Origin of the sequence: Geodermatophilus poikilotrophus (assembly GCF_900111455.1) — a bacterium.
GTDB lineage: Bacteria > Actinomycetota > Actinomycetes > Mycobacteriales > Geodermatophilaceae > Geodermatophilus > Geodermatophilus poikilotrophus.
This window is the reverse complement of sequence record NZ_FOIE01000007.1, coordinates 60,959-117,789: the sequence shown is the minus strand read 5'-3', so window position 1 is coordinate 117,789 and position 56,831 is coordinate 60,959. Positions and strand designations below refer to the sequence as shown.

Here is a 56,831-nt window from a genome sequence, read left to right as displayed (position 1 = left end):
CCCCCTCGCTCGACAGGCAGCCATGCCAGCGGCGTGGGCGGTGCGACAACAGGGCCGTGGGTCCCAGTGCGCGGGGCGGCGTCACCCGCCGGGGCCGCATTACGACGGAGGGCCCGCCGGGGAGCGCTCAGGAGACGTCCGGCGCCGCCCGCGGGTCGAGGTCCCGCTCCGCGTCGGGGTGGGAGCACTGCCCACCATGTGCAGTGCACGCGCCAGGGGCCCGGAACCGACTCGGTTCCGGGCCCCTGGCGGCCAGCGGGTGCTGCAGCGGCCTGGGTCAGGCGGCGGCCGCCGCCCGGGTCAGCCGGACGCCCGCGGTCAGCTTGCGCTGGAGCGTGCGGCGCACCTTGGGGCTGCCGGTGGTCATCTTGTAGAGCACCGCCAGCTGCGGCAGCAGGTTGCGGCGGTTGGTCAGCTCCAGCCAGCCGTTCGGCAGCGACAGCCGGATGATCTTGTGCCAGGCCGAGCCCACCTGCTGCGGCAGCGGCGCGGTGTGGTAGTTCAGGCCGTAGCGGTCGAACAGGTCGCGGATCTTCGGCGCGATCTCGGCGTACCGGTTGCTGGGCAGGTCCGGGAACAGGTGGTGCTCGATCTGGTGCGACAGGTTCCCGGTCATGATGTGCATGGCCTTGGAGCCGGAGATGTTGGCCGAGCCGAGCATCTGGCGCAGGTACCACTCACCGCGGGTCTCGCCCTCGATCGACTTCTTCTCGAAGGTCTCGACGCCCTCGGGGAAGTGCCCGCAGAGGATCACCGAGTTCGACCACAGGTTGCGCACCAGGTTCGCGGTGAAGTTGGCCGCGAGCGTGGGCAGGAAGTTCGGGCCCGACAGCAGCGGGTGGATGACGTAGTCCTTGCGCACCTGCCTGCCGATCTTGCGCAGCACGGCCTTGGCGCGGGCCCGGAACTCCGGGTCCCCGGTCCGCTTCTTGGCGATCGTCCCGGCCAGCTCCAGGTCGTAGGCGGCGATCCCGTACTCGAAGAAGCAGGCGTTGATGAAGCTCCACAGGGGCTGGCCGAGGTGGAACGGCTGCCACGGCTGGTCCTCGTCGACGCGCATGATGCCGTAGCCGAGGTCGTTGTCCTTGCCGACCACGTTCGTGTACGTGTGGTGCAACTCGTTGTGCGAGTGCTTCCACTGCTCGGCCGGGCTGGCCATGTCCCACTCCCACGTCGTGGAGTGGATCTTCGGGTCCCGCATCCAGTCCCACTGGCCGTGCAGGATGTTGTGCCCGATCTCCATGTTCTCGAGGATCTTGGCGACCGACAGGCCGATCGTCCCGACCACGAACGCGGGCGGGAAGCCCGAGGCGAGCAGGACGGCGCGGCTGCCCAGCTCGATCTTGCGGTGGACGTCGATGACCTTGCGGATGTAGCGGGCGTCGTTCTCGCCGCGGGTGTCGATGACACTCTGGCGGATGTCGTCGAGCTCCTTGCCGATGAGCTCGATGTCCTCGGCGGTGAGGTGCTCGATCGGGTTCTCGGTCTTCTTCTGCAGAACGGTCATGCGGGGCTCCCAGCAGTCTCGGGGGTCAGTGGTCGATGTCGCAGGCGCCGGCGGCGGCGCTGATGCAGGTCTGGATCAGGACGCCGTCGCCCGGGGCGGCCGTGGTGACCTCGCCGTTGCGCAGGTCCCGGACGGCGCCCTCGCGCAGCGGCAGCACGCAGCCGAAGCAGATGCCCATCCGGCAGCCGCTGGGCATGAGGACGCCGGCGTCCTCGGCGGCGTCGAGGATCGGGGTGGCCCCGTCTGCCTCGATGCTGGTGCCCTTGCCGGTGAAGGTCACCGTGCCGCCCTCGCCGGTCACGAGGACCGTGGGCCGGAAGCGCTCGGTGAACAGCCGGTCGGCGATGCCGGCGGCGCTCCAGTGCTCCTCCAGCGCCTCGAGCATGCCGACCGGGCCGCAGGCCCAGGTGGCGCGCTCGGCGAGGTCGGGCACCAGCTCGGCGATCGCGGCGGCGTCCAGCATCCCGGCGGTGTCGGTGTGCTGCTCGACCAGCCGGATCCGGCCGGCGGCGGCCAGCTCGCGGAGGTCCGCGCCGAAGACGACGTCCTCCGGCGTGGGCGCCGAGTGCACGACGACGACGTCGGTCAGCTCGTCGTGGTTGCGCAGGATGCCCATGACCGGGGTGACGCCGGAGCCGGCGGTGACGAACAGGACCTTGTCGGGTGCCCGCGACGGCAGGACGAACTCACCGGTGGCCTGGTCGAGGTGCACAAGGGTGCCCGGCTGCGTGCGGTGCACGAGGTGGTTGCTGACCTTGCCGCCCGGGATGGCCTTGACGGTGATGCTGATGCAGCCGTCGGGCCGGTCCAGGTGCGAGGTGAGCGAGTAGGCCCGCCACATGCGCACGCCGTCGACGTCCACGCCGATGCGCACCCACTGGCCGGGCACGTGCCGCTGCCAGTCCGCACCCGGGCGGATGACCAGCGTGGCCGCGTCCCTGGTCTCCCTGTGGACGGCGACGATGCGGCCGCGCAGGTCGGCGCCGGCGCGCAGTGGGTTGACCATGTCCAGGTAGTCCGCGGGCAGCAGCGGGGTGGTGGCGGCCTCGGCGAGGCGCATCACCCGGTCACGCAGCGCGCTCAGGGCCGGCCGGGCCGAGGGAGGGCGCGGAACGGTCGCTGTCATACCCCTGATGGTTCCCAGCTCATCGCGCAATTACCTGTGCCCTGGGCGTGAACGTGCCGCCGGATACTGTCCTCACCGAACAACCGCAGCTCCGGAGGACGTCGGTCGGGGACGCGGCTGACGGACGACGGCCCTGAGCAGAGGGGGCGGCGATGGCGCCGGATCAGGACACCTTCCCACCCGAGGTCGCGGCGGCGATGCACGGTCAGCTGCCGGCGGTGGCCGAGCGGACCGTCGCCGCGATCGTCGTCGAGGTGCCCAGCTACACCGAGGCGTTCAGCGGGGTCATGGGCCGGAAGATCACCAACGCCGTCCAGCTGGCCCTGGGCGGCTTCCTGGAGCTGGCGACGGCGACCGGCGGCGCCGACCCCAGCCGGCCCATCGGCCCCGCGCTGGAGGGCGCCTACGCCCTGGGGCGCGGGGAGGCCCGCAGCGGTCGCAGCATGGACGCCCTGCTGGCCGCCTACCGGGTGGGTGCCCGGGTCGCCTGGCGGCACATGAGCGAGACGGCGGTGGAGGCCGGCATGCCCGCCGGGTCGCTGGCCCGGTTCGCCGAGCTGGTGTTCGCCTACATCGACCAGCTGTCGGCGGCCAGCGCCTCCGGGCACGCCGACCAGCTCGACAGCAGCGGCCGGTTGCGCCGCCGCGACCTGGAGCGGCTGGCCGAGCTGCTGCTCACCGGGGCGCCCCCGTACGACCTCACCACCGCCGCCGAGCGGGCGGACTGGACGCCGCCGCGGACCCTGACCGCGGTGCTGGTGCCCGAGGCCCGCGCCCGCGGCGCCCTGGCCGTGCTCGACGTCCGCACGCTGCAGGCCGGCGAGGACCTGACCGGGACCGAGCCCGGCGCCGAGCGCTCGGTGCTGCTCGTGCCGGACGCCGACGGGTACGCCCGCGCCCAGCTGGTCCGGGTGCTGACCGGGCGGGAGGCCGTCGTCGGCCCGGCCCGCCCGTGGCAGCAGGCCCGCTCCTCCTACTCGCGGGCGCTGCGGGCGCTGCAGCTGGACCTGCGCCCGGACGGCGACCTGCCCGTGGACACCGAGCTGCGGCTGTCCGACCTGGTCCTGCGGGCCGACGGCGAGGCGCTGGCCGACCTGCGCGCCCAGGCGCTCGCCCCGCTCGACGGGCTCGGTCCCGGCCCCCGGGAGAAGCTCGTCGAGACGCTGCGCGCGTGGCTGCTGCACCACGGACGCCGGGAGAAGATCGCCGCCGAGCTCTTCGTGCACCCGCAGACGGTCCGCTATCGCATGGGGCAGCTGCGCGACCTGTACGGCGAGCGCCTGGAGGACCCGCAGTCCGTCCTGGAGCTGACCGTCGCCCTCGGCGCGGTGGACCGGTGACCGTGGCGCCCCGCGGTGCGCGGCCCCGGGGGGCGCCTGGAGTCGGTCATGGGGTGTTGCCGGCGACGCGGGACCGAACGCCGCCGGAGGCCGCGACAAGCCCATGACCACGGCGGGCCGAGCGGGCGGAGGACGGCGACCCCTCAGGCGGGGCGGAGGACGGCGACCAGGAAGTCCGACTCGGGGGTGAACGGCCGCAGGTCCCAGGTGGAGAGCAGCAGGTCCTCGGCCCAGCCCGCCGTGCGGGCGTCGCTCCGGAAGTCGTCGAAGGCGTAGCCGCGGCCGGCACCGAAGCCGATCACCGCCCGCCCGCCGGGTGCCACGTGCGCCCGCAGCCGCTGCAGGACGGCGACCCGCGTGCTCGGCGCGAGGAAGGCCACCACGTTGCCGGCGGAGACGACCACGTCGAACGGCTCCGGGATGCCGCGCGCCGGCAGGTCGAGCTCGGCCAGGTCGCCGACGAGCCACCGCGGCCCGGGGTGGTCCTCCTCGGCGGCGGCGATCAGCACCGGGTCGACGTCCACGCCGACGACGACGTGCCCGGCCCGAGCCAGCCAGCCGCCCGTCCGGCCCGGTCCGCAGCCGGCGTCGAGCACCCGGGAGCCGCGCGACAGCATCGCGTCGACCAGCCGCGCCTCGCCGGCGAGGTCGAAGCCCCGTGCCGCGAGGTCCCGGAACCGCTGCACGTAGGCGGCCGAGTGGTCCGGGTCCTCCTGGGTGATCCGCACCCACGCGCTCTGCTCGGTCACCCGCCCATGATCGCCCATGGCCGGGGATCCCTAGGAAACCGGCACCCGGCCCCCAGGATCCCCACAGGTGCAGGGCCCAGGGTCGGGGTGCGCGGTCCAGCAGGGGCCGCCGGACGACGGGAGGCCGCCATGGCCACCAGCACCAGCACCAGCACCAGCGCGGGCAGGATCCTGTGGTTGCGGACGCGACCCCTCGTGGCTGCGGAGCCCGACCTCACCGCGGACGTCGCCGTCCAGGTCGCCACCGTGGCGCTGGCCGACCACCCGGGGGCGGTCGTCGACCGGATCGAGGTCGACCCCACCGGGTTCTGCACGGCCCACCTGGTCACCCGCTCCGGCGTGCGGGTGCTCGTGCACGTCGACCGGGACCTCACGGTGCTGGGGTGGCTCGCACTGGCTCGCTGACCCGCCAGTCCGGTGGCTCCGCGGGGTGCAGGGCGGGGTCGTCGGAGGCCAGCGTGCGCACCGGTCCGGGCGGCGTCAGCGGGCCCTCGAAGCGCACGGTGACCCGCCCGAGGCCGCGACCCCACACCCAGCCGGCGCCGAGATCGTCGTGCCGCACGTCCTGGCCGGGCCACCAGCGGGCCTCGGCCGTCAGCGGCTCGGGCACCTCCTCGGGCCGGTCGTCCGCCGTCACCACGTCGTCGTCCGGATCGGGTTCCCCGTCGGCGAACAGATCGCCCTGGGCGTAGAGAGACAGCCCGGAGACGCCGACCCCGAGCAGCCGCAGTCCGCCCTGCGTGCCGGCCTCGGCCAGCAGCCGGTGCGCGATCGAGGCGATCACCCGCGGGTCGTCGGTGGGCTGGGGCAGCGTCTGCGAGCGGGTGAGCGTGGTGAAGTCGTAGCGGCGCAGCTTGAGCGTCACCGTCCGGCCCGAGTAGGCCGCGGCGCGCAGCCGGCGGCCGACCCGCGCGGCCATGCTGTCCACGTACCGGCCGAGGACGCCGCGGTCGGTGAGGTCCCGGGCGAAGGTCTCCTCCTGCGAGATGGACTTGGCCTCGCGCTCGGCCACGACCGGCCGGTCGTCCTCGGCGCGGGCCAGCGCGTGCAGCCCCGTCCCGTGTGCCCGGCCGGCCAGCGCCACGAGGTCGGGTAGCGACTTCGAGGCCAGGTCGCCGACGGTCTTCACGCCCACCTGGTGCAGCCGTTCCGCGGTCGCCGGCCCCACGCCACCCAGCCGCGTCACCGGCAGTGGGTGCAGCACCTCCAGTTCCCGTCCCGGGGGGACGACGACCAGCCCGTCGGGCTTGTCGAGGTCCGAGGCGATCTTGGCCATGAGCTTGGAGCTGCCGATGCCCACCGATCCGGTCACCCCGCCGGTGGCCGCGGCGATGCGCTGCTTGAGCCCGCGGGCCAGCGCCGTGACACCGTCCACCGACAGGTCGTGTCCCTCGCCGGCCGCCAGGTCGACGTAGGCCTCGTCGATCGAGACCGGCTCCACCAGCGGGGACAGCTCGCGCAGCAGCTCCATCACCACGTCCGAGGTGCGGCGGTAGGCCGCGAACCGGCCGCCGAGGAAGGCGGTCCCGGACGGGCAGCGCCGTCGCGCCTCCGCGGTGGACATCGCCGAGCGCGCCCCGTAGGCGCGGGCCTCGTAGGACGCCGTCGCCACCACCCCGCGGCCGCCCGTGCCGCCGACGACCACCGGCCGCCCGCGCAGCGAGGGCTTGTCGCGCTGCTCGACCGCGGCGAAGAAGGCGTCGAGGTCCAGGTGCAGGATGCTCGCCTCCCGCCGCACGCCCCACCTCCTCGTCGTCGCCGCCGGCCCGTCCCATGGTCGCCCGTCCTCCCGAGGGGTGGGGAAGGGACGCTCCGTACGACCGCGGCCGGCGACATCACCGGAGGGGATGTCGCCCACCCGCTGACCCCGGCCCGCCGTGGTCACCGGCGTCCGGGTGACCGACCCGCCGGTGCGGCAGCCGGGTGCCGGTGGTCAACGCGGACGCGGCTCCCAGATGCCGGCGAAGTGGTGCACCGGACCGTGCCCGGAGCCCACGCCCAGGCTCTCCCCCGCCTCCAGCGCCCGGTGCAGGTAGTCCCGGGCGGGGTCGACCAGACGCGTCCAGTCGTCGGTGCGGTGCCGGGCGGCCAGCGCGGCGAGCGCGGAGGACAGGGTGCAGCCGGTCCCGTGCGTCGACCGGGTGTCCACCCGTGCCCGGCGGGTGACGGTGACGCCGTCCGCGGTGGCCAGCACGTCGACGCTCTCCTCCCCGCCGAGGTGGCCGCCCTTGAGCAGCACCGCCCGGGGGCCGAGGGCCAGCAGCGCGGTGGCCTGGCCGGGCAGCTGGTCGACGTCGGTGGCCGGGGGCGCGTCGAGCAGGACGGCGGCCTCGGGCACGTTCGGCGTCACGAGGTCGGCCAGGGGCAGCAGGTCGCTGCGGACGGCGTCGACCGCAGCGTCGTCGATGAGCCGGTCACCGCTGGTCGCCACCATCACCGGGTCGCACACCACCGGGCCGCCCGGGTGGCCGGCTAGCCCCGCGGCGACGGCGCGCACCACGTCCGCGGTGCCGAGCATGCCGAGCTTGGTGGCGTGCACCTCGACGTCGGCGAACAGGGTCGACAGCTGCTCGGCGACGAACTCGGGCGGGACGCCGTGCACGCCGGTCACACCGCGGGTGTTCTGCGCGGTCAGCGCGGTCAGCACCGCCGTCCCGTAGACGCCGAGCGCGCTGAAGGTCTTGAGGTCGGCCTGGATGCCGGCGCCGCCGCTGGGGTCGCTGCCGGCGACGGTCAGCGCTGTCGGGACCGCCGCCCGCCCGCCGCTCACACGCGCACCCCGTCGATCGACGCACGCAGCGCCCGGGCGGCCTCGGCCGGGTCGGGCGCGGTGCACACCGCCGACACCACGCACACGCCGTCCACCCCGGTCGCGGCCACCTCGGCGGCCCGGTCGGCGTCGATGCCTCCGATCGCGACGGTGGTGAACCCGGCGGCGCGGGCGGCATCGGCCAGCGCACGGACGCCGTCCGGACCGAGCGCGCTCCCGGCGTCGGGCTTGGTCGGCGTCGTCCACACCGGACCGATGCCCACCACGTCGACGGTCCCGACGGGCAGGGCGCGCGCGACGTCCAGCTCGGCGACGGAGGAGACGCTGAACCCGAGCAGCCGGCCGGGCCCGAGCAGGGCGCGCACCTCGGCCGGCGGGAGGTCGTCCTGGCCGAGGTGCACGCCGTCCGCGCCGGCGAGCAGGGCGACGTCGACGGCGTCGTTGACCCAGAGCGTGACGTCCGGCCGGTCGGCCAGCGCCGCCTGCACCGCGCGGGTGAGCTCCAGCAGCTCGCGGCGGGAGGCGGTCTTGTCCCGCACCTGGACGGTGGTGACGCCGCCGGCCACCGCGGCACGGACGACGTCGGCGACCGGCCGCGGGCGGGCGAGCGCGGTGTCGGTGACCAGGTAGAGGGTCGGGTCGAACGGACGGCTCACCGGACGTCCGCCGCGGTCAGGGCGGCGCCGTCGACGGCGTCCAGCGCGTCGAGCCAGGCGGGGGCGAAGGTGCCCGGGCCCGAGGCCACCCGCGCCGCCCGTTCGGCGGCGACCGCCACGTGCGCGTGCGCGGCCACCGCCCCGGTGAGCGGGTCCCCCGTGGCGGCGACGTAGGCGCCGACCAGGGCGCCCAGCGCGCAGCCGGCGCCGGTGGTGCGGGTCAGCAGCGGCGAGCCGCCGCCGACGCGGACGGTGCGCCGTCCGTCGGTGACCAGGTCCACCTCGCCGCTGACCGCGACGACCCCGCCGGTGCGCGCGGCGAGCTCGGCGGCGGCCTTCGCGGCGTCGTCGGTGCTGTCGGTGCTGTCCACGCCGCGGCCGCCGCCGCCGGCGCCGGCCAGCGCCATGACCTCCGAGGCGTTGCCGCGGACGACGGTGGGCCGCAGGCCGACGAGCTCGGTGGCCAGCTCGGTGCGGTAGACCAGCCCGCCGACGGCGACGGGGTCGAGCACCCACGGCGTCCCGGCCGCGCCCGCCGAGCGGGCCGCCAGCCGCATCGCCTCGGCGGTGCGGGCGTGCACCGTGCCGACGTTGACCAGCACCGCGGAGGCGACCGCGGCGAAGTCGCCGGCCTCCTCGGGTGCGTCCACCATCGCCGGGGCAGCGCCCGCGGCGAGCAGGGCGTTCGCGGTGATCGCCTGCACCACCGTGTTCGTGAGGCAGTGCACCAGCGGGGTGCGTGCGAGGAGCGCCGCGCGGGCGGCGCGCAGGTCGACGGCCGGCATGCCGGTGACATCCCTTCGCCAGTGCGAACTGGAGCAGGTTCGACGGGTGTGCTCTCAGCCCCCGGTTGGGGACACCCCGTGCCACGTGCGCCTCCGAACGTAACACCGGGTCGCCGTCGTGGCCGCCCGCCGCTGGCGGAACGCAGCCGGGGCGTGCGAGAGGATGGCCGGCGTGCTGCTCGCGTCCCTCGCCGTTCTGGCGGGCGCGACCGTGCAGGCCGCCGCCGGGTTCGGGCTGGCGCTCATCGCCGGGCCCGCGATCGTGGCCCTGCTCGAGCCCACCGAGGCGGTCACCACGCTGATGGTCCTCGCCACGACCACCACCCTGCTCCTGCTGCTGGTGCGCCGCGGGCCGCGGCCGGCCGTCCGGTGGGCCGACGTCCGGGTGGTGACCCTGGCCGCCGTCCCGGGCGTGCTGGCCGGCGTGCTGGTGCTCGCCGTGGTCAGCAAGTCGGCGCTGCAGCTCGCGGTGGGCGTGGGCGTGCTCGCCGCCGTGGCGCTCCAGGTCCTGCGCCGCCCGGCCACCGGCCGGAGGGAGCCGTCCCGGTGGTCCACCCTGGGCGTGGGTCTGGTCGCCGGGCTGCTCACCACCACGACCAGCACCAACGGTCCGCCGCTGGTGCTCTGGCTCGAGCGGCGGCGGGTGGCCCCGGCGGAGATGCGCGACACCCTGGCGGCGCTGTTCCTCGCCCTCAACCTGCTCGGCGCGGCGGTGCTCACCGCCACCGGGCGGGCTGGTCAGGCCCTCCGGCCGGAGGTGGTGCTGGTGCTGCTGGCCGCGGCGGTCGTCGGACACGTGGTCGGTCGCCGGCTGTTCCACCTCCTCGACGCCCGCCGGTTCCGGGCGGCGGGCCTCGGGCTGTCCGCGCTGGCCGGGGTGGCCAGCATCGTCGCGGCGGTGGGCTGAGGTCCACCAGGAGCGCTCGCACGCAGTGCAGCGCCGGCGTCGACCATGGGGTTGGTGCAGGTGGACACGCGGTCGACGGCGCGGCGTCGAACGACAGCCCCATGATCAACTCGGGGCGAGGGTGGCGTGGGGGAAGGGCGCCTCACTCGGTCAGCGCGACCGGGGGCAGCCAGTCGGCGTCGAGCAGCTCGGCGATCTCCCGCAGCGCGGAGGTGTCCGCACCGGCGGTGGAGCCGCTGACGGCCAGCCGCTCCACCATCACCCGGGCCACCTGCTCCTCCACGGTGTCCTCGGCGAAGGCCACCCGCCACGGGGAGACCTGGCCGTCGCGGTGGGTGCGGCCGGTGACCTGGCGGGCTTGGATGCCGGAGAACCGCGGCTGGTGGAACAGCCCGACCCGCGGTGTCGCCGAGGCCGTGCGACCGCCGGGCAGCAGCTCCCCGGCGTGCAGGCTGATCGACGCGGTCACGGTGAAGACGCACACCGGCGCCTCGCCGGTCTGGAAGCGCAGCCGCTCGGCCTCGACGTCGAAGCGGTCGCGGCCGTAGATGCCCGCCACCGCCACGCCCGAGTCCAGCAGCGCCTCGCGGATCGGGTCGGCCGCCGTCTCGACGAACTCGACCGACACCGCGACCTGCCGCTCGGCCTCGACCTGGGCCCTCACCCAGTCGACGGTGGCCTGCGCGCGGATCAGCCCGGCCTTCTGCCGGAAGCGCAGCAACGCGGCCCGGCCGCGCGCGGTCTGCCGGGCCCGGCGCGCGAGCTGCATCTCGGCGCGGAACTCCTGCCACTCGGACTCGTAGGCGGCCTGCTCGGCCGGGGTCAGGGCGACCGGCGTCCCGGTCACCGACACCGGGCCCCACGGCGCCGGCCGGTGCAGCGTCGCCGGCGGCTCCCCCTCGGCCAGCCAGCCCTGCAGCCGGGTGAGGTCGGCGCGGCGGGCGTCGGCGTCCTCGGTCCACGTCCAGCCGTAGCGCCCGCGTTCCACGTGGAACCCGTGCTCGGCGAGCTTCGCCGGCAGGTCGGCCCAGGCGCGCAGGGGCTCGCCGTGCCGCTGCGCGAACTGCGGCGCCAGGTAGGGCAGCTCCAGCGGCGTGTGCGCGGGCGTGGCGGTGGCGGCGAGGACGAAGGGCACGTCCTTCGCGCGCCCGGCACCGGAGACGGCCTTCCAGTGCTTCCAGCGCTGGGTCGTGGTGTGCCGGACCATGTGCGCCTCGTCGGCGATCACGACGTCGAACCGCGGCCCCGTCCGCTGGAGCGCGGCCACCTTGGCCAGCCGGTCCCAGGTGGTGACGCACCAGCGCAGCCCGCCGTCGCCGAAGCCGGCGATCGAGCGGGTCCAGTGCGGGATGGTGATGGCCGCGGGGCGGTCGGCGACGACGAGGACGCGGTCACCACCCCGCAGCTCGCAGACCTCCTGGGCGGCCAGGACGGCGGTCCCGGTCTTGCCCACGCCGGGGTCGTCGCCGAGCAGGAAGACGCGGTGCCCGGCCGCGGCGGAGGCGACGACGGCCGCAGCACCCGTGGCCTGCTCCTCGCGCGGCACCAGCGGCCGCCCCGGCGGCACCGGGCGTGCGGTGTCGTTGAGCTCGTCCTCGAGGAAGCGCTCGAAGGTGTACGGCGGCGGGTCGTAGGCGGCCAGCTCCGGTGGCAGTTCCCGGCCGACCCACACGTGCGCCTGCAGGTCCGCCCGCCACTGCGCGCCCGGCGCCGGGGCGCGGAACGGGACGGCGAGCACCCACACCCGCTCCCCCGGGCCGGCCACCGGCCGCTCGGGGGTCGGCCCGGCCGAGCGGCGGGCCGGCGCCTCCCGGCGGGTCGTCGTCGTGGTGCGGGTGGTGCTGGTCGAGCGGCTCCGGCTCGTCGACCGGGCCGTCCGGCGGCGCCGTCCGGGCATGGGTGCGCGTTCCTCTCCTCGGGCCACGGCTCGGTCCCACCGTGCCCCGGGATCGTGCGTCGGCCCCGGCCGGATCGCGTGGTGCCCCGCCGAGGAGGGGACCGGCACGCCGGCACACCGGAGGCCTCGGGAGCCGATCAGCCCCGACCGTGGACGGCAGCCCGAGGACGCCCGGAGCCCTGCGTGCATGCGTTCCACATGTGACCGCATGTGCAGCGCATGTACGGTGGATCCGTGCCCAAGATGTTGCAGGTGCGTCACGTCCCGGACGAGCTCCACGCCGTACTGCGGCAGCGGGCGGCGGAGAACGGACTGAGCCTGTCGGAGTACGTGCTGCGCGAGCTGCAGGCGGTCGCTGCGCGGCCGAGCAAGGCCGAGGTGTTGGCCCGTGCCGCCCGCCGCGGCGGACGACTCTCCTTCGACGAAGCGGTCGCCGCCGTGGCTGCCGGCCGTGAGGACGGGATGTGATCGTCGCCGACGCCTCGGTGCTCGTGCCGGCCCTGGTGGACGACGGATCCGCCGGCGCCCTCGCGCGCGAGCGGCTCCTGGGCTCCGACGTCCACGCGCCCGAGCTCGCGGACGTGGAGGTGCTCTCCGTCGTCCGGCGCGAGGTGCTGGGCGGTCGGCTCACGCGAGAGCGGGGCACTGCTGCACTGGAGGACTACGCCGAGCTGACCCTCGAACGCCATCCCCACCTGCTGCTGCTGGCGCGCGCATGGGAACTCCGGCACTCGGTCAGCGCCTACGACGCCCAGTACGTGGCGCTCGCCGAACTGCTCGGCATCCCGCTCGTCACGGGCGACGAGCGGCTGTCGCGAGCACCCGGCCTGCGGTGCGCCGTCGACCTGCTGCGCTGAGCAGCGGGGTCTGCTGCCGGGCCCTCGTTCCGTCCACCGAGGAGCCCGGCATCCCGACCGGCCCCGCTCGATCTGGTGGAATCGCCGGGTGGCGACGAACTCCGACGAGCGGCTGCACGGCCGGACGCTGGGCTCGGCCGGGCCGCGGGTGGTGTTCGTGCACGGGCTGTTCGGTCAGGGGAAGAACTGGACGACCATCGCCAAGGGCCTCGCCGAGGACCACCGCGTGACCCTGCTCGACCTGCCCAACCACGGGCACTCCCCGTGGACCGACCGGGTGGACTACGTCGACATGGCCGAGCTGGTCGCCGCCGAGCTGCGTCCGTTCGGGGAGCCGGTGACCCTCGTCGGGCACTCGATGGGCGGCAAGGTGTCGATGCAGCTGGCGCTGCGCCACCCGGAGCTGCTGCGCGCGCTCGTCGTCGTCGACATCGCCCCGGTCGAGTACCCGCTGTCCGGCGGCCGCACCGACGACCCGGACGAGGAGGCCTCGCCGTTCGCCGCCTTCATCGCGGCCATGCGCGCCATGGACCTCGACCGCCTCGGGACCCGGGCGGACGCCGACGCCGCGCTGCGCGCCGCCGTCCCCAGCAGGATGGTGCGCTCCTTCCTGCTGCAGAGCCTGGTCCGCGAGGGGGTCGGGGGCGACGGCGGCTGGCGCTGGCGGCTCAACCTCGAGCTGCTGGAGCGCGACCTGGGCGAGCTGCGCGGCTTCCCCGAACCGCCGCCGGGGGCCCGCTACGACGGTCCGGTGCTGTGGGTCGCCGGTGCCAACTCGCACTACGTGCTGCCGGAGGACCGCGCGCGGATGGAGGAGCTGTTCCCGAACACCCGCATGGTGCGGGTCAAGAACGCCGGCCACTGGGTGCACTCCGAGCAGCCCGAGGTCTTCCTGGAGACGGTCACGCGGTTCCTCGAGCGCGTGGAGCGCTGAGGGTCGGGACCGGGACGACGGTCGGTCCGCCCGGGGGGCGCACCGGCGGAGGGAGGGAGTCCGTGGCGGAGACGTGGCCGCGGCCGGTGCCGCTGGTCGGCGACGCGACCTCGGCGTCCCAGCGCGCCGCCGACCCCACCGGCTGGGCGATGGGCGAGGAGGTCCGGAACGCCCTGCACCGGGTGGTCGGCGCCCGCCGCGACGTCCGGCGGTTCCGGGCCGACCCCGTGCCCGGCGAGGTCCTGGAGCGCGTCCTGGCCGCGGCGCACGCCGCCCCGTCGGTCGGGCACAGCCAGCCGTGGCGCTTCCTCGTCGTGCAGGACGCCGCGACCCGGGACCGTGCCGCGGTGCTCACCGACCGGGAACGGCTGCGCCAGGCCGCGCAGCTGGAGCCGGACGCCGCCCGCCGGCTGCTCGACCTGCAGCTCGAGGGGGTGCGCGAGGCGCCGCTCGGCGTGGTGGTCTGCTGCGACCGGCGCACCCCGGCGGCCGGGGTGCTGGGCCGGGCCACCTTCCCCGACGCCGACCTGTGGAGCTGCGCGGCGGCCGTCCAGAACCTGTGGCTGGCCGCCCGGGCCGAGGGGCTGGGCCTGGGCTGGGTGACCCTGTTCCGGCCCGCGGAGCTCGCCGGGCTGCTCGGCCTGCCGGACGGCGTGGAGACCCTGGGCTGGCTGTGCCTGGGCTGGCCCGACGAGCGGCCGCCCGCCCCGGGCCTGGAGCGGGCCGGCTGGTCCCGCCGGCTGCCGCTGTCCGACGTCGTCCTGCACGACCGGTGGCCCGCCGAGGACGCCGCGGTCCCGGCCGCGCCGCCGTCGCACCTGCGGGCGCCGGGCCGGCGGGCGGTCGTCGAGGCCCGCGACGAGGCTGACCGGCTGCTCACCCCGCCGGGCTCGCTCGGCGTCCTGGACCGGGCGGTGGACGGCGTGGTGGCGGCCGGCGGCGGCGCGACCTCCGGCGGCACCCTCGTCCTGGCCGCCGCCGACCACCCGGTGGCGGGCCGCGGAGTGTCCGCCTACTCCCCCGACGTGACGCGGGACGTGGTCCGCGCGGCCGTCGCGGGCACCTCGCTGGGGGCCATGGCCGCCCGGACGGCGGGCCTGCAGCTGTGCGTCGTGGACGCCGGGGTCGCCGGCGACCCCGTCCCGGGTGCCGAGGGGGCCCGCCCCGTGGACCCGCGCGGCGACCTCGTCGACCGGGCGGCGATGACGCCGGAGGACGCCCGACGGTCGCTGGACGCCGGCCGCGAGCTGGGCCGGGCGGCGGCGGCCGCGGGGCTGGTGGCCCTGGGCGAGGTCGGGGTCGGCAACACCACCGTGGCGGCGGCGCTGGCGTGCGGGCTGCTCGACGCCGACCCGGCCGACGCCGTCGGGCTGGGCTCGGGCGCCGACGCCGAGGTCCTCGCGCGCAAGCGGCAGGTGGTAGTGGAGGCCGTGCGCCGGGCCCGGCGGAGCGCCCCGGCGCTGACCCGGGACCCGGTGGTGGCGCTCGCCGAGCTGGGCGGCCCCGAGCTCGCCGTCCTCGCCGGGGTGGTCCTGGGCGCCGCGGCGGCCGGGTCGGCCGTGGTGCTGGACGGCTACGCCACCTCGGTCGCCGCCCTCGTGGCCGTGCGGCTGGAGCCGGGTGTGCAGCCGGTCCTGGTCGCCGGGCAGCGCAGCCGCGAGCGCGGGCACCAGCTGGTCCTCCAGGACCTGGGCCGGGAACCGCTGCTGGACCTGCGGATGCGCGCCGGCGAGGGCGTCGGCGCCGCCCTGGCGAGCGGCCTGCTGCTCGCGGGCCTGGCGCTGCGCCGGGACACCGCCCGCGTCGACTCCTGACCGGCGCGGCCGCACCCGCCGGCGGGAACGGTCTCCTCACCCGGATCCCGCGCCCGCCGGGGTCGCGGGGGCGGCGGGTGCAGGGCCAGGATCGGCGCATGACCGACCCCCGCGCCGGACAGCCGGCTGCCCCCAGCGACCTGGTCGACGTCGCCTCGCTGGTCACCGCGTACTACACGCTCGAGCCGGACCCGGCCGACCCGGCCCAGCAGGTCGCCTTCGGCACGTCCGGGCACCGCGGGTCGGCGTTCGACCGGGCGTTCAACGAGGCGCACATCGTCGCCACCACGCAGGCCATCTGCGAGTACCGCGCAGCCCAGGGCTACGACGGGCCGCTGTTCATCGGCCGCGACACCCACGCGCTGTCCGAGCCGGCCTGGGCCTCGGCGCTGGAGGTGCTGGTCGCCAACGACGTGACCGTGCTGGTCGACGCCGCCGACCGGTACACGCCCACGCCGGCGGTCAGCCACGCCATCCTGCGGGCCAACCACGGCAGGACCTCGGGGCTGGCCGACGGCATCGTCGTCACCCCGTCGCACAACCCGCCCCGCGACGGCGGGTTCAAGTACAACCCGCCCAACGGCGGGCCGGCCGACACCGACGCGACCAAGGTCATCGCCGCCCGCGCCAACGAGCTGCTGCAGGACGACCTCAAGGGCGTCCAGCGGATCCCGTTCGCCCGCGCCCGGACGGCCGCGCAGCCGCACGACTTCCTCGGTGACTACGTCGAGGACCTGCCGGCGGTGCTCGACCTCGACGCGGTCCGCGGGGCCGGCGTCCGGATCGGCGCCGACCCGCTCGGCGGCGCCAGCGTCGACTACTGGGGGGCGATCGCCGAGCGGCACCGCCTCGACCTCACCGTCGTCAACCCGCTGGTCGACCCGACCTGGCGGTTCATGACGCTGGACTGGGACGGCAAGATCCGCATGGACTGCTCGTCGCCGTCGGCCATGGCGTCGCTGATCGGAAAGCGGGAGCAGTTCCAGATCGCCACCGGCAACGACGCCGACGCCGACCGGCACGGCATCGTCACCCCCGACGCCGGCCTGATGAACCCCAACCACTTCCTCGCCGTGGCGATCTCCTACCTGTTCGCCCACCGGCCGGAGTGGAGCGCCGAGGTCGCGGTCGGCAAGACGCTGGTGTCGTCGTCCCTCATCGACCGGGTGGTCGGCGGGCTGGGCCGGCGGCTGGTCGAGGTGCCGGTCGGCTTCAAGTGGTTCGTGCCCGGCCTGCTCGACGGGTCGGTCGGCTTCGGCGGCGAGGAGTCCGCCGGGGCGTCGTTCCTGCGGCGGGACGGCGGGGTGTGGACGACGGACAAGGACGGCATCCTGCTGGCGCTGCTGGCCAGCGAGATCCAGGCCGTCACCGGCAGCTCGCCGTCCCAGCTGCACGCGGAGCTGACCGCCCGGTACGGGGAGTCCGCCTACGCCCGCATCGACGCGCCGGCGACCCGCGAGCAGAAGGCGGCGCTGGGGAAGCTCTCCCCCGAGGACGTGACGGCGACCGAGCTGGCCGGGGAGCCGATCACCGCCAAGCTCACCCGGGCGCCGGGCAACGACGCGGCGATCGGCGGGCTCAAGGTGACCACGGAGAACGCCTGGTTCGCCGCCCGCCCCTCGGGGACCGAGGACGTCTACAAGGTCTACGCGGAGTCGTTCCGGGGCCCCGACCACCTCGCGCAGGTGCAGGAGGAGGCCAAGGCCGTCGTCACCGCCGCGCTCGGCGGCTGACCGCGACCGTCCGGTCCCCGGCGCGGACCCCGGAGGGGTCCCGCCGGGGATCCGGGGGTGGGCTCAGCTCAGGTCGGGGACGGCACCTGGCCGCGGTGCCGTCCGGAGGACGGCGGTGTCATTGCACGTCCTCGTCGACCCAGTCGAGGCTCTTGGTGACCGCCTTCTGCCAGTTGCGGTAGTTGCGCTCCCGCTCCTCGGCCGGCATCCGCGGCTCCCAGCGCTTGTCCTCGGCCCACTTGGCGGTGAGCTCGTCGAGGTCGGACCAGAAGCCGACGGCGAGCCCGGCGGCGTAGGCGGCCCCCAGCGCCGTCGTCTCGGCGATCTGCGGCCGGATCACCGGGACGTCGAGGATGTCGGCCTGGAACTGCATGAGCAGCTCGTTGCCGACCATGCCGCCGTCCACCCGCAGCTCGGTGAGGTCGACCCCGGAGTCGGCGTTCATCGCGTCGAGCACCTCGCGGGTCTGGTACGCCGTCGCCTCGAGCACCGCGCGGGCCAGGTGCCCCTTGTTGACGTACCGGGTGAGCCCGACGATGGCGCCGCGGGCGTCGGAGCGCCAGTGCGGCGCGAAGAGCCCGGAGAAGGCGGGCACGAAGTACGCGCCGCCGTTGTCCTCGACCGAGCGGGCCTGGTCCTCGATCTCCGGGGCGCTCGAGATCATCCCGAGGTTGTCCCGGACCCACTGCACCAGCGACCCGGTGACCGCGATCGAGCCCTCCAGCGCGTACACCGGCTTGGCGTCGCCGAGCTGGTAGCACAGCGTCGTGAGCAGGCCGTTCTGCGACGGGACGGCCTCCTCGCCGGTGTTCAGCAGCATGAAGTTGCCGGTGCCGTAGGTGTTCTTGGCCATGCCCTTGGTGAAGCAGACCTGACCGAAGGTGGCCGCCTGCTGGTCGCCGAGCGAGCCGGCGATGGGCACCCCGCCGAGGAAGCCGGCCTTGCGGCCCCGGCCGTACTCCTCGGAGTTGGACCGGATCTCCGGGAGCATGGACGTCGGGATGCCCATCTCCCCGGCGATGTCGGCGTCCCAGGCCAGCGTCCGGTAGTCCATGAGCATCGTGCGCGAGGCGTTGGAGACGTCGGTGAGGTGCAGTCCGCCGTCGGCCCCGCCGGTCATGTTCCAGATCAGCCAGGAGTCGATGGTGCCCATGAGCAGCTCACCGCGCTCGGCCCGCTCCCGGGCACCGTCGACGTTGTCGAGGATCCAGCGCACCTTGGGCCCGGCGAAGTAGGTGGCCAGCGGCAGGCCGACCTTGTCCTTGTACCGGTCGGCGCCGCCGCCGAGGGCGCCGAGCTGCTCCACGATCGCCGTGGTGCGGGTGTCCTGCCAGACGATCGCGTTGTAGACCGGCCGGCCGGTGGTGCGGTCCCAGACGACGGTGGTCTCGCGCTGGTTGGTGATGCCGACGGCGACCACGTCCGAGTGCCCGACGTTGCCGCGGGCGAGCGCCTGGCCCACCACCTCGCGGGTGTTGGCCCAGATCTCGTCGGCGTCGTGCTCGACCCACCCGGCGCGCGGGAAGATCTGCTGGTGCTCCTTCTGCCCGACCGAGACCACGGCGCCGTCGTGGTCGAAGATCATGCAGCGGGTGCTCGTGGTCCCCTGGTCGATGGCTGCCACGTACTGGCTCACTGGTGGTTCCTCTCGCGTCGTTGCGGTCGTGGGGAGGGTCTGGAGGGTCCGGTCAGATGGGGACGCGCGAGAGCAGGCCGCCCAGGACGGCGCCGATCAGCGGTCCTACGACCGGCACCCAGGCGTAGCCCCAGTTGCTGTCCCCCTTGCCGCGGATCGGCAGGACGGCGTGCGCGATGCGCGGGCCGAGGTCGCGCGCGGGGTTGATGGCGTAGCCGGTCGGTCCGCCGAGGGAGGCGCCGATGCCGACCACGAGCAGGGCCACCGCCAGCGGGCCGAGCTCGCCGGGCGTGTCGCCGAAGCGCAGGATGATGTAGATCAGGACGAACGTGCCGACGGCCTCGGTGACCACGTTCCACGGGGCGCTCTTGATCGCCGGTCCGGTGGAGAAGGTGCCCAGCACCGGCTCGGTCGCCGCGTCGTAGTGCCTGCGGTAGGCCAGCCAGGCGACGACGGCGCCGAGGAAGGCGCCGATCATCTGGGCGATGACGTAGACCAGGGACGACGCCAGGGTGATCGGCACGCCGGGCGCGTACTCGTCCGCGCCGCTCACCGCCAGGCCGAGGGTGACCGCCGGGTTCAGGTGTGCCCCGGAGCTCGCCCCGGCGTAGACGCCGGCGAACACGCCGATGCCCCACCCGAAGTTGATGAGCAGCCAGTTGGCCCCGTTGCCGTACGTCCCCGGGAGGACGACGTTCGCGACCACCCCGACGCCGAGGAGTAGCAGGACGCCGGTCCCGACGACCTCGCTGCCGAACACTGTCCACAGGCTCATGCGCTGCTCCTCATCACCGGTGATGCGTGGGCCCCGGAGCGGCGCCCGACCGGCTCCGCCCCGGTCGACGGCCGGGGCGGGTGACGCTATTCACACAGGTGGGAGGCGGACAACGGGTTCCGTCCGACGATGTCGGACAACCTCGCCGGTCAGCGCCGCTCGCCCCAGGCGATGCTGAGCTGCACCGCGCGCTCCCACTCCGGGTAGGCGGCGTCCAGCGCGGCGACCCGGCCGGGGTCGGGCACCCACTGCGCCGAGCGGTGCCAGTTGCGCCGCAGCGCTCCGGTGTCCGACCACACCCCGACGGCGAGCCCCGCCGCGTAGGCCGCGCCCAGGGAGACCGTCTCCCCCACCATCGGGCGCACCACCGGGCTGCCGAGCACGTCGGCCAGGAACTGCATCAGCAGGTTGTTGGTGGTCATCCCGCCGTCCACGCGCAGCGCCTCCATCGGCAGGCCGGAGTCGGCGTCCATGGCCCGGACGACGTCCCGCGTCTGCCACCCGGTCGCCTCCAGCACCGCCCGGGCCAGGTGCCCCTTGGTGACGTAGGAGGTCAGGCCGGCGACCAGCCCGCGCGCCCGGCCCTCCCAGTGCGGGGCCAGCAGCCCGGAGAACGCCGGGACGATGTAGCACCCGCCGTTGTCGGAGACGGTGCGGGCGAGGGTCTCCACCTCGGCCGCCGAGCCGATCAGCCCGAGGCTGTCGCGCAGCCACTGCACCAGGGCGCCGGTGACGGCGATCGAGCCCTCCAGCGCGTAGTGGACCGGCTCCCCCGCCAGCTGGTAGGCCACCGTGCTGATCAGCCCGTGCCGGGAGCGCACCAGGTCGGTGCCGGTGTTCTGCAGCAGGAAGCTGCCGGTGCCGTAGGTGCACTTGGCCTCGCCGGGCGCGAAGCAGGTCTGCCCGAACAGCGCCGCCTGCTGGTCACCGAGCGCGCCGCCGATGGGCAGCGGCACCGGCAGGGCGCTCGCGGTGCCGAGCACGCCGACCGACGGGCGGATCTCCGGCAGCATCGCGGCCGGGACGCCGAAGAAGTCGAGCAGGTCGGGGTCCCAGCGGCAGCGGCGCACGTCCATGAGCAGGGTCCGGCTGGCGTTGGTGACGTCGGTGACGTGCACCCCGCCGTCGGTCCCCCCGGTGAGGTTCCAGACCAGCCAGCTCTCCATCGTGCCGAACAGCAGCTCGCCGCGTTCGGCCCGCGCCCGCGCGCCCGGGACGGCGTCGAGCACCCAGCGCAGCCGCGGGCCGGCGAAGTACCCGGCCAGCTCCAGCCCGGTGCGCTCCCGCACCAGCGCGGCCTCCGGCCGGGCGGCCAGCTCCTCCACCAGCGGCCCGGTGCGGGTGTCCTGCCAGACCAGCGCGCGCACCAGCGGCCGGCCGGTGGCGCGGTCCCAGACCACCGTCGTCTCCCGCTGGTTGGCGATGCCCAGCGCCACCACCTGCCCGGGTGCGCCGGCCACGTCGCGCAGCGCCTGTGCGGCGGTGAGCTGCGTGTTCGCCCAGATCTCCTCCGGGTCGTGCTCGACCCAGCCCGGCCGCGGGAAGTGCTGCCGGTGCTCGCGCTGGCGGACCGCGACCAGCCGCCCGGCGCGGTCGAACACGATCGAGCGGGTCGAGGTGGTCCCCTGGTCCACCGCGAGCACGTACCGCTCGGTCATGCCAGCAGCTCCCGCGAGACGGCGGCCGCGGCCTCGACGACCATCGTCCGCAGCGCCGGCCGCGCCCCCTCCGCGAACAACTCCTCGGCCGGGCCGCTGACGCCCAGTGCCCCGACCACCAGGCCGCCGGGCCCGTGCACCGGCGCGGCGATCCCGCCCACGCCCAGCCGGTACTCGCCGCGCTGCTCGGCCCAGCCGCGGGCCCGGGCGGTCTGCAGCTCGGCCAGCAGCGCCGCCGGTTCGACGACGGTGCGCGGGGTGAGCGCCTCGAGCCGGGCGTCGGCCAGCGCCCGGGCCAGCGCGGGCCGGCTGGCCAGCAGCACCTTCCCGACCGCGGTCGCGTGCGCGGGCAGCACCGACCCGACCTCCAGCTCCTGCGGTGAGTCGTCAGGGCGGAACACGTGGTGGACGACGACGACCTGCAGGCCGGCCGGCGTCCCGAGCCGGACGGCGAACCCGCTGCGGGCGGCCAGCGAGTCGGCCCAGTTCGACGCCCGGGACCGCAGCTCGTTGGCGTCGAGGTAGTGCGAGCCCAGGCCCAGCAGGCCGGCACCGAGCGCGTACCGGCCGGTGCGCGGGTCCTGCTCGACGAAGCCCACCGCGAGCAGGGTGCGCAGCAGGCCGTGGGTCGTCGTCTTGGGCAGCCCGACGGCGGCCGCCAGCTCGGTGACGCCCATCTGCCCGCCGGACTCGACGATGGCGTGCAGCAGCGTGGCGGCGCGTTCGATGGACTGCACGGTGCCCGGCACGGCCGGTCACCCTAGGCCCTGCGTGTACGACGATGTCGAACGTGCGACGTCGACCGGCCTGGAGCACCGGCCTACCGTTGAGACGGAGCAGTTCCTGCAGGAGGAGTCGGCATGCCCGTAGTCCCCGCCCTCGGTCCCGAGCGGCGTGCCCGAGCCTGGGCCGAGTTGGCCGAGCAGCCGTTCGAGGTCCTCGTCGTCGGCGGCGGGGTCACCGGTGCCGGTGTCGCCCTCGACGCGGCGACCCGCGGCCTGCGGACGGCGCTGGTCGAGGCCCGTGACTTCGCCAGCGGCACGTCCTCCCGCTCGTCCAAGCTGTTCCACGGCGGGCTGCGCTACCTGGAGTCCTTCGACTTCGGCCTGGTGCGCGAGGCCCTCCACGAGCGCGACCTGAGCGTCACCCGGTTGGCCCCGCACCTGGTCAAGCCGGTGCCGTTCCTCTACCCGCTGACCCGCCACTGGGAGCGGCCGTACGTGACCGCGGGGCTCACCCTCTACGACGGGCTGGCCCGCGTCGGCGCGCTGTCGACCCCGCTGCCCCCGCAGCGGCACCTGACCCGGACCGGCGCGCGCAAGCTCTTCCCCGCGCTCAAGCCCGACGCCCTGGTCGGCGCCGTCCGCTACTACGACGCGCAGGCCGACGACGCCCGGCACACCCTCAGCGTCGCGCGCACCGCCGCCGCCTATGGCGCGACCGTCCTCAACTCCGCCGAGGTCGTGAAGTTCCACCACGCCGGCGGCCGGGTCACCGGCGTGCGGGTCCGCGACGTCGAGACCGGGCGCGAGGTCGACGTGCAGGCCGAGGTCGTCGTCAACGCCACCGGCGTGTGGACCGACGACATCCAGACCCTCGTCGGCGGACGGGGCCGGTTCCACGTGCGGGCCAGCAAGGGTGTGCACATCGTCGTGCCGCGCGACCGCATCAACGGCGAGACCGGGCTGATCCTGCGCACCGAGAAGTCGGTGCTGTTCGTCATCCCCTGGGGCAGCCACTGGATCGTCGGGACGACGGACACCGACTGGGACCTCGACAAGGCCCACCCGGCCGCGTCCCGGGCCGACATCGACTACATCCTCGAGCACGTCAACCAGGTGCTCGCCGTCCCGCTCAGCTACGACGACATCACCGGTGTCTACGCCGGCCTGCGCCCGCTGCTGGCCGGCGAGTCGGAGGTCACCAGCCAGCTCTCCCGCGAGCACGCGGTCGCCCGGCCGATGCCCGGTGTGGTGGCGGTGGCCGGTGGCAAGTACACGACCTACCGGCCGATGGCCGCCGACGCGGTGGACGCCGTCGCCGACGACGTCACCCGCTCGGTGCCGCCGAGCGTCACCGAGAACATCCCGCTGGTCGGCGCCGAGGGCTACCACGCCATGGTCAACCAGCTGCACGGGCTCAGCGAGCGCTGGGGCATCCCGCACTTCCGCGCCGAGCACCTGCTCAACCGCTACGGCTCGGAGACCCCGGAGGTGCTCGGGCTGGCCGCCGACGACCGCTCCCTGCTGGAGCCGGTGCCCGGGGCCGAGGAGTACCTGATGGTCGAGATGGTGTGGGGCGCCTCGCACGAGGGCGCGCTGCACCTCGACGACCTGCTGGCCCGGCGCACCCGCATCTCCATCGAGACGCCGCACCGGGGCGTGGAGTCCGCCGAGCCGGTCGCGCGGGCGGTGGCCGGCGTCCTGGGCTGGGACGAGGCGCGGATCCGCAACGAGGTCGACAGCTACCGCGCCCGCGTCGAGGCCGAGCGCCGCTCGCAGGAGGCCGCCGACGACCAGGCCGCCGACGCGGTGCGGATCGCCGCCCCCGACACCCGCGCCGTCGCCGTCGGACGCGCGCTCGTCTGAGGAAGGCCCCCTCTCCCTCGCGGGCGCGGGGCGGTGCCCTGGAGGGGGCCGCCGGCCGGCACCGCGGTGACATCGCGGTCCCCCGGACCGCACCGCCGCCCGGTGCGGTCCCCGGCCCTCGGCGACCCGTCGTCAGGCGCCGTCCGGGGCCTGCGCCGAGCCGCTGACCGGTCCCGTGCCGTCCCGGCGGCGCGGGTGCAGGATCGGGGCATGACGGCTCCTGTCCTCGACGTGGTCGCGCTGGTGCGGGAACTGGTCGGCCGGACGACGGTGTCCGGCGACGCGGCCGCCCAGCGCGACGTGCTCGGCACGCTGACCGACGTGCTGCGGAGCCACGCCCCGCACCTGCAGGTGACCGAGGGGCGCGACCGGGACCACCCCTGGACCCTGCTGCGGACCCCGGCCGACCCCGGCCGCCGGCAGCTGCTGCTCGCCTGCCACGTCGACACCGTCCCGGCGGCCGACCCCGGCGCCTGGCAGCGCGACCCGTTCGGCGCGGACCTCGAGGAGGGGCGGGTGTGGGGCCGCGGGGGGAGCGACATGAAGGCCGGCGTGGTCGCCGCCGCAGCCGCGCTCGCCACGGCGGACCCCGGGACCCCGGTGGCGCTGCTGCTCACCAGCGACGAGGAGATCGGCTCGAAGGGCGCCGCCGCCGCGGCCGCAGCGGTCGCCGAGCTGCCCGTGGGGGCGGTGGTCGTCCCCGAGGCGACCGGCAACCAGGTGGTCCTCGGCCACAAGGGCGCGCTGTGGCTCGCCGTCCGCACCGCGGGCCGCGCCGCCCACGGCAGCACGCCCGAGCGCGGGCACAACGCCGTCCTCGACCTGGTCGCCGTCCTCGGCCGGGCCGGTGGGGCGCTCCCGCTGCGCAGCGACGCCTTCCTCGGCACGGAGACCTGGAACCCCGGCGTCGTCGCCGGCGGCACGGTGCCCAACGTGGTCCCCGACCGCGCCGAAGCGGTCGTCGACATGCGGACCGTGGCCGCCGGCGAGGAGCTGCTGGCCTGGTGGCGGGAGCAGCCGGAGGTCGCCGACGTCGAGGTGCGCGTGGACCTGCCGCCCGTCGGAACTCCCGCCGACGACCCGTGGGTGGCCTCGCTGCCCGCGGCGGCACTGCCCACCCCGGCCACCTACTTCACCGACGCCTCGGTGCTCGTGCAGGTGGTGGCCGGCGCGCCCATCGTGGTGTGGGGCCCGGGCACCCCCGCGGTGATGCACGCCGTCGACGAGTACGTGGAGGTCGCCGAGGTGGAGCAGGCCGCGGCCGCCTTCGCCGACGTCGTCACCCGCTGGGACGGTGCACCCGCAGGGTCCCGCCCGGCCCCGTCCAGAGGCTCACCGCGAGCTCGCGAGCGGTGAGGAGGACGGGGTCCTCTCACGAGTGGCGCGGGGTGGGGGTTCCTCCCTCAGCTCCGCCGCGCGGCCTTGTCGACGTACATGGCGTCGTCGGCCTCCCGCACCAGTCCCCCGAACGCCCGCTCGGGGTCGATGCCGCCTTCCACGGTGCCGATCCCGATGCTGATCGACAGCGGGATGGTCAGCCCGCCGGCCAGCTGCAGCGGCTCGTCCACCCGGTCCCGCAGCCGGATGGCGAGCGCCTCGGCGTCGGCCCGCCCGCTGTTCTCGCAGACGATGCTGAACTCGTCCCCGCCGACCCGGGCCGCCGTGTCGCTGGCCCGCAGCACTGAGGTCAGCCGCTCGGCGAAGGCGATGAGCACCGCGTCGCCGACGGGGTGGCCGTGGACGTCGTTGATCGTCTTGAAGCCGTCGAGGTCGACGCCCAGCAGGCTGGTCGGCGTCCGCTCGCGGCGACCCCGTTCGAGGGCGTGCTGGAGGCGGTCGGTGAAGAGGGCCCGGTTGGGCAGGCCGGTGAGCGGGTCGTGCAGCGACCGGTGCACCAGTGCGGCTTCGAGGCGCTTGCGGTCGGTGATGTCCTCGACGATCGCCACCACGTGCGGCGGGTCGCCCTCGGGCGTCTCCGGCACCCAGGAGGAGGTGACCTGCACCGGTACGACGCCGCCGTCCGCCCGCACCAGCCGGGTCTCGTGCCGCATCATCCTGCGCTCCTGGAGGAGCTCGGCGAACGCCTCGATGGCGGCCGGGCGGTTGTCGGGGTGGACGAGGTCGAGCATCGAGCGGCCGTAGAGCTCCTCGGCGGTGTACGCGAGCATCGCCGCCAGCGCCGGGTTGGCGTCGACGATGAGACCGGCCGGCGTGGCGAGCGCGATCCCCATGGGCGCGTTGGCGAACGCGCTCCGGCGATCCGCCGGGGGCAGCGTGTCCGCCGCACTGGTCACTTCCCACCTCCGTGCCGGTCATCCTGCGCCGACACGCCTCGTTGCTGCAGCTCGTCGGCCCAGGAGCGTCCGAGTGGTTCCACGTGGAACCCGGCGCCGGGGCAGGATGTCACGTGACCGACCGAGGAGGGCCCGTGAACGAGTTCGACCTGGTGCTGCCCGCGACGGTGGACGTCCGCGAGGTCGGCATGCGCGACGGCCTGCAGCTGGAGGCGCCGGTGCCGCTGGAGGGCAAGCTGGCGATGCTGGAGGCGCTCGTGGCCACCGGCGTCCGCCGGATCGAGGTGACCTCCTTCGTCTCGCCCAGGGCGGTCCCGGCCCTGGCCGACGCCGACCAGCTGGCCGCCGAGCTGTCCTCCTTCACGGGCGTGCACTTCTCCGCCCTGGTCGCCAACGCCCGGGGCGCCACCCGCGCGGTGGACGCGGGGGTCGCCCACCTCGAGTACGTCGTCTCCGCCTCCGACGGGCACAGCCGGGCCAACGCCGGCCGCTCCACCGCCGAGGCCGTCGCGGCGGTCGGCGAGATCGCCGCCCTGGCCCATGGCGCCGGCGGGTCGCTGGAGGTGGTGGTCGCCACCGCCTGGGACTGCCCCTTCGACGGCCGCACGCCGATCCCCCGCACCGTGGACGTCGCCCGCGCCGCGGTCACTGCCGGCGCCGACCGGCTGTGCCTGGGCGACACCATCGGCACGACCACCCCGATGCGGGTGGTGCAGTTGCTCGACGCCGTCCGCCGGGCGTGCCCCGGGGTCGAGGTCGGCGTCCACTTCCACGACACCCGCGGCACCGGGCAGGCCAACGCGCTGGCCGCCGTCCAGGCGGGGGTGACCCAGCTGGACTCCTCGGTCGGCGGCCTGGGCGGCTGCCCGTTCGCGCCGGGTGCCAGCGGCAACATCGCCACCGAGGAGCTCGTCTACATGCTCGAGGAGTCCGGTGTGCACACCGGGATCGACCTCGACGCCGTCCTCGCCGCCGCCCGGGTCACCGAGCAGGCCGTCGGCCGCCCGCTGCCCGGCTCGCTGTACCGGGCGGGCGGACGCTCGGTGCCCCGCCCGGCTCCCGTCGGGTGAGGCCGCCGGGGGCGCCCGAGCCGACGGCGGCCAGGAGCGGACCCCCGGTGGAGCCGGACCGGAGGACCCGCCCGGGTACGCGCGCCCCCGTGGTTGGCTGGAGGTCATGAGCCAGCCGCCGTCCGGGGGGAGTGCGGTCGACCCCCGCACCATGCGCGACGTCCTCGGCCACTTCGCGTCCGGCGTCACCGTGGTGACCGCGCAGGGCGAGGACGGGCCGATCGGCTTCACCTGCCAGTCGTTCAGCTCGCTGTCGCTGGACCCGCCGCTGGTCGTCATCGCGCCCGCGCGCACGTCCCGCACCTGGCCGCGGCTGCGCGCGCTCGGCCGCTTCTGCGTCAACGTGCTCGCCGAGGACCAGGTCGAGCTGTCGGCCCGGTTCGCCCGCTCCGCCGTCGACAAGTTCGCCGGGGTGTCGTGGCGGCCCAGCCCGTCGGGCCAGCCGGTGCTCGACGACGTCGTCGCCTGGATCGACTGCGAGCTGTGGGCGGAGTACGACGGCGGCGACCACACCCTCGTCGCGGCCCGGGTGCTGGACCTGGGCGCCGACCCGGGACGGCGGCCGCTGCTGTTCCACCGCGGCGCCTACGGCCTGCTGGAGACCCGCGCGGCCGAGGGGTAGGCGGGCCGGCCCTAACAGAACCGGACGGCGATCAGCGCGACGTCGTCCCGCCCGTCCAGCGAGCCGGCGACCGCGGCGTCGCACAGCTGCCGGGGAGCGGCGCCGGCCGGGGCGGCGACCAGGCGCTCGACCAGCTCGGCGATGCCCTCGTCGAGGTCGGTGCCGGGGCGCTCGATGAGGCCGTCGGTGTAGGCCAGCAGCGTGGCCGCGCGCGGCAGGTCGATCGCCGTCGACCGCCGGGGCAGGGTGCCGTCGACGCCGATCAGCAGGCCGGTCACCCCGTCCAGCAGCTGCACCTCCCCGTCGGGCGTGCGCAGCAGCGGCGGCGGGTGGCCGGCGCTGGCCAGGTACACCCGCCACGGTGCGCCGTCCTCCGCGGGGGGCACCGCCCGCGCGTAGACCATCGTGGCCATCGAGGCCACACCCAGCCCCTGCACCAGCCGGTCCACCCGCGCGAGGACGGCGGCGGGGTCGGGGTCCGGTGCCTCCCACGCGCACGCCCGGATCAGCCCGCGCAGGTGCCCCATCGCCGCTGCGGCCGCGACGTCGTGGCCGACGACGTCCCCGATCACCACGCCGATGGAGCCGTCGGGCAGGTGCAGCAGGTCGTAGAAGTCACCGCCCACGTCGGCCGCCGTCGAGGCGCTGACGTAGTGCGCGGCCGACTCCACCCCGGGGATCACCGGCAGCTGCGGCAGCAGCGACCGCTGCAGCGTGTCGGCGACGGTGTGCTCCTGCTGGTAGAGGCGCACGTTGTCCATCGCCAGGGCGGCGCGGCGGGCGAGGTCCTCGGCGAGGTCGACGTCCTCTTGGCCGAAGGGGCGCCCGGTGTCGCGGCGCCCCAGCAGGATGGCGCCGCGGGTGCGCCGGCGGGCGACCATCGGGACGGCGAGCAGCGACCCCACCCCCAGCCGCTCGGCCGCCTCGCGGGTCGCCGCGGAGGAGAAGAGCCCGTCCAGGTCGCCGGCGTGGGGGACCAGCACCGGCCGCGACGTGGCGATGCTGCGCCGGGTCGGGGAGACCTCCGGCAGGTGCCCGACGTGCTGGGTGGCCAGCAGCCGCAGCTCGTCGGCGAAGCCGTCCCGGTGGCGGGAGGCGGTCTCCCGGACGGTTCCGCCGTCGTCGACCAGGCTGATGAACACCCAGTCGGCGAGCAGGGGCACGCACAGCCGGGCCAGCCGGTCGAGGAGGTCGGTGAGGTCGAGCGTGGCGATGAGCGTGGTCGTCGCCTCGGCCATCAGCGCGAGGTGGCCCTGGACGCGCTCGGCGTCGGCGCGCGCCCGCTCGGCGTCGGCCTGCGCCCGTTCGGCGGCCGCCCGGGCCAGCTCGGCCTCCTGCCGGGCGGTCTGCTCGGCGGCGAACGCGGCCTCCCGCTCGTGCTCGACCCGCACCCGCTCGGTGACGTCGGTCTGCACGCCGACGAAGCTGACCAGCTCTCCCTCGCCGTCGAAGACCGGGCTGATCGACAGCTGGTTCCAGAAGGCGGTGCCGTCCTTGCGGTGGTTGAGCAGGACGGTGGTGATCGCCTGGCGCGCGTCCAGCGCGGCCCGGATCTCCGCGACGGTCGCGGGGTCGGTGGCCGGGCCCTGGAGGAAGCGGCAGTTCCGGCCCACCACCTCCTCCGCGGAGTAGCCGGTGATGCGGCTGAAGGAGGGGTTGACCCAGACCAGTGGGTCGTCCGGTCGGCGGGGGTCGGTGATGGTGAAGGCGATGTCGGTGGCGACGACCGCCCGTTCGCGCAGCGCCTGGAGCTGGGCGCCGGCCGGGTCGGACGCGCCGCCGTCCACCTCGAGGAAGACGACCAGGGACAGGTGCTCGTCGCCGTCGGGCCGGGACAGCGGGAAGCCGGTGACCCACAGCAGCTGGTCGCGCCGGGCGCCGTCCCGCTGGCCCCGACCGGGCCCGATCCGCACCGCCTCCCCGGTGACCGGCAGGCCCTGGGCGACCAGCGACAGCGGGCCGGACGTGCTGGCCAGGGGCTGCCCGCCCAGGTCGGTGAGGCCGACCGAGGAGCCCCACGTGTCGATGTCGACGGGGAGGCGGACGTTGCCGGCCAGCTCCACCGCGGCGGTGTTGGCGTACGTGACGGCCCCGACGCTGCGGTCGATGAGCAGCACGGCCACCGGCACGTCGGCCAGCACGCCGGGCAGCGCGGTCGACGCGGTGCCGGCGCGCTCGGAGAGGACGGCGGTGGCGGCGCTGACGACGCCGGCCTCCTCACGGCCCACGATGCCGTCGGGACGCTGGACGGGGGACTCGTCCCGCGGTCGGTCCCGCTCGGCCGGCACGGCACGACAGTAACCACGCGGCCTCGCGCCCGGCCACCACGGGCCCCGTCTGACCTGCGGTCGGGGTGCGGGAGGTGTGGGCGGCGGCCCCGCGGGAACCCAGCCGGAGGGGTACGTCGTTCCCCTCCGGAAGGAGACGATCGCCATGGGACTGCTCGACCGGCTGTTCGGCCGCCGCCGATCCGGCTCCGACCACGGCTACCAGCACGGGTACGACGGGTACCAGGCCACGCCGCAGTACGGCGGGTACCGGCCATCGCCTCCGCAGCACGGTGGCGCGCAGGGCGGTGCACCCACCGACCAGCAGGCGATCGAGCGCTACCGCTACCTGCTGCGCACCGCGCCGCCGGACCAGATCGAGGAGGCGCACGCCGAGGCGTTTGCCCAGCTCACCCCGCAGCAGCGGCAGGAGGTGCTGGTCCAGCTCGCCGCCGCGGTGCCCTCCTCGGAGCGGCCGCGGTCGGACGACCCGCGCTCCCTCGCCCGCGCGGCCACGCGTGCAGAGGTGCGCCAGCCCGGCACGCTGGAGCGGGCCTTCGGCGGCGGCTTCGGGGGCGGCGGCTCCGGCCCGGGGTACGGCGGCGGCTACGGCCCTGGCTACGGCCCTGGCTACGGCCCTGGCTACGGCGGCGGGTACGGCCGCGGCTACGGCGGGCCGGGCTTCGGCAGCACCCTGGGCGCCAGCCTGCTCGGCACCGTGGGCGGCCTGGTGGTCGGCACCGCGGTCGCCGACGCGCTGTTCGACACCGGCCTCGGCGACGGCGGCCTGTTCGGCGGGGGTGACGAGGAGGCCTACGCCCAGGGCGTCGAGGACGGCGCGGGTGGGGACGGCGACTACGGCGGCGACCCGGGTGGGGACCTCGCCGGGGGCGCCGACCCGGGCGGCGACTTCGGTGGGGACTTCGGCGGCGGCGACTTCGGTGGGGACTTCGGCGGCGGGGAGTTCTGACCGGACCCCGTCCTCCCCACCCTCCGCAGGCTCAGGGCGGGACCCGGCAGCGAGGCCACCGCCGCTCGGTCCGCTGCTCCGCGGTGGTGTGCACCTCGGGCGCGTCCCCGCCCGTGACGCGCCTCGGGTGCACATCACCCAGCCGTCGTGTCCGCGCCTCCGCTCGGCCACGAGGAGGCCTGGCGCCGGGCTAGCCGGCGCAGGAAGAGCAGCCCGAGCACCGGCAGCACCAGCGGGATGAACAGGTAGCCGCGGCCGTACGCCGACCACACCGTCTCGTCCGGGAACGCGGCCGGGTCCAGCAGCGACAGCGTGCCGACGACGAGGACGCCGACGAGCTCGACGGTGATCGCGACCAGCGCGGTGCGACGCCCGCCCAGGGCGAGGGCCACGGTCGCCACCACGTAGACCACCGCGGCCAGCGCGGAGAGCAGGTAGGCGACCGGCGCCTCGGTGAAGCGGGTCGACAGCTGGACGGCGGCCCGCGCGCCGGCCGCCAGGGCGAAGACGCCGTACACGGCGACGAGCACCCGCCCGGGCCCGCCGGCGGCCGCGGGCCGCTCCTCCGCCGGCCGGTCCCCCGTCGCCTCAGCCACCTGTCGCCTCCCACAGCTGCTGCAGCCGCCAGACCATGACCCCGACGGTCCCGGCGGCCACCGCGAGCACGGTGCCCGCCCACCGGGTCGGCTCGGACCGCGCCCACAGCGCCCCCGCGACCGGCAGCAGCACGATGCCGGCGAGGTAGCCGAGGAACGTGGGGGTGTCGGCCGGGCGGTCCCCGCGGACCAGCAGGACGACGGCGAGCACCGCCTGGACCAGCAGCAGGACCTCCAGCAGCGCCGCGCCCCCCAGGTGCAGCAGGCCGATCCGCCGCCCGGCGAGGGTCGAGGCGATCCCGGCCAGCGCGAGCAGCGCGGCGGTGACGGTCACCGCGACCACCAGCACGGGCGTCACCGGGGGGACCCCGGGGCGGTGGTGTCGGGCACGGCCGCCATCCTCCCGCGCACGGGGCGGCCACCCTCCAGGACCCCACCGGCCCGGTTCAGAGGCTCGCCGCGGCCTCGTCCCGGGTACCGCCCTGAGCCTGCGAAGGGTGGGGAGGACGGGGTCCTCCTCCGGTGCGGAGGAGGGGGTCCTCCGTCAGCGGTGCACGGTGGACATGTCCGCGTAGCGGTCGCCCGTCGTCGCGCCGGCCGGAGCCGCGTCGTCGAGCCGGCGCAGGTCGTCGTCGGTCAGCCGGACGTCGGTGGCCGCGGCGTTCTCCTCCAGGTAGGCCACCCGCTTGGTGCCCGGGATCGGCACGATGCCCGGGTTGCCGGCGCGGTCGCTCTGGGCCATGACCCAGGCCAGCGCCAGCTGGGTGGCGGTCACGCCCTTCTCGTCGGAGATCTCGCGGACCCGGTCGACCAGCTCGAGGTTCCGCGTGAGGTTCTCGCCCTGGAAGCGCGGGCTCTTCCGCCGGTAGTCGTCGGGCGGCAGGTCGTCGACGCTGCGGATCCGGCCGGAGAGGAACCCGCGGCCGATCGGTGAGTAGGCGACGAAGCCGATGCCCAGCTCGGCACAGGTGGCCAGCACGCCGTCGTCCTCGGGGTCCCGGGACCACAGCGAGTACTCGGTCTGGACGGCGGTCACCGGCTGCACCGCGTGCGCCCGGCGGATGGTCTCCGGCGCGGCCTCGGAGATGCCGGCGTGCCGGACCTTGCCGGCCTCGACGAGCTCCCGCAGCGCGCCCCAGGTGTCCTCGACCGGCACGGTGGTGTCGACCCGGTGCTGGTAGTAGAGGTCGACGTCGTCGACGCCGAGTCGCTGCAGCGAGGCGTCGCAGGCGCGCCGCACGTAGTCCGGCGAGCCGTTGATGCCGCGGAAGGAGCCGTCCTCGCCGCGCTCGTTGCCGAACTTGGTGGCCAGCACGACCTCGTCCCGCCGGCCGGCGATGGCCCTGCCGACCAGCCGCTCGTTGGTGAACGGGCCGTACATGTCCGCGGTGTCGAGGAAGGTGACGCCGAGGTCGAGCGCCCGCCGGATGGTGCGCTCGGCCTCCGCCTGGTCGCCGGTGCCGTAGAACTCGCTCATCCCCATGCAGCCCAGGCCCTGGGCCGAGACGGTCAGCTGTCCCAGTGTGCGGTTCTCCATGGGCCCTCCCTGCCCCTCGGGACCCCTGGTTGACACGTGCAACGGGACGTGTGGCAGGTTAGGCAGGCCTCACTTAGCCAAGCCTCACCTCAGCACGACAGGAGCACGATGCGCACGCAGGCCCGGCCGCTGGCCGCCCTCTCCCTCACCGTGGCCACCGCCCTCGCCGTCAGCGCCTGCGGTGGCAGCGAGGACACCACCGCCGAGGCCTCCTCGGACTCCGCCGAGGTCACGGTCTCCCACGCGCAGGGCGAGACCGCTGTCCCGGCCGACCCGCAGCAGGTCGTCGTCTTCGACGTCGGCGTCCTGTCGACGCTGGACAGCCTCGGCGTCGAGGTGGCCGGTGTGCCGGAGGCGACCTACCCGGAGTCGCTGGCGCAGTACGGCGGGGACGAGTACGCCAAGGTCGGCTCGCTGTTCGAGCCGGACTACGAGGCCGTCAACGCCCTGGAGCCGGACCTGATCATCGTCGGCGGGCGCTCGGCGGCGGTGTACCCGCAGCTGGCCGAGATCGCCCCGACCATCGACCTGACCGTCGACAACGGCGACTTCCTGGCCTCCTTCGAGGAGCGGGTGACCACCCTGGCCGAGGTCTTCGGCGAGGAGGACGCCGTCGCCGACCGGCTGGTCGCGCTGGACCAGCGGGTCACCGAGGTGGAGGCGGCCGCGCAGGGCGCGGGGGACGCGCTCTTCGTGATGACCAACGCCGGCGAGGTCAGCGCCTACGGCCCGGAGACCCGATTCGGCCTGGTCTACGAGGAGCTGGGGCTGACCCCCACCGACGAGGGCCTGACCGCGGCCGACCACGGCGACGCCATCTCCTTCGAGTACATCGCCGAGGAGGACCCCGACATCCTGCTGGTGCTCGACCGTGACGCCGCCATCGGGGAGTCCGGCACGGCCGCGCAGCAGGTGCTCGACAACGAGCTGGTCCGCGGGACGACGGCGTGGGAGAACGGCGACGTCCACTACCTCAACTCGTCCGTCTGGTACATCGCGCCGAACGGCCTGCCGTCGGTCGAGCAGATGGTCGAGGAAGTCGGCGCAGCGGTCCGGTGAGTCGATGAGCAGCACGACCGGACGACGCGGCGGCGCCGCACCCGCCCCCTCCGGGCAGGTGCGGCGCCGCCGCGGTGTGCAGCGGTGGCACGTCGCCGTCGCGCTGGGCGCCCTGGCACTCGCCGCGGTCGCGTCCCTGTTCACCGGGGTCAGCGACCTGACGCCGACCGACCTGCTCGACCCCGACGAGGCGCAGACCCGGGTCCTGTGGACCAGCCGGGTGCCCCGGCTGCTCGCCATCCTGCTGGCCGGATCGGCGATGGCCGTGGCCGGGCTGGTGATGATGCACCTGACCCGCAACCGGTTCGTCTCCCCGCAGACCGCCGGGACGACGGAGTGGGTGGGGCTGGGCATCGTCGTCGCGACGCTGTCCTTCGGCGGGACGTCCGTGTTCGGCAAGATGACGATCGGCGTGGCGTTCGCGCTGGTCGGCACCGCCTTGTTCGTCTGGCTGCTGCAGCGGCTGGTGCTCACCGACGTGGTCGTGGTCCCGCTGGTCGGCATCCTCCTCGGCGGCGTGGTGAGCGCGGTGACGACCTTCCTGGCCTACCGCTTCGACCTGCTCCAGTCGGTGGACGTGTGGATGAACGGCGACTTCTCCGGCGTCCTGGCCGGCCGCTACGAGCTGCTCTGGCTGGTGCTGGCCGCCACCGTGGTCGCCTACCTGTGGGCCGACCGGTTCTCCGTCGCCGGCATGGGCGAGAGCTTCGCGATCAACCTCGGCGTCCCCTACACCCGGGTCGTCATGGTGGGCCTGGCCATCTCCTCGGTCGTCACCGCGATCGTCGTGGTCAGCGTCGGCTCCATCCCCTTCCTGGGCCTCGTCGTCCCCAACCTGGTCACCCTGGCGATGGGGGACAACCTGCGTCGCGTGCTGCCGGTGACCGCGCTGACCGGTGCGGCGTTCGTGCTGGTCTGCGACGTCCTGGCCCGCACCATCCGGTACCCGTACGAGGTGCCGGTCGGGATGATCGGCGGGGTCGTCGGCGGCGTGCTGTTCATCTGGCTGCTGCTGCGCGCGCGGGACCGGGCGGTGTGATGACCGCCGTCCTCACCGCGTCGCAGCGGGCGACCCGCCGCCGGCGCACGCTGCTCGTGCTCGGCGTCCTCACCCTGGCCGTCGTGGCCGCCTACCTCACCGTCGACGTCACCGGCTCCTGGGGCTACGCGCTGCAGCAGCGCGGCCGCCGGCTGGCCGCCATGGCGGTCGTCGCCGTGGCGGTCGCGGTCTCCACCGTGCTGTTCCAGACGGTCACCGGCAACCGGATCCTGACCCCGGAGATCATGGGGTTCGACCGGCTGTTCGTGCTGATCCAGACCGTCGGGGTGTTCTTCCTCGGCGCAGCCACCGTCACCACGACCGACCCGCGGCTGCGCTTCGCCATCGAGGTCGTCGTCTTGATCGGCTTCGGCGCCGTCCTCCACCGGTCGCTGTTCGGCCGCACCGAGCGCGACGTGTACGTGCTGGTGCTGCTCGGCGTGGTGCTCGGCTCGACGTTCACCAGCCTCACCCTGCTGGTGTCCCGGCTGATCGACCCCAACGAGTTCCTCACCCTGCAGGACCTGCTGTTCGCCAGCTTCACCTCCGTCGACCGGCAGATGTTGGCCCTGTCCGCCGTCCTCGTCGCGCTGGTCACCCTCGGTGTCTGGCGGCTCCTCCCCCGGCTGGACGTCGTGGCCCTGGGCCGCGACACCGCCGTGGGCCTGGGTGTCGAGCACCGCCGGGTGGTCAACCGGGCGCTGCTGGCCGTCGCCGTCCTCGTCGCCGTGGCCACCGCGCTGGTCGGGCCGATCACCTTCCTCGGCCTGCTGGTGGCCAACCTGGCCCGCCAGCTGCTGGGCACCCACCGGCACGCCTGGGTGCTGCCGGGGGCCGCGCTGCTGGCGGTGCTCGCGCTGGCCGGCGGGCAGCTAGTCCTCGAGCAGCTGTTCGGCTTCAACTCCAGCCTCGGCGTCGTGGTCAACTTCGTGGGCGGGATCGTCTTCATCGCCCTCCTGATCCGGGAGCCTCGTCAGTGAGGGGACAGAGCCAGTGATCGAGATCGAGTCCGTCTCCAAGTCCTACGGCGGCGTCCGCGTGCTGGACGACGTCTCGCTGACCATCCCGACCGGCGGGATCACCTCGCTGATCGGCGCCAACGGTGCGGGCAAGTCCACGCTGCTGTCGGTGGCCTCCCGGCTGCTGCCCGCCGACGGCGGCCGGGTGCGCGTCGACGGGATGGACGTCGCGACGACGCCGGGGCCGGTGCTGGCCCGGCGGCTGGCGGTGCTGCGCCAGGAGAACGCGATGTCGGTGCGGCTGACCGTCCGCGAGCTGGTGGCCTTCGGTCGCTTCCCGCACTCCGGTGGCCGGCTGACCGCGGAGGACCACCGCCTGGTCGACGAGGCGCTGGCCTGGTTCGAGCTGGGCCCGCTGGCCGACCGGCACCTCGACCAGCTCTCCGGCGGGCAGCGGCAGCGCGCCTACGTCGCGATGGTGATGTGCCAGGGCACCGACCACGTGCTGCTCGACGAGCCGCTGAACAACCTCGACATGCGGCACGCCGTCCAGATGATGCGGATGCTGCGCGGCATGGCCGACGAGCTGGGCCGCACCGTCGTCCTCGTCGTCCACGACGTCAACGTCGCCTCCTGCTACTCCGACCGGATCGTCGCGATGCGGGAGGGCCAGCTGGTCGCCGAGGGCCCGACGCCGGAGCTGATGACGCCGGAGCTGCTGCGCAAGGTGTTCGACGTCGAGGTCGAGGTGCACGAGCTGGCCGGACGGCGGATCGGCGTCCCCTGGTCGTGACCCGAGCCGCGGGCCGGCGGCCTACCCGGTGGCCGCGCCCGTCCGGACGCCGCCGCTGAGGGCGGGCGTCGGGACCGGGTCGAACGCCGCGCGGTCCTGGGTGCACACCGTCCCCGCCGGCGGGGTGGCCCCGGTGAGCAGGTACTGCGTGGCCAGCGAGGCCGCGCAGCTGCTCGCGGGGAGCGCGCCGTGCCCGACACCGTCGACGGTCAGCAGGGTGCTGTTCGGCAGCAGGTTGTGCACTGCCACCGCGTTGCGGTAGGGCGTGGCAGGGTCGTACCGGTTGCCGATGACGAGCACCGGGTTGCGGGTCCAGCTGTCCCAGGGGCCGGTGTGGCGTTCGGTCGAGCGACCGGTCCACGACGCGCAGACGAGCCCGAGGTACGCCCATCGGGAGCCGACGTAGGGCGCGGTCGTGGCGCCCAGTGCGCGCCCGACCTCGCCGTAGCGGTACGGGTCGCGCGGGTTGTCGGTGTCGCCGCAGGTGATGGCGGCGTTCGCGTCGGGGTAGTTGGCGTAGCCCTCGGGTGTCGGGGGCTGCGGCAGGCCCTCCACGACGGCGGCCACGGCGGCGCCGTCACCGCTGTACGCCGCCTGCAGCAGCTGGCCGAGGAGCGGCCACGCGGCCCCGTCGTAGAGCAGGCTCACGGTCACCGTGACCAACGTCGAGTAGGTCAGCGGCTGCGCCGGCTGGCCGGGCACCGGGACCAGCAGCGGAGCGGTCCGCAGCCGGCCGGCGAGCTCGGCGTACTTCTGCTCGGGGTCCCCGTCCGCGGCGAACACGCACCGGGGCGGTCCCGCCTGCGCGCACAGCTCGAGGAACCGGTCCAGGGTCTCGGCGCTGCCCGCCGCACCGCCCTCGCGGATCCAGCTGATGGTGTCGGGAGGACCGCTGGCCCAGGCGGGGTCCACCACGCTGTCGAGGACCAGGGCCCCAGTGCGCGTGGGGAACGTGTTGGCGACCACCTGGCCCAGGAAGGTGCCGTAGGACAGGCCGAACAGGTTGATCCGCGAGTCGCCCAGCGCGGCGCGCAGGACGTCGAGGTCGCGGGCGAACTGCAGGGTGCCGACGTGGTCGAGCAGGTCTCCGTTGCGGGCCCGGCACTCCTCCGCGAACGCGCGCACCTGCGCGATCGCCTGCTCCTCCTGGACCCGGTCGGTGGGGAAGTCGGCCAGCGTGGCGTAGGGCAGGGCGGCCTGCTCGGCGGTGCTCCCCGTGCACTGCACCGGCTCGCTCCCGCCGGTCCCGCGCGGGTCGACGCCCACCAGGTCGTAGCGCGCGAGCACCTCCGGTGGGAACAGGAGCCGGCCCACCTCGCGCACGGTCGCCGCCGCCGGCCCGCCCGGGCCGCCGAAGTTGACGAACAGGGTGCCGATCCGGTTCACCGGGTCGGCCGCGGGCAGGCGCACCGCGTGCAGGCTGAACGTGCGGCCCTGCGGGTCGGCGTAGTCGTACGGGACGTCGATGTCTGCCTGCTGGAAACCGTCGCCCAGGTCGGTCCAGGCGACCGACGGCACCGGCACGCCCGGCACCCCACCCGGTGGGGGCTCGCCCTGACCGCTCTGCACCGCCCCCGGCACGACCGGCGCTGCCGGAGCGGCGGCCGCGACGCCGCCGAGCGGCACGGCGAGCAGCGCTGCGGAGGTCGCCGCCGCACAGGCGGCGGCCGCGATCCGGCGCCGCAGGCGGTGGCATGAGGTGATCGGCATGGGTCCCCCCGTGGTCCGTTCCCGCACCCGGCCGTCCTGGCCTGGTCCGGCCTCGTCAGGCGAGCACTGTGCCGGTGTCCCCACCGCCCGCGGAAGTGCCGACTGCGCGACGCCTCTCGGCCGTCCGGGAACCCGGGCCGCAGCACTCGGGAGAGATCGGAGCGGACGGCCCGGGCTCGACGTCCCGGGCCGTCCGCGGTCACGGCTGCCCGGCCAGGACGTCGGTGGCCCGGTGCGGCCCGGGCACGCCCTCCACCAGGACCGCCCAGCCGGTGCTGGACCCGGTCCGCAGGCCGACGATCTCCTGGTAGGCCGCCGAGGAGTACCAGGCGCGAGCACCGTCGGGGTCCGGGAAGCCGATGACCACGAGGTCGCCACGCCACGGCCCCTCCACGACCTCGGCCCGGGCGCCGTGCACCAGGAACCGTCCTCCGAAGGGCTCGAGGGTGGCGTCGATCCGGGTCAGGTACTCCACGATCGGCGGGCCCACCGTCACCGTCTCGAGGTGGGCGACGGCGTAGGAGCCGTACCCGCTCACTGCTGCGGGACCCGGTCGAGGAAGCCGGAGACCCGGTCGAAGCGGCCGTCGCCGTCCGTGACGGCCACGTCGGAGCCGACCACCGGCGGCTCCTCCCCCTCCGGGCCCAGTCCCCAGGTGAAGCGCACCTGGTCGTGGTGGGCGTCGACGGGCCCGGCGAGCCGGAACACCCATCCCGGGAACTGCTCGTGCACCGCGGCGATCGTCGCGTCGATGCCCTCGTGCCCCCGGACGTCGACCAGCGGGTCGACGTAGCGGGCGTCCTCGGTGAAGAGCGCCGCGACCGCCCGTCGGCGGGCCTGCGGCTCGGTCTCGTTCCACGCGGCGATGTACCGCTGGACCTGGGTGACGGTGTCCTCGGGCACGTCCGTCCTCCTCGCTGTCGGACCGGCGCCGGGGTGGCTCCGGTCAGTCCTGAGGCTGCGCGGGGGCGGGGTGGTCCGTCGATGACCTCCCAGGTCATGGGCCCCTACCTCCGAGGTAGGTGCCGGGCGGCCGGGCCGCCCGTAGCGTCCGGTCCGTGACGGCGACCCCGACGTGCTCGACCTTCGGGCCGCTGCTGCGCCAGTGGCGCACCCGGCGCCGGCTGAGCCAGCTCGACCTGGCCGTCGAGAGCGACGTCTCCGCGCGGCACATCAGCTTCCTGGAGACCGGCCGGTCCCAGCCGAGCCGCGAGATGGTGCTCCGGCTGGCCACCCGGCTCGACGTCCCGCTCCGCGAGCGGAACCAGCTGCTGCTCGGCGCCGGCTACGCCCCCGAGTACCGCGCCCGCTCCCTCGACGACGCGGAGATGGCCCCGGTCCGCGCCGCGGTCGACGCGGTGCTGCGGGCCCACGCACCGCACCCGGCCCTCGCCGTCGACCGGCACTGGGAGCTGGTCAGCGCCAACGCGGGCGTCGACCTGCTCACCCGCGGGGTCGCGCCGCACCTGCTGGAGCCGCCGGTCAACGTGCTGCGGCTCAGCCTGCACCCCGACGGCCTCGCCGGCCGCATCCGCAACCTGGCCGAGTGGCGCGGTCACGTGCTCGGCCGGCTGGCCCGGGAGCACGCCGTCACCGGTGACCCGCGGACGCGGGCGCTGCTGCACGAGCTGGCCGCGCTGCCCGGTGGCCGCAGCCTCGGCGCGAGCAACGCCGTCGCCGTCCCCCTGCGGCTGGAGGCCGGCGGCCGGGAGCTGGCGTTCCTCAGCACCGTCACGACCTTCGGCACCGCCGTCGACGTCACCCTCGCCGAGCTGAGCATCGAGGCGTTCCTGCCCGCCGACGCCGCGACGGCGGAGGCCATGGCGGCGCTGGTCGCCGGCGGCGGCTGACCGCGGGCCGTGCCCCCGAAACGTCAGGAGCCCTGCGGCAGCAGCAGGAGCTTGCCGGTGGTCCGCCGGCCCTCGAGGTCCTCGTGCGCCCGCCGCGCCTCGGCCAGCGGGTACCGGCCGCCGATGCGGACGTCGAGCCGGCCGGCGGCGACCAGGTGCAGGACCGCGCCGGCCCGCTCGCGCAGCAGCTGCGGGGTCCGGGTGTAGGTGCCGAGCGTCGGCCGCTGGACGTACAGCGACCCGTGCGCGGCGAGGGTCTGGACCTCCAGCGGGTCGGGCTGCCCGCTGGCGGCGCCGTACACGATCATCCGCCCGGTGGGTCGCAGTGCGGCCAGCCCCGCGGCGAAGGTCGTCCGCCCGACGCCGTCGTAGACCGCGGCGGCGCCCTCGCCACCGGAGAGCTCCCGGACCCGCTCGGCGAAGCCGTCGTAGCCCACCACCACGTCGTCGGCGCCGGCCGCCCGCGCGAGCTCCGCCTTCTCCCGCGTCGACGTCGTGGCCAGGACGTGGCCGCCGCGGTCGCGCACCAGCTGGGTCAGCAGCAGGCCGACGCCCCCGGCCGCGCTGTGCACGACCACCCAGTCCCCCTCGGCGACCGGGTACGAGTCGGCGGCCAGGTACTGGGCGGTGCAGCCCTGCAGCAGCACGGCAGCGGCCACGTCGAGGCCCACCCCGTCGGGCACCGGCACCAGCTTCTCGGGCCGGGCGGCCACCAGGGTCGCGTAGCTGCCGGGGACGTCGAGCCAGGCGACCCGCTCCCCCGTGCCGACGACGGTGCCCGCGCCCTCCGCGCCGACGACCGCGGGGAGGGCGCCGCCGTAGGGCGGGCGGCCCTCGCGCTCGTAGACGTCCCGGAAGTTGACCCCCACGGCCGCGACGTCGACCAGCACCGCACCCTCGGCGGGCTCGGGCTCGGGCACCTCGGAGACCGTCAGCACCTCGGGGCCGCCGCGGCGCTCCACCACCACTGCCTGCACAGCGCCTCCCTCGTCGGGACCGGGCGCCCAGCCTGGCACCGCGCCGCCCGGCGGGCGACCGCGACCGGCGGACCCCCGGGGCGCCACGTGCGGCGGACGGCCCGGGCCGAGGGGCGCCGCGCTGTTCCACGTGGAACGCGACCGTGTTGCGTCGTCGTGACGTCTGCCCCGGCCGCTCGCGCCGGCTCCGACGGTGGGGTTGGATTGCTGCATGTGCGGCCTCTCCGGTGAGATCCGGTTCGACGGCTCCCTGGCCGACACCACCGCCGTGGCGCGGATGGTCGAGTGCCTCGTCCCCCGCGGGCCGGACGGTCAGGGTGCCTGGAGCAACGGGCGGGTGGCCTTCGGGCACCGCCGGCTGTCGGTCATCGACCTGTCGCCGGCCGGCAGCCAGCCCATGGTCGACAACGAGCTCGGCCTGACCGCGGTCTTCAACGGCTGCATCTACGACTACAAGGAGCTGCGCGCCGAGCTCGAGGGCCACGGGTACCGCTTCTTCTCCACCTCCGACACCGAGGTGATCCTCAAGGGCTACCACCACTGGGGCACCGCGGTCGTCGAGCACCTGCACGGCATGTTCGCCTTCGTCATCACCGAGCGCGACACCGGCCGGGTGGTGCTCGCCCGCGACCGGCTCGGCATCAAGCCGCTCTACCTCGCCGAGACGCCCGGGCGGCTGCGGTTCGCCTCCTCGCTGCCGGCCCTGGTGCAGGCGGGGGACGTCGACACCTCCATCGACCCGGTCGCGCTGCACCACTACCTCACCTGGCACGCCGTCGTCCCCGCGCCGCGGACGATCCTCAACGGCGTCCGCAAGCTGCCCCCGGCCACCGTGCGGGTCGTCGAGGCCGACGGCACCTCCCGCGAGCACCGCTACTGGGAGGCCCGGTACGAGCGCCGTCCGGAGCACGCGAACTGGTCCGCCCGCGACTGGGAGGACGCGATCGAGGAGGCGCTGCGGGTCGCCGTCCGCCGGCGCCTGGTCGCCGACATCCCGGTCGGCGTGCTGCTCTCCGGCGGGCTGGACTCCAGCCTGATCGTCGGCCTGCTGGCCCAGGAGGGGCAGACCGGCCTGGCCACCTACTCGATCGGCTTCGAGGCCGTCGGCGGGCGGGAGGGCGACGAGTTCGTCTACTCCGACGTCATCGCGGAGCGGTTCAGCACCGACCACCACCGCATCCGGGTGGCCTCCGACGAGCTCGCCGCCGCCCTCGGCCACGCCATCGGCGCGATGGCCGAGCCCATGGTCAGCCACGACGTCGTCGCCTTCGACCTGCTCTCGGAGCGGGTCAGCCAGTCGATCCGGGTGGTGCAGTCCGGGCAGGGCGCCGACGAGGTCTTCGCCGGCTACCACTGGTACCCGCCGCTGCAGGGCGTGGACCGCGAGCGGGCGGTGGAGACCTACGCGAAGGCGTTCTTCGACCGCGACGCCGCCGACACGGCCCGGCTGGTGGCCGACCGCTACGCGGTGGACGGCGACCCCAGCCTGGAGTTCGTCCGCCGGCACATGTCCGCGCCGCACGCCGACACCGCCGTGGACGCCGCGCTGCGCCTGGACAGCGAGGTCATGCTCGTCGACGACCCGGTCAAGCGGGTGGACAACATGTCCATGGCCTGGGGCCTGGAGGCCCGGGTGCCCTTCCTCGACCACGACCTGGTCGAGCTGGCCGCGATGTGCCCACCGGAGCTGAAGCTGGCCGACGGCGGCAAGGGGGTGCTCAAGGCCATCGGCCGGCGGATCATCCCGCCGGAGGTCATCGACCGCCCCAAGGGCTACTTCCCGGTCCCGGCGATCACCCACCTCGAGGGCAAGGTGCTCGACCTGGTCCGCGACGCCTTGTCCAACGACGCGGCCCGCGAGCGCGGGCTGTTCCGGCCGGAGTACGTCGACCGGCTGCTGGCCGACCCGAACGGTGGGCTCACCCCGCTGCGCGGCAACAAGCTGTGGCAGCTGGGCCTGCTCGAGCTCTGGCTGCAGGCCCACGGGGTCTGAGCGTGCCCCGCGTCGCGGGGCACCGGCGCCGGACCCCGGTGTCCGAGACCCCCTCCCCCACCAGCCGTCCCTGGCAGCAGATCTCCGAGCACCAGCGGCAGGGGATGGAGTCCGACGTCGTCCTGGACCTGGCCTGGGGCCGGCTGGTGTTCGGGCAGACCTTCTCCAGCCTCGAGGGCATCGTGAAGGCGCTCCGCTCGGAGGAGAGCGGCCGGCGCGACATCTGCATCTACCCGCGCGACCCGCACGTGATGGTCGGGATGGCGCCGGACGAGCTGTTCATCGACCCCAGCTACGTCTACCGGCTGGACCTGCACCGCTACCGGTCGCGTGCCGAGCTGATCCGCGGGGTCTTCGTGCGCACGGTGACCGCGCTGGACGAGATGCGGCAGATCAACGACATCTACGCGCGCAACGGCATGGTCACCGGGGACGCCGCCACCATGTGGGCCAACCACCGCACCCGCTCCTTCACCTACCTGGTCGCGGAGGACCGGCGCACGGGGCGGATCGTCGGCACGGTCACCGGGGTGGACCACGTGCTCGCCTTCGGGGACCCGGAGGGCGGCGCCAGCCTCTGGTGCCTGGCGGTGGACGCGCAGGACGCCCCGCCCGGCACCGGTGAGGCGCTGGTGCGGGTGCTGGCCGAGCGCTACGTCGGCCGCGGCCGCGCCTACCTGGACCTGTCGGTCATGCACGACAACTCCGGGGCGATCGCGCTGTACCGCAAGCTCGGCTTCCACCGGGTGCCGGCGCTGTGCGTCAAGCGGAAGAACCCGATCAACACCCCGCTGTTCGCCTCCCGCCCGCCGGGGCTGGAGGAGCTCAACCCCTATGCGCGGATCATCGCCGAGGAGGCGCTCGAGCGCGGGATCCGGGTCGAGGTCAGCGACGCCGAGTGGGGTGAGATGCGGCTGGCGCTGGGCGGGCGCACGGTGCTCACCCGGGAGTCGCTGTCGGAGTTCACCAGCGCGGTCGCGATGAGCCGCTGCGACGACAAGCGCGTCACCCGGCGGATCATGGAGCGGGCCGGCGTCCGCGTGCCCCGCGGTGCGACGCTCACCGAGGACGACCGGGAGCCGGCCCGGGCGCTGCTCGCCGAGTGCGGCGAGGTGGTGGTCAAGCCCGCTCGCGGCGAGCAGGGTAAGGGCATCACCGTGGGCGTGACCTCGGCCGACGCACTGGAGCGGGCGGTCGCGCTGGCCGCCCAGTTCTGCCCCGACGTGCTGGTCGAGGAGCTCGTCGAGGGCGACGACCTGCGGGTGGTCGTCATCGACCACGAGGTGGTGGCCGCCGCGGTGCGCCGGCCGGCCGAGATCGTCGCCGACGGCCGCAACCCGGTCACCGACCTGATCCGGTCGACCAGTCGCCGGCGCGAGCGGGCCACCGGCGGGGAGTCGCGCATCCCGCTGGACGACGCGACCGCAGAGGTCGTCGCCGAGTCCGGGTACGCGATGGACGACGTCCCGCCCGCGGGCGAGCGGATCCGGGTCCGGCGGACGGCGAACCTGCACACCGGCGGCACCATCGAGGACGTCACCGCCCGGCTGCACCCGGCGATCGCCCAGGCCGCCGTCCGGGCCAGCCGGGCGATCGGCATCCCGGTCACCGGGCTGGACTTCCTGGTGCCCGACGTCGAGGGGCCCGACCACGTGTTCATCGAGGCCAACGAGCGACCCGGGCTGGCCAACCACGAGCCGCAGCCGACCGTGGAGCGGTTCGTCGACCTGCTCTTCCCCGAGACCCGCCGGCGCTGATGCAAGGACCCCGTCCTCCCCACCCCTCGCAGGCTCGGGGCGGTGCCCTGGACGGGGCCGTTCCCGTGCGTCACCCGGCTCGCGGCGGGACCCTGCAGCGGGGCCGACCCCGTCAGCGGGTGAAGATGGCGAGCAGGTCGTCGACCTCGCGATGGGCCGTGCTCGGGTGCCGGAACGGCCGGTGCGGTCGCACCTCGTAGTGCGTCCGGCGGCCCCGGCGGCTGCGGGTGACGTACCCGGCCTCCTCCAGGTCGCGCAGGATGGCCAGGACGGCGCGGGACGTGATGCCGACGCGCGCGGCGATCTCCTCGACGCGCACGTCCGGATCGGCGGCGACCGCGAGCAGCACGTGGCCGTGGTTGGTGAGGAACGTCCACGACGGACGCGGGTCGTCGGTCACCGGTCTCCTCGGCGGGCTGGCACGGACAGCTGAAGTCTGCTTCACTCGTTCTCGGAGGGGAGTATCCCCGCAGCGCTCCGTCGCCAGTACGTCCCCACCTCGAGGGGTCCGGCGGAGCGAGCCCGGAACGGGCTGGGAGAGACCTCCGGTCGGTTCCGATCGGAGGAGGTCCCCCGTGGACGTCTCGCTGTCCCTGTGGCTGGCCGTGCTCGGCCTCATCGTCGGCATGCTCGCCGTCGACCTGTTCGCCCACCGCCGCGCCCACGTCATCCGGGTGCGGGAGGCCGCGGGGTGGTCGGCGCTGTGGATCGCCGTCGGCGTCGGGTTCGGCGCCTGGGTCTGGTGGGCGCACGGCGCTGAACTCGGCCAGCAGTACTTCGCCGGGTACCTGATCGAGAAGTCGCTGGCCGTGGACAACGTCTTCGTCTGGGCGATCGTCTTCACCTACTTCGCGGTGCCCCGCGAGTACCAGCACCGGGTGCTGTTCTTCGGCGTCCTGGGGGCGTTGGTCCTCCGTGGCCTGTTCATCGCCGGCGGGTCGGTGCTCATCGCCAGCTTCGGCTGGGTGCTGTACCTGTTCGCCGCGTTCCTGCTGTGGACCGGTCACCGGATGATCCGCCAGCGCAACGAGCACCTGGACCCGGAGGCGTCGCGGGCGCTGCGGCTGTTCCGCCGGTACGTGCCCATGACCGACGCCTACCACGGGCAGCGGTTCCTCGTCCGGCGCAACGGCGTCCTCCTGGCGACCCCCCTGCTGGCCGTGCTGGTGCTCGTCGAGGTCACCGACGTGGTCTTCGCCGTCGACTCGATCCCGGCGATCTTCGCCGTCACCGACGAGCCGTTCCTCGTCTTCACCGCCAACGCCTTCGCCATCCTCGGGCTGCGGGCGATGTACTTCCTGCTCGCCGACCTCATCCACCGCTTCGTGTACCTCAAGACCGGACTGGCCCTGGTGCTCGTGTGGGTCGGCGTCAAGATGCTGCTCAAGATCGACGTCTACTACATCCCCACCGCGGTCAGCCTGGCGGTCATCGCGACGATCATCGGGACCTCGATCTGGCTGAGCCTCCGGGCCACCCGCGGGCAGGCCCGCCGGGCGGTGGAGGTCCCGGCCGCTCCCCCGTTCCGCGTGGCGACGGAGGCGGAGACGGCGGCGCTGGAGCCGGTCTGGCGGCGCCGCGGCTCGGTCGAGGAGCCGGTGCGGCCGGCCTCCTGACCCCCGGCGATCATGGACCTCCGGTGGGGGCGCACCGGCTCGCCGGGTGCGCCCCCACCGGCACCTCATGGTCACCGCGGACGACGAGGAGGAAGAGTGGCCTACCTGCTCGCGGCGCTCGGGGGCGCGCTCGGCGCGCTGGCCCGCTGGGGCGTGGCGACGGCGCTGCCGCACTCCCCCGGCGGCTGGCCCTGGGCCACCCTGCTGGTCAACCTGACCGGGTGCCTGCTGCTGGGCGCGCTGACCGCCGCCCTGACCGCGCGCTCCCCCGAGCCGCCCTGGGCCCGGCCGTTCCTGGCGGTCGGCCTGCTCGGCGGCTACACGACGTACTCCGCGTTCGCCGTCGAGGTCGTCGAGCTGGCCGGCGCCGGCGCGGTGGGCCTGGCCGCCGGCTACGTGCTCGTCTCGGTCCTCGGTGGGGTGCTCGCCGTGGCCGCGGGGGCCCGGGCGGTGCGGGCCGCCCCCACCCGGTGACGCCGCTGCTGGTGGTGGCCGGCGCGCTGGTCGGCGCCCCGCTGCGGCTGCTGGTCACCCGGCTGGCCGCCCGCGGGGGCCGGGACCCGGCGCGGGGGACGCTGGCCGTGAACGTCATCGGCAGCGCGCTGCTCGGCGTGGTGCTGGGGGCAGCCGCCCCTCCCCCGGCGGTCGTCGCCCTGGTGGGCACCGGGTTCTGCGGCACGCTCACGACCTTCTCGACCTTCGGCACCGACGTGCTGCGGCTGGTCGAGCGGGGGGCCCTCGCCCGGGCGCTCGGCTACGCCGCAGCGACCGTCGTGCTGGGTCTGACCGCGGCGGCGGCGGGGTACCTGCTGGCCTCCGGATGAGTTCGGCGCTGCCGGACGGGGCGGCGATCAGTAGGGTCGGGGACGGTATGGCTGGGACAGCGGCAGGACACGAAGGTGCGGACAGCCCGGTGGTCGTGGTGGCCAACCGGCTGCCGGTCGACCAGGTCACCGAGCCCGACGGCACCACCCGGTGGCAGCGCAGTCCCGGCGGCCTGGTGACCGCGCTGGAGCCGTTCGTGGCCGGGCGGGGCGGCGCGTGGGTGGGCTGGTCCGGTTCGGCCGGTGAGGCCCCCGAGCCCTTCGAGTCCGGCGGGATGTCGCTGGTCCCCGTGCCGCTCTCGGAGGAGGAGGTCGACCGCTACTACGAGGGCATGTCGAACGCCTCGCTGTGGCCGCTGTACCACGACGTGGTGGAGAAGCCCGAGTACCACCGGACGTGGTGGGACACCTACGTCCAGGTCAACAAGCGCTTCGCCGAGCGGACCGCCGAGGTCGCCGCCGAGGGCGCGATCGTCTGGGTGCACGACTACCAGCTGCAGCTGGTGCCGGCGATGCTGCGCCAGCGGCGCCCCGACCTGACGATCGGCTTCTTCCTGCACATCCCCTTCCCGCCCTACGAGCTGTTCACCCAGCTGCCCTGGCGGTCGGCGGTGGTCGAGGGGCTGCTCGGCGCCGACCTGGTCGGGTTCCAGCGGCCGGCCGCGGCGGCCAACTTCGTGCAGCTGGCGCGCCGGCTGCACGACCTGCCCGCCCGCGGCTCGACGATCGAGTACGAGGGCCGCACGGTCACCGCGCGCGCCTTCCCCATCTCCATCGACGTCAAGGCCTTCGAGGAGTTGGCCGGCCGGCCGGACGTCGTCAAGCGGGCGGAGGAGATCCGCTCCGAGCTGGGCAACCCGGGCAAGATCATCCTGGGCGTGGACCGGCTGGACTACACCAAGGGCATCGCGGTCCGGCTCAACGCCTTCCAGGAGCTGCTGGAGGACGGCGTCGTCGAGGTCCCCGACACGGTGATGGTGCAGGTCGCCACGCCCAGCCGGGAGCGCGTCGAGCACTACGTGCACATGCGCGAGACGATCGAGCAGCAGGTCGGCCACATCAACGGCGTCTTCGGCACCCTCGGCGGGCCTGCCGTCCACTACATCAACCAGTCGGTGCCCCGCGAGGAGCTGGCCGCCCTGTACCGCGCGGCCGACGTCATGCTCGTCACCCCCTACCGCGACGGCATGAACCTGGTCGCCAAGGAGTACGTCGCGGCCCGCAGCGACCTCGGCGGCACCCTGGTGCTCTCGGAGTTCGCCGGCGCCGCGGCCGAGCTCAAGCAGGCGTTCCTGGTCAACCCGCACGACATCGCCGGGGTCAAGAACCAGGTGCTGCGGGCCCTGCGCATCGAGCCGGCCGAGGCGGCCAGGCGGATGCGCGCCATGCGCCGCCACCTGGCCCGCAACGACCTCGACCACTGGGCCAGCTCGTTCTTCGACGCGCTGCAGGCGCAGGCGTGACGGGGTCCGCGGCACCCCTCCCCTCCCCCGCTGCCCTGCCGGCGGAGCTGGCCGAGGCGCTGACCGCCGTGGCCGGACGCCGGCCGCTGCTGGTGGCCAGCGACTACGACGGCGTCCTCGCCCCGCTGGTGGGCGACCCGTCGGCCGCCGTCCCGCTGCCCGGCGTCGCCGCGGCGCTGCAGCGGCTCGCCGCCCACGCCGACGTCGTGGTGGCACTGGTCAGCGGCCGCGGCGTGGCGGACCTGCGGGCGGTCAGCGGCTTCGAGGGGCCCTACCGCTGGATCGGCAGCCACGGGGCGGAGTACGGCGGGCCGCTGACCGCGGAGCTCGCCGGGCGGCGGGACGTGCTCGCCGAACGGCTGGCCCCGCTCGTCGCGGCGGTGCCCGGCGCGCGGCTGGAGGTCAAGCCCGCCAGCGTGGCGGTGCACGTGCGCCAGGTGACCGACCGCGCAGCGGCTGCCACGCTGCTGGAGCAGGCCGATGCCGTCGCAGATCCGTTCCTGACGAAGAAGCCGGGCAAGGAGGTGCTCGAGCTCGCCGTCACCGACGCCGACAAGGGCAGTGCCCTGCTGCGGCTCCGCGGTGACCTCGGTGCGGCCGCGACGGTCTACCTCGGCGACGACCGCACCGACGAGGACGCCTTCCGCGTCCTCTCCCCCGGCGACCTCACCGTCAAGGTGGGCGAGGGCGAGACCGCAGCGCGGTACCGCATCCCCGACCCGGCCGCGGTCGTCGTCCTCCTCGAGACGCTGGCCGGCGCGCTGGACTGAGGTCGGGCACCTCTTCCAGACTTCCGGCCCCCCGGAATGGCTCCTCGTCCCCTCCTGTCGACAAGGGGATGCCGGAAATGCGGTCACCGACATTTCTCGTGCACGGTCCGCGACACACCCGGAATTGCGCCGCGGCGCTGCCGGGAAGGCGTCAGCATTCCCCCACGCGCCACGTCTGCGGGATCCGCCGGCAGGGGGTGCGCGCCCATTCGCACGAGTCCTCTCGCACCCAGGAGCCAGCATGTCCGTCCCCGCCACCGCGGCCTCTCCCGGACGTTCCGGGGGCTGGTTCGCCGACCGCCCGATCGGGGTGAAGATCGGCGCCGCCGTCGCCGTCCTCGCCGTGGTGGCGGTCGCCATGACCGTCCTCGCCGTCTCGCGCATCAGCGCGCTGGAGGCCGGCGCGTCGAGGATCAACGACAACGTCGTGACCCTCGCCGACCTGGCCAGCATCCAGCGGTCGTGGCAGGGCGACCGCTCGCGCTACAACTCCTACGGCCTGGTCGACCCGCAGACCCGCGTCGAGCTGGTCACCGAGCTGGCCGAGCGCCGGTCGACCCTCGACGAGCAGCTCGACGCCTACGCCGAGGTCACCGTCAACCGCGAGGCCTTCGCGACCTTCCGCGGCCACCTCGACAACTTCTACGCCATCGCCGACGGGCAGCTGGTCCCTGCGGCGGACGCGGGCAACCTGGTCGCCGCCGGGCAGATCATCTCGGGCCCGCTCCAGGACGCCTCCGACGTCATCATGGACGAGTACGCGGCCATGCAGGACCGTCGAGTGGCTGCTGGTCAGGCCGACACGGACAACGCCACGGACACCGCCCGGTCCGCGACCCTGACCCTCTGGACCGCCCTCGTGGCCGGCATCCTGGTGGCCGGTGGGCTGACCGTCTTCGTGGTCCGGCGGATCGTCGGCACCGTGCACTCGGTGCAGGCCTCGGTCGAGGCCCTCGCGACCGGTGACCTGACCGTGACGGCCGAGGTGCGCGGTCAGGACGAGCTGGGCCGGATGTCAGCGGCCCTGGGTGCGGCGCAGCAGAACCTGCGGCAGGTGCTGACCTCGGTGGCGTCGTCGGCGGATGCGGTGGCGGCGTCCTCGGAGGAGTTGTCGGCGTCCTCGGCGCAGATCTCGGCGTCGGCGGAGGAGACCTCGGCGCAGTCCGGTGTGGTGGCCGGTGCGGCGGAGGAGGTCTCCCGCAACGTGCAGACGGTGGCGGCGGGTGCTGAGCAGATGGGCGCCAGCATCCGGGAGATCGCGTCCAACGCCGCGGAGGCCTCCGAGGTGGCGGCGCGGGCGGTGACCGCGGCGGAGACGACGACGGCGACGGTGGCCAAGCTGGGGGAGTCCTCGGCCGAGATCGGCAACGTGGTGAAGGTGATCACCTGGATCGCCGAGCAGACGAACCTGCTGGCGCTGAACGCGACCATCGAGGCCGCCCGCGCCGGGGAGGCCGGCAAGGGGTTCGCGGTGGTGGCCGACGAGGTCAAGGAGCTGGCCCAGGAGACGGCCAAGGCGACCGAGGACATCGCGCGGCGGGTGCAGTCGATCCAGGGTGACACCGGGGCGGCGGTGGCGGCGATCGCGGAGATCAGCTCGATCGTCGCGCAGATCTCCGACCGGCAGACCACCATCGCCAGTGCGGTGGAGGAGCAGACCGCGACGACGAACGAGATGAGCCGGTCGGTGACCGAGGCGGCTTCGGGTGCCGGTCAGATCGCGGCGAACATCAGCGGCGTCTCCGGTGCCGCGGACTCCACCACCCAGGCGCTGACCCAGACCCGCACCGCGGTCGACGAGCTCTCCCGGATGGCCGCCGAGCTGCGCACCAGCGTCGCCCGCTTCACCTACTGAACCGCACGGCCGTCTTCCGGACGGTGACCGAGGAGCGCACGACCCGTCCCGGGTCGTGCGCTCCTCGCCGTTGCGCCCGGTCACCGCCGGCACGCGACTGCAGCAAGGAGACAGAGGCGGCGCGGTCGGCCGTCACTCCGTGCGCTGCGCATGCCGCCATTCGCATTCTGCGGGTCCAGGGGTGTCGACAAAGGTACGACCGAATGGCGCTCGCCGACATTTCTCGTGCGGTGCGGGCAACACGCCACGCCATTCCGCGCGGAGAGGTCTCGACCGCCCCATCCTCGTGTTCGTTCGGGTCGACGGCGGTCACCCGTCCCGCGCAGTGCGACATCCACCTCGAACCTGGAGCACCCATGTCCCTCCCCGCACGTCCCAGCCGGTCCGGCCGACCAGGTGGGTGGTTCGCCGATCGGCCGATCGGCGTGAAGATCGGAGCGGTCGTCGCGCTGCTCGTGGTGGTCCTCGTGGGCACCAATGCCCTCGCGGTCTCCCGCATCACCGAGATGGCCGAGGACCAGCAGCGGATCTACGACGAGAACCTGCGTCCGCTGAACGCGCTCTCGGCCGTCCAGCGCGCCACCGCCGCGCACCGGGCCCGCGTGCTCGAGTACGCCGTCTCCGACCCGGCCCGCCGGACGGAGCTCCTCGGCGAGATGGACGAGAAGCAGGCCGACGTGGAGACCGCGCTCGCCGAGTACGAGCCGTTCGTCATCGACCAGGCCGCGATGGACACGTACCTGGATGCCCGCCAGCAGTTCCTGGCGTCGAACGCGACGCAGCTCTTCCCGGCGGCCGACGCCGGCGACCTGGCCGGCTACGCCATGCTCTACCGCGAGGTGTCCAGCCCCCTGCTGACCGACATCGCCGACGGCCTGGAGGAGGAGGGCCTCGCCCAGTCGAGCGAGGCGGCGGAGCGAAACGCCCAGGCGGCGGACGACGCCACCTCCGCCATCTGGATGCTGGTCGGGACCGCGGCCGTCTCGACCCTCCTCGCGATCGCCCTCACCGTCGTGGTGGTCCGCCGGATGATCCGGTCCGTCCGTTCTGTGCAGCAGGCCGCCGACGCCATGGCCGACGGCGACCTGACCGTCGAGCCAGCCGTCGAGGCCGACGACGAGCTCGGCCGCATGGCCGCGTCGCTGCGCAGGGCGCAGGAGGGCCTGCGCGGGGTCCTGTCGTCGGTGGCTGCGTCGGCGGATGCGGTGGCTGCGTCGTCGGAGGAGTTGTCGGCGTCCTCGGCGCAGATCTCCGCCTCGGCGGAGGAGACCAGCGCGCAGTCCGGTGTGGTCGCCGGGGCGGCGGAGGAGGTGTCCCGCAACGTGCAGACGGTGGCGGCGGGCGCCGAGCAGATGGGCGCCAGCATCCGGGAGATCGCGTCGAACGCGGCCCAGGCCAGCGAGGTCGCGCAGAAGGCCGTGAGCGCCGCGGCCAGCACCACCGCGACGGTGGCCAAGCTGGGGGACTCGAGCGCCGAGATCGGCAACGTGGTGAAGGTGATCACGAGCATCGCGGAGCAGACGAACCTGCTGGCGCTGAACGCGACCATCGAGGCCGCCCGCGCCGGCGAGGCCGGCAAGGGCTTCGCGGTGGTGGCCAACGAGGTCAAGGAGCTGGCCCAGGAGACGGCCAAGGCGACCGAGGACATCGCCCGGCGGGTGCAGTCCATCCAGGGCGACACCACCGCTGCCGTGACGGCGATCGGGGAGATCTCGCAGATCGTCGCGCAGATCTCCGACCGGCAGACCACCATCGCCAGTGCGGTGGAGGAGCAGACCGCGACCACCAACGAGATGAGCCGCTCGGTCAACGAGGCCGCGCAGGGCTCGGGGCAGATCGCCAGCAACATCACCGGCGTCTCCGCCGCAGCCGACTCGACCACGCAGGCGCTGACCCAGACCCGCGGCGCCGTCGACGAGCTCTCCCGGATGGCCGCCGAGCTGCGCACCAGCGTCGCCCGCTTCACCTACTGAGCCGCCGGCTCGTCACGTCAGGAGACCCCACCGTGCCCCTCCCCTCCCTCGGCGACGTCCGTGTCGGACGCCGGCTCGGGCTCGCGTTCGGCGCGATCGGCGCCCTCGTGCTCGTCAGTGCTGGCGCCGGCCTGTCCGCGGTCGGTGAGCAGCGGGACCTCGCCCTGCAGCTGAGTGCCGTCGACAGCGTCCTCGCCGACGCGGAGACCGCCCGGTTCCAGATCGCCGACGTCACGGGGTGGCAGGGCCTCGTCCTCGCCGACGTAGCGGCGTACGGCCCCGGCGTCGCCCTGGCCCCCGAGGCCTACAACCGCTCCGGCATGCTCGAGGCCAAGGAGGGGGTGTACGACTGGCTGGACTCGGTCGACACCACGGCGATGAGCCCGGCCGAACGGGAGGCCTTCGACCAGTTGCGCCCGGCCTGGGACAACTACTTCCGCTGGGACGACCAGGTGGTCGCGTGGCTCTCCGCCGGCACGCCCGAGAGCTACCTCGCCACCATGGAGAGCATCAACGGCGGCGAGGCCGGCGAGGGCTACGGGATCGTCCTCGACCTGGCCGACAGCATCCAGACGTCGGCCCGGGACCGCGCCGAGGACCTCCGCGGGCAGCAGGACCAGGCCCAGTCCCGGGCGACCATCCTGCTCAGCGTCGTCGGGGTCTTGGCGGTGGCCCTCGCCGCGCTGCTCGCCGTGCTCGCGGCCCGGTCCGTGACCCGGCCGCTGCGTCAGGTCAGGACCGCCCTCGACGCCGCCGCCCGGGGTGACCTCACGGTGGAGTCCGGCGTGGACCGGCGGGACGAGCTCGGGCTGATGGCCGCATCCGTGGCCGCCATGCAGACCGAGCTCCGCGCGGTGCTGTCCACGGTGGTGGCCTCGGCGGATGCGGTGGCGGCCAGCTCGGAGGAGCTGAGTGCCTCTTCGGCGCAGATCTCCGCCTCCGCGGAGGAGACCAGTGCGCAGTCCGGTGTGGTGGCCGGTGCGGCGGAGGAGGTCAGCCGCAACGTGCAGACGGTGGCGGCGGGTGCTGAGCAGATGGGCGCCAGCATCCGGGAGATCGCGACCAACGCCGCGGAGGCCTCCGACGTCGCGCACCGGGCGGTCACCGCGGCGGAGACGACGACGGCGACGGTCGCGCGGCTGGGCGAGTCCTCGGCCGAGATCGGCAACGTGGTCAAGGTGATCACCTCGATCGCCGAGCAGACCAACCTGCTGGCGCTCAACGCCACCATCGAGGCCGCCCGCGCCGGGGAGGCGGGCAAGGGGTTCGCGGTGGTCGCCAACGAGGTCAAGGAGCTGGCCCAGGAGACGGCCAAGGCGACCGAGGACATCGCCCGGCGGGTGCAGGCCATCCAGGGCGACACCGACGCGGCCGTCGCCGCGATCGGGGAGATCTCCTCGATCGTCGCGCAGATCTCCGACCGGCAGACCACCATCGCCAGTGCGGTGGAGGAGCAGACCGCCACCACCAACGAGATGAGCCGGTCGGTGACCGAGGCCGCGCAGGGCTCGGGGCAGATCGCCAGCAACATCACCGGGGTCTCGGCCGCGGCCGACTCCACGACGCAGGCGCTCACGCAGACCCGTACCGCGGTCGACGAGCTCTCCCGGATGGCCGCGGACCTGCGGACCACGGTGGGCCGCTTCACCTACTGAGCCGTACGGCCGTCTCCCGGACGGTGACCGAGGAGCGCACGACCCGTCCCGGGTCGTGCGCTCCTCGCCGTTCCACACCCGGACACGGGCACGGGGGCGAGCGCTTGCCCGACGGCTCGTCGACATCGTGGGGGCCGGCCGGTCCAGGCCGCCCGGAGAACTGTCCCAGGGACGGGGCGCCATTCCGCAGTTTTGTCGACAATGGCGGTCCGGTGACCGGACTTTCCGCTCCGAGCCGTTCCGACACGCGCGTCGGGGAATGGTGCAGGCCCATTCCGGAGCCACCATGTCCGCGAGCACGACGGTGTGCCCACCCGACATCCCCCGGTCGTGGTCCGGTCGACCGAGACCCATCCGACCCCGGCCTCTCCCCTAGGAGCCTGGACATGCGCACCCCTCCCTCCCGCTCGGGCGGCGGCTGGCTGGCCGATCGACCGGTCGCCCACAAGGTCCTGGCCTCGGTCGGGATCGCCTCGCTGACCGCGCTGCTGGTGGGCGGCCTGGCGCTCGGCGACCTGCAGCACCTCCGCGACGCCCGGGATGCCGAGCTGGACACCGCGCTGCCGTACGTGAACGCGCTGCACGACGTCGGGCTGACGGCGAAGGCCACGGCGAACGACGAGCGGGGCTACCTCCTCAGCGGCGACCCCGAGTTCCTCACCGAGATCGAGGAGCGGCTGGGCAAGGTCGAGGGCCACCTCGCCGACGCGCGGTCGGCAGCCGACACGGCGGACGAGACGGCCTTCGTGGACCGCCTGGAGACCGAGGTCGGCGCGTGGTCGGCCAGCCTCCAGGCGGAGTTCGACCTCTACGCCACCGACCGTGGCGCCGCCGTCGCCATGGCCTTCGACCAGACGCGCAGCCTGCGCAAGGTGTACGAGGAGACCCTCGACACCGGCATCGAGGCGGCCGACGCCGCCCTGATGGAGGGGGCGAGCTACGCGGACACGGTGTCGGCCGCGGTCTGGCGGACCGTGGTCGTGTGTGCGGTGGGGGTGCTCCTGGCGCTGGGCCTGGGCCTCGCCGTGGCCCGCTCGTTCAGCCGGGGCCTCGGCCGGCTGCGCGTGGCGGCCGACCGGCTGGCCGGCGGGGACCTCACGGTCAGCGTCGGGCTGCAGCAGCGCGACGAGATCGGTCGCACTGCTGCGTCCCTGGACACGGCCGTGGCCGAGCTGCGGACGGTGATGGGCACGGTCGTCGGGGCGGCCGACTCGGTGGCGTCGTCCTCGGAGGAGTTGTCGGCCTCGTCGGCGCAGATCTCCGCGTCGGCGGAGGAGACCAGTGCGCAGTCCGGTGTGGTGGCCGGTGCGGCGGAGGAGGTCAGCCGCAACGTGCAGACGGTGGCCGCGGGTGCCGAGCAGATGGGCGCCAGCATCCGGGAGATCGCGTCCAACGCCGCGGAGGCCTCCGAGGTGGCGGCGCGGGCGGTGACCGCGGCGGAGACGACGAC

51 protein-coding genes and 1 riboswitch are annotated in these 56,831 nt (G+C 74.8%); of the genes, 29 read left to right on the top strand and 22 right to left on the bottom strand.

The window, feature by feature from the left end; genetic code table 11:
• Window positions 1-277 precede the first annotated feature (277 nt).
• Window positions 278-1,507 carry a fatty acid desaturase family protein gene (locus BMW27_RS16475; protein ID WP_091445996.1) on the bottom strand — a complete coding sequence of 410 codons (1,230 nt, stop codon included), beginning with the start codon at window positions 1,505-1,507 and terminating at the stop codon, window positions 278-280.
• Window positions 1,508-1,532: 25 nt separating this feature from the next.
• A complete protein-coding gene (locus BMW27_RS16470) occupies window positions 1,533-2,633 on the bottom strand; it encodes a ferredoxin reductase (protein WP_091445994.1) in 1,101 nt (366 codons plus the stop codon).
• A gap of 152 nt (window positions 2,634-2,785) precedes the next feature.
• On the opposite strand from BMW27_RS16470, the gene BMW27_RS16465 reads away from it, so the two are divergent.
• Window positions 2,786-3,973, top strand: coding sequence for a PucR family transcriptional regulator (locus tag BMW27_RS16465; RefSeq protein ID WP_091445993.1), 1,188 nt, complete (start codon window positions 2,786-2,788; stop codon window positions 3,971-3,973).
• 143 nt (window positions 3,974-4,116) lie between these two features.
• Here the strand turns inward: BMW27_RS16465 and BMW27_RS16460 are convergent, their stop codons facing one another.
• Entirely contained in the window at window positions 4,117-4,722 is a 606-nt protein-coding gene (locus BMW27_RS16460) for a class I SAM-dependent methyltransferase (protein WP_091445991.1), read from the bottom strand.
• A gap of 129 nt (window positions 4,723-4,851) precedes the next feature.
• Between BMW27_RS16460 and BMW27_RS16455 the strand changes: the two genes are divergently transcribed.
• Window positions 4,852-5,127, top strand: coding sequence for a hypothetical protein (locus BMW27_RS16455; protein ID WP_091445989.1), 276 nt, complete (start codon window positions 4,852-4,854; stop codon window positions 5,125-5,127).
• On the opposite strand, the gene BMW27_RS16450 is transcribed toward BMW27_RS16455, so the two are convergent.
• From BMW27_RS16450 to thiM, 4 genes are all read right to left on the bottom strand, one after another.
• On the bottom strand, window positions 5,093-6,460 hold the full coding sequence (locus BMW27_RS16450; protein ID WP_091445988.1) for a DNA polymerase IV: 1,368 nt from the start codon (window positions 6,458-6,460) through the stop codon (window positions 5,093-5,095). The genes BMW27_RS16455 and BMW27_RS16450 overlap by 35 nt on opposite strands.
• A gap of 195 nt (window positions 6,461-6,655) precedes the next feature.
• Window positions 6,656-7,492, bottom strand: a complete 837-nt coding sequence (gene thiD, locus BMW27_RS16445) for a bifunctional hydroxymethylpyrimidine kinase/phosphomethylpyrimidine kinase (protein ID WP_091445986.1) — start codon at window positions 7,490-7,492, stop codon at window positions 6,656-6,658.
• Window positions 7,489-8,148 (bottom strand): thiamine phosphate synthase, encoded by a 660-nt coding sequence (gene thiE / locus BMW27_RS16440; RefSeq protein ID WP_091445984.1) that lies wholly within the window; start codon window positions 8,146-8,148, stop codon window positions 7,489-7,491. Before thiE ends, thiD begins: the two co-directional genes overlap by 4 nt.
• Complete coding sequence (gene thiM, locus BMW27_RS16435; RefSeq protein ID WP_091445981.1) at window positions 8,145-8,933, bottom strand: hydroxyethylthiazole kinase; 789 nt, start codon at window positions 8,931-8,933, stop codon at window positions 8,145-8,147. The genes thiE and thiM overlap by 4 nt, the downstream gene beginning before the upstream one ends.
• A riboswitch (TPP riboswitch) is annotated at window positions 8,927-9,022 on the bottom strand. (Overlaps the previous gene by 7 nt.)
• An 83-nt stretch (window positions 9,023-9,105) precedes the next feature.
• Here thiM and BMW27_RS16430 point away from each other — a divergent pair.
• Entirely contained in the window at window positions 9,106-9,840 is a 735-nt protein-coding gene (locus tag BMW27_RS16430; protein WP_175486540.1) for a sulfite exporter TauE/SafE family protein, read from the top strand.
• A gap of 142 nt (window positions 9,841-9,982) precedes the next feature.
• Here the strand turns inward: BMW27_RS16430 and BMW27_RS24405 are convergent, their stop codons facing one another.
• The gene (locus BMW27_RS24405; protein ID WP_091445976.1) at window positions 9,983-11,737 is read right to left on the bottom strand and encodes a DEAD/DEAH box helicase; all 1,755 of its coding nucleotides are present in this window, start codon (window positions 11,735-11,737) and stop codon (window positions 9,983-9,985) included.
• A 243-nt stretch (window positions 11,738-11,980) separates the two neighbouring features.
• Between BMW27_RS24405 and BMW27_RS16420 the strand changes: the two genes are divergently transcribed.
• The 5 genes from BMW27_RS16420 (at window position 11,981) to pgm (ending at window position 17,075) form a co-directional block, all read left to right on the top strand.
• Window positions 11,981-12,205 carry a FitA-like ribbon-helix-helix domain-containing protein gene (locus BMW27_RS16420; protein ID WP_091446357.1) on the top strand — a complete coding sequence of 75 codons (225 nt, stop codon included), beginning with the start codon at window positions 11,981-11,983 and terminating at the stop codon, window positions 12,203-12,205.
• Complete coding sequence (locus BMW27_RS16415) at window positions 12,202-12,594, top strand: type II toxin-antitoxin system VapC family toxin (protein ID WP_091445974.1); 393 nt, start codon at window positions 12,202-12,204, stop codon at window positions 12,592-12,594. Before BMW27_RS16420 ends, BMW27_RS16415 begins: the two co-directional genes overlap by 4 nt.
• Window positions 12,595-12,682: 88 nt before the next feature.
• Window positions 12,683-13,528 carry an alpha/beta fold hydrolase gene (locus BMW27_RS16410; protein ID WP_091445972.1) on the top strand — a complete coding sequence of 282 codons (846 nt, stop codon included), beginning with the start codon at window positions 12,683-12,685 and terminating at the stop codon, window positions 13,526-13,528.
• A 62-nt stretch (window positions 13,529-13,590) separates the two neighbouring features.
• The gene (gene bluB / locus BMW27_RS16405; protein ID WP_091445970.1) at window positions 13,591-15,342 is read left to right on the top strand and encodes a 5,6-dimethylbenzimidazole synthase; all 1,752 of its coding nucleotides are present in this window, start codon (window positions 13,591-13,593) and stop codon (window positions 15,340-15,342) included.
• A 98-nt stretch (window positions 15,343-15,440) separates the two neighbouring features.
• On the top strand, window positions 15,441-17,075 hold the full coding sequence (gene pgm / locus BMW27_RS16400; RefSeq protein ID WP_091445968.1) for a phosphoglucomutase (alpha-D-glucose-1,6-bisphosphate-dependent): 1,635 nt from the start codon (window positions 15,441-15,443) through the stop codon (window positions 17,073-17,075).
• A gap of 118 nt (window positions 17,076-17,193) precedes the next feature.
• Here the strand turns inward: pgm and glpK (BMW27_RS16395) are convergent, their stop codons facing one another.
• The 4 genes from glpK (BMW27_RS16395) to BMW27_RS16380 form a co-directional block, all read right to left on the bottom strand.
• Window positions 17,194-18,711: a glycerol kinase GlpK gene (glpK, locus tag BMW27_RS16395; RefSeq protein ID WP_091445966.1), complete on the bottom strand. Its 1,518-nt coding sequence runs from the start codon at window positions 18,709-18,711 to the stop codon at window positions 17,194-17,196.
• A gap of 52 nt (window positions 18,712-18,763) precedes the next feature.
• Complete coding sequence (locus BMW27_RS16390) at window positions 18,764-19,486, bottom strand: MIP/aquaporin family protein (RefSeq protein WP_091445965.1); 723 nt, start codon at window positions 19,484-19,486, stop codon at window positions 18,764-18,766.
• A 149-nt stretch (window positions 19,487-19,635) separates the two neighbouring features.
• Window positions 19,636-21,144, bottom strand: a complete 1,509-nt coding sequence (glpK, locus tag BMW27_RS16385; protein ID WP_091445964.1) for a glycerol kinase GlpK — start codon at window positions 21,142-21,144, stop codon at window positions 19,636-19,638.
• Window positions 21,141-21,893: an IclR family transcriptional regulator gene (locus BMW27_RS16380; RefSeq protein ID WP_091445962.1), complete on the bottom strand. Its 753-nt coding sequence runs from the start codon at window positions 21,891-21,893 to the stop codon at window positions 21,141-21,143. Before BMW27_RS16380 ends, glpK (BMW27_RS16385) begins: the two co-directional genes overlap by 4 nt.
• 111 nt (window positions 21,894-22,004) lie before the next feature.
• On the opposite strand from BMW27_RS16380, the gene BMW27_RS16375 reads away from it, so the two are divergent.
• A complete protein-coding gene (locus BMW27_RS16375; protein WP_091445960.1) occupies window positions 22,005-23,732 on the top strand; it encodes a glycerol-3-phosphate dehydrogenase/oxidase in 1,728 nt (575 codons plus the stop codon).
• Window positions 23,733-23,942: 210 nt separating this feature from the next.
• Window positions 23,943-25,088 (top strand): M20 family metallopeptidase, encoded by a 1,146-nt coding sequence (locus BMW27_RS16370; RefSeq protein WP_091445959.1) that lies wholly within the window; start codon window positions 23,943-23,945, stop codon window positions 25,086-25,088.
• 47 nt (window positions 25,089-25,135) lie between these two features.
• Here BMW27_RS16370 and BMW27_RS16365 read toward each other — a convergent pair whose 3' ends face one another.
• Complete coding sequence (locus tag BMW27_RS16365) at window positions 25,136-26,026, bottom strand: GGDEF domain-containing protein (RefSeq protein WP_091445957.1); 891 nt, start codon at window positions 26,024-26,026, stop codon at window positions 25,136-25,138.
• A 134-nt stretch (window positions 26,027-26,160) separates the two neighbouring features.
• Between BMW27_RS16365 and BMW27_RS16360 the strand changes: the two genes are divergently transcribed.
• The gene (locus tag BMW27_RS16360; protein ID WP_091445956.1) at window positions 26,161-27,096 is read left to right on the top strand and encodes a hydroxymethylglutaryl-CoA lyase; all 936 of its coding nucleotides are present in this window, start codon (window positions 26,161-26,163) and stop codon (window positions 27,094-27,096) included.
• A 106-nt stretch (window positions 27,097-27,202) separates the two neighbouring features.
• Window positions 27,203-27,718, top strand: coding sequence for a flavin reductase family protein (locus BMW27_RS16355; protein ID WP_091445955.1), 516 nt, complete (start codon window positions 27,203-27,205; stop codon window positions 27,716-27,718).
• Window positions 27,719-27,729: 11 nt separating this feature from the next.
• Here BMW27_RS16355 and BMW27_RS16350 read toward each other — a convergent pair whose 3' ends face one another.
• Window positions 27,730-30,006: a GAF domain-containing SpoIIE family protein phosphatase gene (locus tag BMW27_RS16350; protein WP_091445953.1), complete on the bottom strand. Its 2,277-nt coding sequence runs from the start codon at window positions 30,004-30,006 to the stop codon at window positions 27,730-27,732.
• A 145-nt stretch (window positions 30,007-30,151) separates the two neighbouring features.
• Between BMW27_RS16350 and BMW27_RS16345 the strand changes: the two genes are divergently transcribed.
• Window positions 30,152-30,955, top strand: coding sequence for a hypothetical protein (locus tag BMW27_RS16345; RefSeq protein WP_091445952.1), 804 nt, complete (start codon window positions 30,152-30,154; stop codon window positions 30,953-30,955).
• A 134-nt stretch (window positions 30,956-31,089) separates the two neighbouring features.
• Here the strand turns inward: BMW27_RS16345 and BMW27_RS16340 are convergent, their stop codons facing one another.
• The 3 genes from BMW27_RS16340 to BMW27_RS16330 form a co-directional block, all read right to left on the bottom strand.
• Window positions 31,090-31,551, bottom strand: coding sequence for a hypothetical protein (locus BMW27_RS16340; protein ID WP_091445950.1), 462 nt, complete (start codon window positions 31,549-31,551; stop codon window positions 31,090-31,092).
• Entirely contained in the window at window positions 31,544-31,909 is a 366-nt protein-coding gene (locus tag BMW27_RS16335; protein ID WP_091445948.1) for a hypothetical protein, read from the bottom strand. Before BMW27_RS16335 ends, BMW27_RS16340 begins: the two co-directional genes overlap by 8 nt.
• 186 nt (window positions 31,910-32,095) lie before the next feature.
• A complete protein-coding gene (locus tag BMW27_RS16330; RefSeq protein WP_091445946.1) occupies window positions 32,096-33,088 on the bottom strand; it encodes an aldo/keto reductase in 993 nt (330 codons plus the stop codon).
• 108 nt (window positions 33,089-33,196) lie between these two features.
• On the opposite strand from BMW27_RS16330, the gene BMW27_RS16325 reads away from it, so the two are divergent.
• The 4 genes from BMW27_RS16325 to BMW27_RS16310 are packed head-to-tail and all read left to right on the top strand — an operon-like array spanning window position 33,197 to window position 36,938.
• Window positions 33,197-34,147 (top strand): siderophore ABC transporter substrate-binding protein, encoded by a 951-nt coding sequence (locus BMW27_RS16325; RefSeq protein WP_091445944.1) that lies wholly within the window; start codon window positions 33,197-33,199, stop codon window positions 34,145-34,147.
• A 4-nt stretch (window positions 34,148-34,151) separates the two neighbouring features.
• A complete protein-coding gene (locus BMW27_RS16320) occupies window positions 34,152-35,186 on the top strand; it encodes an ABC transporter permease (RefSeq protein ID WP_091445942.1) in 1,035 nt (344 codons plus the stop codon).
• Complete coding sequence (locus tag BMW27_RS16315) at window positions 35,186-36,166, top strand: iron chelate uptake ABC transporter family permease subunit (RefSeq protein ID WP_091446355.1); 981 nt, start codon at window positions 35,186-35,188, stop codon at window positions 36,164-36,166. The genes BMW27_RS16320 and BMW27_RS16315 overlap by 1 nt, the downstream gene beginning before the upstream one ends.
• Window positions 36,167-36,179: 13 nt before the next feature.
• Window positions 36,180-36,938 (top strand): iron ABC transporter ATP-binding protein, encoded by a 759-nt coding sequence (locus BMW27_RS16310; RefSeq protein WP_091445940.1) that lies wholly within the window; start codon window positions 36,180-36,182, stop codon window positions 36,936-36,938.
• 21 nt (window positions 36,939-36,959) lie between these two features.
• On the opposite strand, the gene BMW27_RS16305 is transcribed toward BMW27_RS16310, so the two are convergent.
• From BMW27_RS16305 to BMW27_RS16295, 3 genes are all read right to left on the bottom strand, one after another.
• Window positions 36,960-38,648 carry an alpha/beta hydrolase gene (locus tag BMW27_RS16305; RefSeq protein ID WP_091445938.1) on the bottom strand — a complete coding sequence of 563 codons (1,689 nt, stop codon included), beginning with the start codon at window positions 38,646-38,648 and terminating at the stop codon, window positions 36,960-36,962.
• A 199-nt stretch (window positions 38,649-38,847) separates the two neighbouring features.
• Window positions 38,848-39,186, bottom strand: a complete 339-nt coding sequence (locus BMW27_RS16300; RefSeq protein WP_091445936.1) for a DUF1330 domain-containing protein — start codon at window positions 39,184-39,186, stop codon at window positions 38,848-38,850.
• The gene (locus BMW27_RS16295; protein WP_091445934.1) at window positions 39,183-39,551 is read right to left on the bottom strand and encodes a nuclear transport factor 2 family protein; all 369 of its coding nucleotides are present in this window, start codon (window positions 39,549-39,551) and stop codon (window positions 39,183-39,185) included. Before BMW27_RS16295 ends, BMW27_RS16300 begins: the two co-directional genes overlap by 4 nt.
• Before the next feature lie 155 nt (window positions 39,552-39,706).
• Here BMW27_RS16295 and BMW27_RS16290 point away from each other — a divergent pair, with 155 nt between their 5' ends.
• On the top strand, window positions 39,707-40,498 hold the full coding sequence (locus BMW27_RS16290) for a helix-turn-helix domain-containing protein (RefSeq protein ID WP_175486539.1): 792 nt from the start codon (window positions 39,707-39,709) through the stop codon (window positions 40,496-40,498).
• A 23-nt stretch (window positions 40,499-40,521) separates the two neighbouring features.
• Here the strand turns inward: BMW27_RS16290 and BMW27_RS16285 are convergent, their stop codons facing one another.
• Window positions 40,522-41,475: a quinone oxidoreductase family protein gene (locus BMW27_RS16285; protein WP_091445929.1), complete on the bottom strand. Its 954-nt coding sequence runs from the start codon at window positions 41,473-41,475 to the stop codon at window positions 40,522-40,524.
• A 211-nt stretch (window positions 41,476-41,686) separates the two neighbouring features.
• On the opposite strand from BMW27_RS16285, the gene BMW27_RS16280 reads away from it, so the two are divergent.
• Window positions 41,687-43,468 (top strand): N-acetylglutaminylglutamine amidotransferase, encoded by a 1,782-nt coding sequence (locus BMW27_RS16280; RefSeq protein ID WP_091445928.1) that lies wholly within the window; start codon window positions 41,687-41,689, stop codon window positions 43,466-43,468.
• A gap of 38 nt (window positions 43,469-43,506) precedes the next feature.
• Entirely contained in the window at window positions 43,507-45,225 is a 1,719-nt protein-coding gene (gene ngg / locus BMW27_RS16275) for an N-acetylglutaminylglutamine synthetase (RefSeq protein ID WP_245743640.1), read from the top strand.
• Between the two features lie 112 nt (window positions 45,226-45,337).
• Here ngg and BMW27_RS23740 read toward each other — a convergent pair whose 3' ends face one another.
• Entirely contained in the window at window positions 45,338-45,625 is a 288-nt protein-coding gene (locus tag BMW27_RS23740; protein WP_012950967.1) for a helix-turn-helix transcriptional regulator, read from the bottom strand.
• Between the two features lie 175 nt (window positions 45,626-45,800).
• Between BMW27_RS23740 and BMW27_RS16265 the strand changes: the two genes are divergently transcribed.
• The 9 genes from BMW27_RS16265 to BMW27_RS24115 all read left to right on the top strand — a co-directional run.
• On the top strand, window positions 45,801-46,841 hold the full coding sequence (locus tag BMW27_RS16265; RefSeq protein ID WP_091445924.1) for a TerC family protein: 1,041 nt from the start codon (window positions 45,801-45,803) through the stop codon (window positions 46,839-46,841).
• A gap of 96 nt (window positions 46,842-46,937) precedes the next feature.
• On the top strand, window positions 46,938-47,315 hold the full coding sequence (gene crcB / locus BMW27_RS16260; protein ID WP_091445922.1) for a fluoride efflux transporter CrcB: 378 nt from the start codon (window positions 46,938-46,940) through the stop codon (window positions 47,313-47,315).
• Complete coding sequence (locus tag BMW27_RS16255) at window positions 47,312-47,665, top strand: fluoride efflux transporter FluC (protein WP_091445921.1); 354 nt, start codon at window positions 47,312-47,314, stop codon at window positions 47,663-47,665. Before crcB ends, BMW27_RS16255 begins: the two co-directional genes overlap by 4 nt.
• A gap of 89 nt (window positions 47,666-47,754) precedes the next feature.
• Complete coding sequence (locus tag BMW27_RS16250; protein WP_281244771.1) at window positions 47,755-49,128, top strand: alpha,alpha-trehalose-phosphate synthase (UDP-forming); 1,374 nt, start codon at window positions 47,755-47,757, stop codon at window positions 49,126-49,128.
• A complete protein-coding gene (gene otsB / locus BMW27_RS16245; protein ID WP_217638186.1) occupies window positions 49,125-49,898 on the top strand; it encodes a trehalose-phosphatase in 774 nt (257 codons plus the stop codon). Before BMW27_RS16250 ends, otsB begins: the two co-directional genes overlap by 4 nt.
• Window positions 49,899-50,139: 241 nt before the next feature.
• Window positions 50,140-51,753 (top strand): methyl-accepting chemotaxis protein, encoded by a 1,614-nt coding sequence (locus BMW27_RS16240; RefSeq protein ID WP_091445917.1) that lies wholly within the window; start codon window positions 50,140-50,142, stop codon window positions 51,751-51,753.
• A 356-nt stretch (window positions 51,754-52,109) separates the two neighbouring features.
• The gene (locus BMW27_RS16235) at window positions 52,110-53,726 is read left to right on the top strand and encodes a methyl-accepting chemotaxis protein (protein ID WP_091445915.1); all 1,617 of its coding nucleotides are present in this window, start codon (window positions 52,110-52,112) and stop codon (window positions 53,724-53,726) included.
• A gap of 32 nt (window positions 53,727-53,758) precedes the next feature.
• The gene (locus BMW27_RS16230) at window positions 53,759-55,381 is read left to right on the top strand and encodes a methyl-accepting chemotaxis protein (RefSeq protein ID WP_091445913.1); all 1,623 of its coding nucleotides are present in this window, start codon (window positions 53,759-53,761) and stop codon (window positions 55,379-55,381) included.
• A 386-nt stretch (window positions 55,382-55,767) separates the two neighbouring features.
• On the top strand, window positions 55,768-56,831 hold a 1,064-nt coding region (locus BMW27_RS24115; RefSeq protein ID WP_245743638.1), incomplete at its 3' end, for a HAMP domain-containing protein.

Bases quoted from the DNA above. Each gene is read 5' to 3' on its own strand.
- BMW27_RS16330 (WP_091445946.1), bottom strand. From the start codon at position 33,088: ATGGAGAACCGCACACTGGGACAGCTGACCGTCTCGGCCCAGGGCCTG.
- BMW27_RS16280 (WP_091445928.1), top strand. From the start codon at position 41,687: ATGTGCGGCCTCTCCGGTGAGATCCGGTTCGACGGCTCCCTGGCCGAC.
- BMW27_RS16465 (WP_091445993.1), top strand. From the start codon at position 2,786: ATGGCGCCGGATCAGGACACCTTCCCACCCGAGGTCGCGGCGGCGATG.
- BMW27_RS16390 (WP_091445965.1), bottom strand. From the start codon at position 19,486: ATGAGCCTGTGGACAGTGTTCGGCAGCGAGGTCGTCGGGACCGGCGTC.
- BMW27_RS16420 (WP_091446357.1), top strand. From the start codon at position 11,981: ATGTTGCAGGTGCGTCACGTCCCGGACGAGCTCCACGCCGTACTGCGG.
- BMW27_RS16475 (WP_091445996.1), bottom strand. From the start codon at position 1,507: ATGACCGTTCTGCAGAAGAAGACCGAGAACCCGATCGAGCACCTCACC.
- BMW27_RS16325 (WP_091445944.1), top strand. From the start codon at position 33,197: ATGCGCACGCAGGCCCGGCCGCTGGCCGCCCTCTCCCTCACCGTGGCC.
- BMW27_RS16470 (WP_091445994.1), bottom strand. From the start codon at position 2,633: ATGACAGCGACCGTTCCGCGCCCTCCCTCGGCCCGGCCGGCCCTGAGC.
- BMW27_RS16370 (WP_091445959.1), top strand. From the start codon at position 23,943: ATGACGGCTCCTGTCCTCGACGTGGTCGCGCTGGTGCGGGAACTGGTC.
- BMW27_RS16345 (WP_091445952.1), top strand. From the start codon at position 30,152: ATGGGACTGCTCGACCGGCTGTTCGGCCGCCGCCGATCCGGCTCCGAC.
- BMW27_RS16375 (WP_091445960.1), top strand. From the start codon at position 22,005: ATGCCCGTAGTCCCCGCCCTCGGTCCCGAGCGGCGTGCCCGAGCCTGG.
- BMW27_RS16315 (WP_091446355.1), top strand. From the start codon at position 35,186: ATGACCGCCGTCCTCACCGCGTCGCAGCGGGCGACCCGCCGCCGGCGC.
- BMW27_RS16455 (WP_091445989.1), top strand. From the start codon at position 4,852: ATGGCCACCAGCACCAGCACCAGCACCAGCGCGGGCAGGATCCTGTGG.
- BMW27_RS16355 (WP_091445955.1), top strand. From the start codon at position 27,203: ATGAGCCAGCCGCCGTCCGGGGGGAGTGCGGTCGACCCCCGCACCATG.
- BMW27_RS16320 (WP_091445942.1), top strand. From the start codon at position 34,152: ATGAGCAGCACGACCGGACGACGCGGCGGCGCCGCACCCGCCCCCTCC.
- BMW27_RS16240 (WP_091445917.1), top strand. From the start codon at position 50,140: ATGTCCGTCCCCGCCACCGCGGCCTCTCCCGGACGTTCCGGGGGCTGG.
- glpK (WP_091445964.1), bottom strand. From the start codon at position 21,144: ATGACCGAGCGGTACGTGCTCGCGGTGGACCAGGGGACCACCTCGACC.
- BMW27_RS16305 (WP_091445938.1), bottom strand. From the start codon at position 38,648: ATGCCGATCACCTCATGCCACCGCCTGCGGCGCCGGATCGCGGCCGCC.
- thiM (WP_091445981.1), bottom strand. From the start codon at position 8,933: ATGCCGGCCGTCGACCTGCGCGCCGCCCGCGCGGCGCTCCTCGCACGC.
- pgm (WP_091445968.1), top strand. From the start codon at position 15,441: ATGACCGACCCCCGCGCCGGACAGCCGGCTGCCCCCAGCGACCTGGTC.
- BMW27_RS24405 (WP_091445976.1), bottom strand. From the start codon at position 11,737: ATGCCCGGACGGCGCCGCCGGACGGCCCGGTCGACGAGCCGGAGCCGC.
- BMW27_RS16235 (WP_091445915.1), top strand. From the start codon at position 52,110: ATGTCCCTCCCCGCACGTCCCAGCCGGTCCGGCCGACCAGGTGGGTGG.